General features: G+C 59.1%; 48 protein-coding genes and 2 pseudogenes (1 of these 50 only partly in view). 31 read left to right on the forward strand and 19 right to left on the reverse strand.

What is annotated here, in order from left to right:
- Positions 1-326, forward strand: the 3' portion of a protein-coding gene (locus tag ISN39_RS18725; RefSeq protein WP_074070049.1) for a GNAT family N-acetyltransferase. It extends 262 nt beyond the left edge of the window; only the last 326 of its 588 coding nucleotides appear in the window; its start codon lies off the left edge, out of view; the stop codon is at positions 324-326.
- 38 nt (positions 327-364) lie between these two features.
- Here the strand turns inward: ISN39_RS18725 and ISN39_RS18730 are convergent, their stop codons facing one another.
- Positions 365-1,228, reverse strand: coding sequence for an endonuclease/exonuclease/phosphatase family protein (locus tag ISN39_RS18730; protein ID WP_194728479.1), 864 nt, complete (start codon positions 1,226-1,228; stop codon positions 365-367).
- Between the two features lie 84 nt (positions 1,229-1,312).
- Here ISN39_RS18730 and obgE point away from each other — a divergent pair, with 84 nt between their 5' ends.
- The 5 genes from obgE (at position 1,313) to ISN39_RS18755 (ending at position 7,531) form a co-directional block, all read left to right on the forward strand.
- Complete coding sequence (gene obgE, locus ISN39_RS18735; protein ID WP_194728480.1) at positions 1,313-2,392, forward strand: GTPase ObgE; 1,080 nt, start codon at positions 1,313-1,315, stop codon at positions 2,390-2,392.
- Entirely contained in the window at positions 2,379-3,548 is a 1,170-nt protein-coding gene (gene proB / locus ISN39_RS18740) for a glutamate 5-kinase (RefSeq protein ID WP_194728481.1), read from the forward strand. The genes obgE and proB overlap by 14 nt, the downstream gene beginning before the upstream one ends.
- Positions 3,541-4,824 carry a glutamate-5-semialdehyde dehydrogenase gene (locus ISN39_RS18745; RefSeq protein WP_194728482.1) on the forward strand — a complete coding sequence of 428 codons (1,284 nt, stop codon included), beginning with the start codon at positions 3,541-3,543 and terminating at the stop codon, positions 4,822-4,824. The genes proB and ISN39_RS18745 overlap by 8 nt, the downstream gene beginning before the upstream one ends.
- A 37-nt stretch (positions 4,825-4,861) precedes the next feature.
- Positions 4,862-5,446, forward strand: a complete 585-nt coding sequence (locus tag ISN39_RS18750; protein ID WP_194730253.1) for a nicotinate-nucleotide adenylyltransferase — start codon at positions 4,862-4,864, stop codon at positions 5,444-5,446.
- An 837-nt stretch (positions 5,447-6,283) separates the two neighbouring features.
- On the forward strand, positions 6,284-7,531 hold the full coding sequence (locus ISN39_RS18755; protein ID WP_194728483.1) for a pilus assembly protein TadG-related protein: 1,248 nt from the start codon (positions 6,284-6,286) through the stop codon (positions 7,529-7,531).
- A gap of 286 nt (positions 7,532-7,817) precedes the next feature.
- Here ISN39_RS18755 and ISN39_RS18760 read toward each other — a convergent pair whose 3' ends face one another.
- On the reverse strand, positions 7,818-8,393 hold the full coding sequence (locus ISN39_RS18760) for a hypothetical protein (RefSeq protein ID WP_246763250.1): 576 nt from the start codon (positions 8,391-8,393) through the stop codon (positions 7,818-7,820).
- 208 nt (positions 8,394-8,601) lie between these two features.
- On the opposite strand from ISN39_RS18760, the gene ISN39_RS18765 reads away from it, so the two are divergent.
- Genes ISN39_RS18765 through modC form a run of 4 tightly spaced genes read left to right on the forward strand, consistent with a single transcriptional unit; the run spans position 8,602 to position 11,629 of the window.
- Positions 8,602-8,997 carry a hypothetical protein gene (locus ISN39_RS18765; RefSeq protein ID WP_194728484.1) on the forward strand — a complete coding sequence of 132 codons (396 nt, stop codon included), beginning with the start codon at positions 8,602-8,604 and terminating at the stop codon, positions 8,995-8,997.
- Between the two features lie 24 nt (positions 8,998-9,021).
- Complete coding sequence (gene modA / locus ISN39_RS18770; protein ID WP_194728485.1) at positions 9,022-9,816, forward strand: molybdate ABC transporter substrate-binding protein; 795 nt, start codon at positions 9,022-9,024, stop codon at positions 9,814-9,816.
- A gap of 50 nt (positions 9,817-9,866) precedes the next feature.
- Positions 9,867-10,565 carry a molybdate ABC transporter permease subunit gene (gene modB, locus ISN39_RS18775; protein ID WP_194728486.1) on the forward strand — a complete coding sequence of 233 codons (699 nt, stop codon included), beginning with the start codon at positions 9,867-9,869 and terminating at the stop codon, positions 10,563-10,565.
- Positions 10,562-11,629, forward strand: coding sequence for a molybdenum ABC transporter ATP-binding protein (modC, locus tag ISN39_RS18780; RefSeq protein WP_194728487.1), 1,068 nt, complete (start codon positions 10,562-10,564; stop codon positions 11,627-11,629). Before modB ends, modC begins: the two co-directional genes overlap by 4 nt.
- Here modC and ISN39_RS18785 read toward each other — a convergent pair whose 3' ends face one another.
- Positions 11,630-12,007, reverse strand: coding sequence for a winged helix-turn-helix domain-containing protein (locus tag ISN39_RS18785; RefSeq protein WP_074070063.1), 378 nt, complete (start codon positions 12,005-12,007; stop codon positions 11,630-11,632). It lies immediately after the preceding gene.
- Positions 12,008-12,209: 202 nt separating this feature from the next.
- Between ISN39_RS18785 and rsfS the strand changes: the two genes are divergently transcribed.
- The 9 genes from rsfS (at position 12,210) to ISN39_RS18830 (ending at position 22,549) form a co-directional block, all read left to right on the forward strand.
- A complete protein-coding gene (rsfS, locus tag ISN39_RS18790) occupies positions 12,210-12,653 on the forward strand; it encodes a ribosome silencing factor (protein WP_028740009.1) in 444 nt (147 codons plus the stop codon).
- Positions 12,654-12,765: 112 nt separating this feature from the next.
- Positions 12,766-13,248, forward strand: coding sequence for a 23S rRNA (pseudouridine(1915)-N(3))-methyltransferase RlmH (rlmH, locus tag ISN39_RS18795; RefSeq protein WP_074070064.1), 483 nt, complete (start codon positions 12,766-12,768; stop codon positions 13,246-13,248).
- A gap of 142 nt (positions 13,249-13,390) precedes the next feature.
- Entirely contained in the window at positions 13,391-14,797 is a 1,407-nt protein-coding gene (locus ISN39_RS18800; RefSeq protein WP_194730254.1) for a murein hydrolase activator EnvC, read from the forward strand.
- The gene (locus tag ISN39_RS18805) at positions 14,787-16,109 is read left to right on the forward strand and encodes a S41 family peptidase (RefSeq protein WP_074070065.1); all 1,323 of its coding nucleotides are present in this window, start codon (positions 14,787-14,789) and stop codon (positions 16,107-16,109) included. Before ISN39_RS18800 ends, ISN39_RS18805 begins: the two co-directional genes overlap by 11 nt.
- 78 nt (positions 16,110-16,187) lie before the next feature.
- Positions 16,188-17,381, forward strand: coding sequence for a divergent polysaccharide deacetylase family protein (locus ISN39_RS18810; protein ID WP_194728488.1), 1,194 nt, complete (start codon positions 16,188-16,190; stop codon positions 17,379-17,381).
- Positions 17,382-17,391: 10 nt separating this feature from the next.
- Positions 17,392-17,925 carry an RNA pyrophosphohydrolase gene (locus ISN39_RS18815; protein ID WP_022717546.1) on the forward strand — a complete coding sequence of 178 codons (534 nt, stop codon included), beginning with the start codon at positions 17,392-17,394 and terminating at the stop codon, positions 17,923-17,925.
- A gap of 360 nt (positions 17,926-18,285) precedes the next feature.
- Positions 18,286-19,038 (forward strand): protein-L-isoaspartate(D-aspartate) O-methyltransferase, encoded by a 753-nt coding sequence (locus tag ISN39_RS18820; RefSeq protein ID WP_074070068.1) that lies wholly within the window; start codon positions 18,286-18,288, stop codon positions 19,036-19,038.
- Positions 19,035-21,581, forward strand: coding sequence for an SAM-dependent methyltransferase (locus ISN39_RS18825; protein ID WP_246763251.1), 2,547 nt, complete (start codon positions 19,035-19,037; stop codon positions 21,579-21,581). The genes ISN39_RS18820 and ISN39_RS18825 overlap by 4 nt, the downstream gene beginning before the upstream one ends.
- A gap of 251 nt (positions 21,582-21,832) precedes the next feature.
- A complete protein-coding gene (locus ISN39_RS18830) occupies positions 21,833-22,549 on the forward strand; it encodes a DUF429 domain-containing protein (protein WP_246763252.1) in 717 nt (238 codons plus the stop codon).
- A 132-nt stretch (positions 22,550-22,681) separates the two neighbouring features.
- Here ISN39_RS18830 and bfr read toward each other — a convergent pair whose 3' ends face one another.
- From bfr to ISN39_RS36480, 5 genes and pseudogenes are all read right to left on the reverse strand, one after another.
- Positions 22,682-23,167 carry a bacterioferritin gene (gene bfr, locus ISN39_RS18835; protein ID WP_074070070.1) on the reverse strand — a complete coding sequence of 162 codons (486 nt, stop codon included), beginning with the start codon at positions 23,165-23,167 and terminating at the stop codon, positions 22,682-22,684.
- Positions 23,133-23,508 (reverse strand): annotated as a pseudogene (locus ISN39_RS18840) ((2Fe-2S)-binding protein). The gene bfr and the pseudogene ISN39_RS18840 overlap by 35 nt, the downstream one beginning before the upstream one ends.
- Positions 23,509-23,643: 135 nt before the next feature.
- A complete protein-coding gene (locus tag ISN39_RS18845) occupies positions 23,644-27,099 on the reverse strand; it encodes an error-prone DNA polymerase (RefSeq protein ID WP_194728489.1) in 3,456 nt (1,151 codons plus the stop codon).
- On the reverse strand, positions 27,096-28,643 hold the full coding sequence (locus ISN39_RS18850) for a DNA polymerase Y family protein (RefSeq protein WP_281438316.1): 1,548 nt from the start codon (positions 28,641-28,643) through the stop codon (positions 27,096-27,098). The genes ISN39_RS18845 and ISN39_RS18850 overlap by 4 nt, the downstream gene beginning before the upstream one ends.
- Complete coding sequence (locus tag ISN39_RS36480; protein WP_246763253.1) at positions 28,555-29,499, reverse strand: hypothetical protein; 945 nt, start codon at positions 29,497-29,499, stop codon at positions 28,555-28,557. Before ISN39_RS36480 ends, ISN39_RS18850 begins: the two co-directional genes overlap by 89 nt.
- Positions 29,500-29,663: 164 nt before the next feature.
- Here ISN39_RS36480 and ISN39_RS18855 point away from each other — a divergent pair, with 164 nt between their 5' ends.
- Complete coding sequence (locus ISN39_RS18855) at positions 29,664-30,101, forward strand: metallopeptidase family protein (RefSeq protein ID WP_022717564.1); 438 nt, start codon at positions 29,664-29,666, stop codon at positions 30,099-30,101.
- 1 nt (position 30,102) lies between these two features.
- Here the strand turns inward: ISN39_RS18855 and ISN39_RS18860 are convergent, their stop codons facing one another.
- Together ISN39_RS18860 and ISN39_RS18865 are read right to left on the reverse strand one after the other, a co-directional pair.
- A complete protein-coding gene (locus ISN39_RS18860) occupies positions 30,103-30,309 on the reverse strand; it encodes a DUF1737 domain-containing protein (RefSeq protein ID WP_022717565.1) in 207 nt (68 codons plus the stop codon).
- The gene (locus ISN39_RS18865) at positions 30,306-31,229 is read right to left on the reverse strand and encodes a CoA ester lyase (protein WP_074070074.1); all 924 of its coding nucleotides are present in this window, start codon (positions 31,227-31,229) and stop codon (positions 30,306-30,308) included. The genes ISN39_RS18860 and ISN39_RS18865 overlap by 4 nt, the downstream gene beginning before the upstream one ends.
- Positions 31,230-31,340: 111 nt before the next feature.
- Here ISN39_RS18865 and ISN39_RS18870 point away from each other — a divergent pair, with 111 nt between their 5' ends.
- The 4 genes from ISN39_RS18870 to ISN39_RS18885 all read left to right on the forward strand — a co-directional run bounded on the left by ISN39_RS18870 (position 31,341) and on the right by ISN39_RS18885 (position 34,444).
- The gene (locus ISN39_RS18870; RefSeq protein ID WP_022717567.1) at positions 31,341-31,571 is read left to right on the forward strand and encodes a hypothetical protein; all 231 of its coding nucleotides are present in this window, start codon (positions 31,341-31,343) and stop codon (positions 31,569-31,571) included.
- Positions 31,572-31,660: 89 nt separating this feature from the next.
- Positions 31,661-32,269 (forward strand): 3-isopropylmalate dehydratase small subunit, encoded by a 609-nt coding sequence (gene leuD / locus ISN39_RS18875; RefSeq protein ID WP_194728491.1) that lies wholly within the window; start codon positions 31,661-31,663, stop codon positions 32,267-32,269.
- A gap of 179 nt (positions 32,270-32,448) precedes the next feature.
- The gene (gene leuB / locus ISN39_RS18880; protein WP_194728492.1) at positions 32,449-33,561 is read left to right on the forward strand and encodes a 3-isopropylmalate dehydrogenase; all 1,113 of its coding nucleotides are present in this window, start codon (positions 32,449-32,451) and stop codon (positions 33,559-33,561) included.
- Positions 33,562-33,685: 124 nt separating this feature from the next.
- Positions 33,686-34,444: a phosphatase PAP2 family protein gene (locus ISN39_RS18885; protein ID WP_194728493.1), complete on the forward strand. Its 759-nt coding sequence runs from the start codon at positions 33,686-33,688 to the stop codon at positions 34,442-34,444.
- A 237-nt stretch (positions 34,445-34,681) separates the two neighbouring features.
- On the opposite strand, the gene ISN39_RS18890 is transcribed toward ISN39_RS18885, so the two are convergent.
- A complete protein-coding gene (locus ISN39_RS18890) occupies positions 34,682-36,568 on the reverse strand; it encodes an MFS transporter (protein WP_074070078.1) in 1,887 nt (628 codons plus the stop codon).
- A 206-nt stretch (positions 36,569-36,774) separates the two neighbouring features.
- Here ISN39_RS18890 and ISN39_RS18895 point away from each other — a divergent pair.
- From ISN39_RS18895 to ISN39_RS18905, 3 genes and pseudogenes are all read left to right on the forward strand, one after another.
- A pseudogene (locus ISN39_RS18895) lies at positions 36,775-36,973 on the forward strand (hypothetical protein).
- 110 nt (positions 36,974-37,083) lie between these two features.
- Complete coding sequence (locus ISN39_RS18900; protein ID WP_022717572.1) at positions 37,084-38,118, forward strand: aspartate-semialdehyde dehydrogenase; 1,035 nt, start codon at positions 37,084-37,086, stop codon at positions 38,116-38,118.
- Positions 38,119-38,304: 186 nt separating this feature from the next.
- The gene (locus tag ISN39_RS18905) at positions 38,305-39,126 is read left to right on the forward strand and encodes a lytic murein transglycosylase (protein ID WP_074070079.1); all 822 of its coding nucleotides are present in this window, start codon (positions 38,305-38,307) and stop codon (positions 39,124-39,126) included.
- Positions 39,127-39,144: 18 nt separating this feature from the next.
- Here ISN39_RS18905 and ISN39_RS18910 read toward each other — a convergent pair whose 3' ends face one another.
- Positions 39,145-39,786, reverse strand: coding sequence for a carbonic anhydrase (locus ISN39_RS18910; RefSeq protein ID WP_194728494.1), 642 nt, complete (start codon positions 39,784-39,786; stop codon positions 39,145-39,147).
- Positions 39,787-39,855: 69 nt separating this feature from the next.
- Positions 39,856-40,734 carry a pyridoxal kinase PdxY gene (gene pdxY / locus ISN39_RS18915; protein ID WP_194728495.1) on the reverse strand — a complete coding sequence of 293 codons (879 nt, stop codon included), beginning with the start codon at positions 40,732-40,734 and terminating at the stop codon, positions 39,856-39,858.
- Between the two features lie 270 nt (positions 40,735-41,004).
- On the opposite strand from pdxY, the gene ISN39_RS18920 reads away from it, so the two are divergent.
- Complete coding sequence (locus ISN39_RS18920; protein WP_194728496.1) at positions 41,005-45,783, forward strand: NAD-glutamate dehydrogenase; 4,779 nt, start codon at positions 41,005-41,007, stop codon at positions 45,781-45,783.
- Positions 45,784-45,814: 31 nt separating this feature from the next.
- Positions 45,815-47,215: an MFS transporter gene (locus ISN39_RS18925; RefSeq protein ID WP_194728497.1), complete on the forward strand. Its 1,401-nt coding sequence runs from the start codon at positions 45,815-45,817 to the stop codon at positions 47,213-47,215.
- A 35-nt stretch (positions 47,216-47,250) separates the two neighbouring features.
- Here ISN39_RS18925 and purH read toward each other — a convergent pair whose 3' ends face one another.
- From purH to htpX, 4 genes are all read right to left on the reverse strand, one after another.
- A complete protein-coding gene (gene purH, locus ISN39_RS18930; protein WP_194728498.1) occupies positions 47,251-48,867 on the reverse strand; it encodes a bifunctional phosphoribosylaminoimidazolecarboxamide formyltransferase/IMP cyclohydrolase in 1,617 nt (538 codons plus the stop codon).
- A 97-nt stretch (positions 48,868-48,964) separates the two neighbouring features.
- Positions 48,965-50,638, reverse strand: a complete 1,674-nt coding sequence (locus ISN39_RS18935) for a heparinase II/III family protein (protein ID WP_194728499.1) — start codon at positions 50,636-50,638, stop codon at positions 48,965-48,967.
- Positions 50,639-50,748: 110 nt separating this feature from the next.
- On the reverse strand, positions 50,749-52,134 hold the full coding sequence (locus ISN39_RS18940) for an RsmB/NOP family class I SAM-dependent RNA methyltransferase (RefSeq protein ID WP_074070086.1): 1,386 nt from the start codon (positions 52,132-52,134) through the stop codon (positions 50,749-50,751).
- A complete protein-coding gene (gene htpX, locus ISN39_RS18945; RefSeq protein WP_194728500.1) occupies positions 52,125-53,087 on the reverse strand; it encodes a zinc metalloprotease HtpX in 963 nt (320 codons plus the stop codon). Before htpX ends, ISN39_RS18940 begins: the two co-directional genes overlap by 10 nt.
- Before the next feature lie 108 nt (positions 53,088-53,195).
- Between htpX and ISN39_RS18950 the strand changes: the two genes are divergently transcribed.
- The gene (locus tag ISN39_RS18950; protein ID WP_194728501.1) at positions 53,196-53,420 is read left to right on the forward strand and encodes a DUF1674 domain-containing protein; all 225 of its coding nucleotides are present in this window, start codon (positions 53,196-53,198) and stop codon (positions 53,418-53,420) included.
- Positions 53,421-53,730: 310 nt separating this feature from the next.
- Here ISN39_RS18950 and acs read toward each other — a convergent pair whose 3' ends face one another.
- Positions 53,731-55,686 (reverse strand): acetate--CoA ligase, encoded by a 1,956-nt coding sequence (acs, locus tag ISN39_RS18955; RefSeq protein ID WP_074070087.1) that lies wholly within the window; start codon positions 55,684-55,686, stop codon positions 53,731-53,733.
- Between the two features lie 228 nt (positions 55,687-55,914).
- Here acs and ISN39_RS18960 point away from each other — a divergent pair, with 228 nt between their 5' ends.
- Positions 55,915-56,622, forward strand: coding sequence for a DUF1013 domain-containing protein (locus tag ISN39_RS18960; protein WP_022719513.1), 708 nt, complete (start codon positions 55,915-55,917; stop codon positions 56,620-56,622).
- A 71-nt stretch (positions 56,623-56,693) separates the two neighbouring features.
- Here the strand turns inward: ISN39_RS18960 and ISN39_RS18965 are convergent, their stop codons facing one another.
- Positions 56,694-57,599, reverse strand: coding sequence for a flagellin (locus ISN39_RS18965; protein ID WP_092586560.1), 906 nt, complete (start codon positions 57,597-57,599; stop codon positions 56,694-56,696).
- Positions 57,600-57,671 lie beyond the last annotated feature (72 nt).

Here is a 57,671-nt window from a genome sequence, read left to right on the forward strand (position 1 = left end):
ACGACACGCATTTGGGCGTCGTCTCCGTCGAGCTCCGCCACGGCCGCTGGCACCTTGGCTACTGGCTGAACCGCTACTTTTGGCGGCGCGGCTATATGAGCGAGGCTGTCGCAGCCGTGCTGGAGCGCTTTTCCCGGCGGATGCCGGAAAGCGCCGTTCATTCGGGCGTGTTCGCGGACAATCCAGCCTCGCTGAGATTGCAGGAAAAGCTCGGTTTCCGGATGACGGGATGTGCGGAGATCTACAGCTTCGCCCGCAACACCATGGTATCGCACGTCGAAACCGTGCTTCAGCCCGGCGCTCTGCAGATCACGAAGGCTGCCTGACCAGACAAAAGCACCGCAGCCGGCGCTGCGGTGTTTTCCTATCCGCCGATCTCGATCCAGACAGGGAAATGGTCGGAGCCTACCGAAGCTGTATCCACATGAGCAGATTTCAGGCGGCCATGCAGGCCGCAACTGACAAAGCAGTAATCGAGATGCATGCGCTTGCCGTGATTCTTCGGGTCCATCCAGCTATAGCTTGCGGGCGCATAGCCTTCGAGCGCGGCCAGCGCATCGACGGGTGTTCCGATGCGCGGCACGCGGCCGTAATATCCGTCCTTCGTCCCGGCAAACGAGCAATATTCCGGCGATTCCGGCACCATGTTGAAGTCGCCCAAGATGACGTAGTCTTCCGGAAGCGGCAGATCCGCGATCTCGAATTCGCAGGCACCCGACAGGCAACCGCCCTCGAACGGAAACGCATTGATGCGCTCGTTCAAATAGGCGAGCTGGCGGATACGCTCGTCGGGCGAAACGTGATCGAGATGAACGGAATAGACGCGAAGCGCGCCTTCCGGCGTATTAATGACGGCCTCGGTCGCCCCACGCTGCAGATTGATTTTCGAAACAGTGCGGCTGCGCGGCAAAAGCAGGGTGCGCGCCGACAGGATCGGCCAACGCGAAAGGATCATGTTGCCGAACTGGAAGCGCGTGCCGCGCGGCGGAAAACCCTCTTCACCGGCGTCGACATGCAGATCGCAGGCCGGGCCATAGACCCAGAAATGGTTGGGAAAGAAGGCCGCGAGATCGGCCGCCATGTCGGAAAAATCGTTTCGCGAGAAGCCTCTGGTCACCTCCTGAAGCGCGATGATATCCGCGCCATCGAGACTCTCCGCAATACGGCCGAGATCATAAATCCCATCAAGACCGAAGCCGTACTGTATGTTATAGCTCGCAAACTTCACGATAATCTTTGACCTTAGCTTGAACCGCCTATATCGAAAGCGGCAGGATGGGGCGCGTAAAAAGCCACCGATGATGGAAGTAAAATGAAATTTCTCGACGAAGCAAAGGTCTATATCCGTTCCGGTGACGGGGGCGCAGGCAGCGTCTCGTTCCGGCGCGAGAAATTCATCGAGTTCGGCGGACCGGACGGCGGCGACGGCGGACGCGGCGGCGATGTCTGGGTTGAAGCCGTCAACGGCCTCAACACGCTGATCGACTTCCGCTACCAGCAGCATTTCAAGGCCAAGATCGGCATGCACGGCATGGGCAAAAACCGCACCGGCGCCAATGGCGACGACGTGACGCTCAAGGTCCCGGTCGGAACACAGGTGCTCGAAGAAGACCAGGAAACGCTGATCTGCGACCTGACGGAAGAAGGACAGCGTTTCCGGCTTGCCGCCGGCGGCAACGGCGGCTTTGGGAATGCGCATTTCAAGTCCTCGGTCAATCAGGCACCGGATTGGGCAAATCCCGGCCTGCCTGGCGAGGAAAAGACGATCTGGCTGCATCTGAAGCTGATTGCGGACGCCGGCCTCGTCGGTCTGCCCAATGCCGGAAAGTCGACTTTCCTGGCGGCAGTCACCCGCGCGCGGCCGAAGATCGCCAATTATCCCTTCACCACGCTGCATCCGAATCTCGGCGTGGCAACCATCGACGGACAGGAATTCATTCTCGCCGACATCCCGGGGCTGATCGAAGGCGCGCACGAGGGCGTCGGCATCGGCGACCGGTTCCTCGGCCATGTCGAGCGTACTCGCGTGCTGCTGCATCTGGTCTCGGCCCAGGAGGAAAAGGTTGGCAAAGCCTATACAACTGTGAAGAACGAGCTTGAGGCCTATGGTAACGAACTGACCGACAAAGCGGAAATCGTTGCGCTCTCACAAATCGACGTGCTCGATGACGCGACGCTGAAGAAGAAGACGAAGGAGCTCGCCAAGGCTTGCGGCAAGACGCCGTTCCAGATTTCGGCCGCAACGGGCAAGGGCATGACCGAGGTTCTGCGAGCTTTGCGCGACATCATTGTCGAAGCGAATGCGGGCGGCGAGAAGCCGGCCAAAGCGCCGAAGCTGCGGCATCGCGACATGATCGCGGCCGACGAGGACAGAACGGATGACGACGCGTAAGCCGCTCGAACGCTACCGCCGCATCGTCATCAAGATCGGCTCAGCACTCCTTGTTGACCGCAAGACCGGGCTCAAGAAGGCATGGCTCGATGCGATGTGCGCCGACATCGCCGGTTTGAAAGCAAAAGGCGCGGATGTGCTCGTCGTCTCCTCGGGCGCTATCGCGCTCGGCCGCTCAGTGCTCGATCTGCCTTCTGGAGCGCTGAAACTGGAGGAAAGCCAGGCGGCCGCAGCCGTCGGCCAGATTTCGCTCGCGCGTGCCTGGTCGGAAAGCCTATCGCGGGATGAGATCGTGGCGGGCCAAATCCTGCTGACGCTCGGCGATACTGAAGAACGCCGCCGCTATTTGAACGCCCGCGCCACGATCAACCAGTTGCTGAAGATCGGCGCTGTTCCGATCATCAATGAGAACGACACCGTCGCGACCAGCGAAATCCGATACGGCGACAATGATCGCCTCGCGGCCCGTGTCGCAACGATGACGGGCGCCGACCTGCTGATCCTTCTATCCGATATCGATGGGCTTTATACGGCGCCGCCGCACCTCGATCCAGGGGCGGAATTCCTCGAGACGATCGCCGAGATTACTCCGGAGATCGAAGCCATGGCAGGCGGCGCCGCTTCCGAACTGTCGCGCGGCGGCATGCGCACGAAGATCGACGCCGGCAAGATCGCGACGACGTCGGGCTGCGCAATGATCATCGCTTCCGGCAAAACGGATAGCCCGCTATCGGCGATTTCGAACGGCGCACGTTCCTCCTGGTTTGCACCCTCCGGCACCCCCGTAACCGCCCGCAAGACCTGGATTGCAGGTCAGTTGCAGCCAGCCGGAGAACTGCATGTCGACGACGGCGCCGTGGCGGCGCTGGGTGCGGGCAAGAGCCTGCTTCCCGCCGGCGTTCGCAAGGTGATCGGGCTTTTTAGCCGAGGGGACACCGTGGCAATCATCGGCCCTTCTGGGCGCGAGATCGCCCGCGGCCTCGTCAGCTACGACGCAGAAGACGCCCGCCAGATCGTTGGCCGCAAATCAACGGAGATCGAAGCGATCCTCGGTTATCCCGGCCGTACTGCCATGATCCATCGCGACGATATGGTGATGACGTCACAGGTAAATTCGAAATCGGAAAGACAGAAGAAGGACACGGCCCATGCTTGAGACCGTTGTGCACAGCCCTGACATTGACGCGCTGATGAACGACATCGGCCGCAAGGCCAAGGCTGCGGCACGACCGTTAGGCTTTGCGTCCACCGAGGCCAAGAACAAGGCGCTGAATGCGATGGCCGACGCGATCCTCGCAAGCAAGGAGCATATCCTTGCCGAAAACGCCAAGGATCTGAAGGATGTCGCTGGCACCGATATGCTTGCCTCCTTCATCGACCGCCTGACACTGAATGACCAGCGCATCACGGAAATGGCGGAAGGCATTCGGGCGATTGCCGCGCTGAAGGACCCGGTCGGCGAAGTGATCGCCGCCTGGGATCGGCCGAACGGACTGAAGATCGAGCGGGTCCGCACACCTCTCGGCGTCATCGGCGTCATCTTCGAAAGCCGGCCGAATGTGACGGCAGATGCCGGTGCGCTTTGCCTGAAGGCAGGCAATGCTGTGATCCTGCGATGCGGTTCGGATTCGCGCCGTTCGTCGCAGGCAATCCATGCCTGCCTCGTTGAAGGGCTGAAGGCAGCCGATCTTCCGGAGCATGCCATACAGCTCGTTCCGGTTTCGGACCGTGCCGCCGTCGGCGCCATGCTGCGGGGCTTGGAAGGTGCAATCGACGTCATCGTGCCGCGCGGCGGCAAGAGCCTTGTCGCCCGCGTGCAGAACGAAGCTCGCGTGCCGGTTTTTGCTCACCTCGATGGCCTTTGCCACATCTATGTAGACAAGTCTGCCGATATCGAAATGGCAAAGAGGATCATCGTCAACGCCAAGATGCGCCGCACAGGCATCTGCGGTGCCGTGGAAACCCTGCTTGTCGACGGCGCTGCAATCGGCACGCATCTGACACCGCTTCTCGAAGTGCTGGCCGAGGCCGGCTGTGAAATCCGCGCATCCGCGACGGTGTTGAAGGTTGCCCCGGGCATGAAGCCGGCGACCGAGGAGGATTGGTCGACCGAATATCTCGATGCAGTCATTTCCGTCGCCGTCGTGGACGGCATTTCCGGCGCGATCGCACATATCCAAAACTATTCGTCGAACCATACGGAAGCCGTGATCGCGGATGATCCGGCCGTCGTCGAGCGATTCTTCACCGAGATCGATTCGGCCATTTTGCTGCACAACGCTTCCACACAATTCGCCGACGGCGGCGAGTTTGGCATGGGTGCGGAAATCGGCATTGCGACGGGCAAGATGCATGCCCGCGGTCCTGTTGGTGTCGAGCAGCTTACCTCCTTCAAATACCGCGTGCGCGGCACCGGACAAACGCGGCCCTGACGTGACGACAGACGAAATAGACCGTCGCTACCTTCGGATGCCGCACACCGAGCGCGGCATGGTCGTCGGTCTTTTCGGCGGATCCTTTAATCCACCGCACCAGGGGCATGCGCTGGTTGCGGAGATCGCCATACGGCGCCTTGGCCTCGACCAACTTTGGTGGATGGTGACGCCTGGCAATCCGCTGAAGGACCGCAATCATCTTGCGCCGCTTGCCGAGCGGATCGCACTCAGCGAAGCGATCACAACCGATCCGCATATCAAGGTGACTGCATTCGAACAGGCATTCGGCGTCAGTTACACGGCAAATACACTCGCCAGGGTAAAGGCGCGCAATCCAAACATCCATTTCATCTGGATCATGGGTGCCGACAGCCTGCAGGCCTTCCACAAATGGCAAAAGTGGCAAGTGATCGCGCGCACCTTCCCGATCGCCGTCATTGATCGACCCGGGGCGACGCTTTCCTATCTCTCGTCGAAAATGGCAAAGACCTTCGACTTCGCCCGTATCGACGAGGACGATGCCCGTGTGCTCTGGAAAAAATCCGCCCCTGCCTGGACCTTTATTCATGGCCCGCGATCGGCATTGAGTTCGACCGCTATTCGCAAAGCGGCTGAGTAGCGGCAATTTCAGGAAGGCTGACAAATGAAAAGCCCGACGGGGGAGGATCCGTCGGGCTTTATAAACTTGATCGACAGCTGGGAGGAGGAGTGCTGCCGACCCATATCTAACGGCTTTGGGAGGAGGAGATCGCCGTTTCGATAAGTATGTTTTATCACAACTTCAGAAAACTGGAATATCGTATATTGCATTGCAGCAATGCGATGGGCGCAAGGCTCCTCGAATTCACACCGCAGTGTTGCCGCTTTTTGCGGCATTGGGAAGATGGCTTAACCCGTTTGCACAGTAGACCCTTCTCATAGGATATCCACGTGAGCGGAATCCTAGTCCAAAAACGAGGGCGGAGCGGTCCTCAAGCCGGAGAGGGCGCAAAACCAACGAAGATAGGATCAGGCCAGATACGTCAAGCGATGTCGCGTCACGCCGTAGCGGCTGCCGACTGGTCCACATATGTTCGGGTTTAGTTAGCAAACACGACCACGGCAGGGCAGCATTTGGCCCGACGCGGCCTGCGATGCTGGAGCAATTGGGTCTGGACTCCCGAGCCGCCTGCCAACCGACTCCGCCTACCTCGGCCACCTTGGCCCTCGTAGCTCGGAGCACCTGCCCGGCGTTTTCCGCGTGACTGCTACTTGCCGAACAAATTGATGACCTGCGCATGAGCACTTGCGCTGGATAAGTCCAACTGTTCCCGGATCCGCAAAAGCGGGAGCGTTTCGGCATACGGGTAGGATTTGTATTCTTTGGGATACGTACAATTCGAATGAAAGAGGCAATCAATCGTATATCGCTAACATCTAATGTGTCGGCTTGGCTACTCGGAACTGGGGCACACCAATGCGTGAAGTTCTCAAACGGCATGTCGATCGATTTATTCGCGACGAGGTGGGCAACTTTGCAATCCTGACTGCGGTTGCAATCGTTCCCTTACTGGGGGCGGCTTCCGTCGCGATCGACTTCGTTAATGCCAGTTTCGAGGCTGACAAGTTGCAGGAGGCGCTGGACAGCGCCACGCTTGCGGCGGTGCGCCTTTACGGCGAGGGCTACAGCGAGGCGGAAGCCACTCAATTGGCGAACGAAATGTTCTTCGGCAATTACCAAGGGGCGGGTGCCGTCTCTCAGGGCAAGGATGCAATCACCCCGGCAGCGGAACCTCCATCTTTGCATATCGCCTATTCCCTGGCGGGACAGCAGGTAATGGCGACGGCTGACTATGCAGTCAACTACCACCCGGTATTCCTGACTCGATTATCATTCCCTATCTCCCGCCGCAGTAGCACCGCTTACCAAGCGGGCAACGAAGCCTGCATTCTCGCGCTCAGCCCGACGGCAGATCGCGCCTTCGAGGTTACCGGCAGTTCGAAGGTCGACACGTCGAAGTGTGCGATCACCGCGAACTCGCGCAGCAACGAAGCCATCTATGTCGGTGGATCAGGAAGCCTGAAGACGGAATGTCTTTATACGCCAGGCAAGGTCTCCGCCTCGCCGTACAAAATCGATCTCGAATGCGACAAGCCGTACGAGGGAACGGCAGCGGCCCTTGACCCGTTCAGACTCAAAACGATGCCGAAAGCAGGGACGTTGGCCAAGAACAACGGCTCGGGCGAACTGGAGCCCGGGACGTACAAGGGTCTCCAAATCAAGGGCGCTGTGAAGCTGCAACCCGGTGACTATATCATCGACGGGGGCAAGCTGAGTTTCGGGAGCCAGTCGGTCATCACTGGCGAAGGGGTCACATTCTTCCTGCTCAACGGCGCTGAAATCGACATTCATGGCGGTTCGACCGTTAACGTCACTGCCCCGACATCGGGGCCATGGGCGGGTTTCGTTATCGTCGCCGACCGCGACAACACTGCCTCCGCAGTGATCAATGGCAACAGCAACTCGAACATCAGCGGCATCATCTACATGCCAGCAGCCGAAGAAGTCGATTATTCCGGCAATGGTACGACGTCTGGCGACTGCGTCCGAATCATCGCCCAGAAAATTACCATGACCGGCAACAGCACTTTCAAGCTCGATTGCAAGTCGGAACTGGCGAACAACGAGATCAATAATCTCGGCGCCGTCCGGCTTGTCCAATGAGGGTGTGACACACGGCGACGGACGGCTTTGCCAATGTTTGCTGCCTCCTTTTGTACGAATGCCGGCTCCACCGCTCCTTCGGCCGGGAGGTGGCGATCCTCTGGCCCTCGTTCAGCTTGCGGTCGAAAAGCGGAAGCAACGTGAGAAAAAGGGTGATGACTACGCGGCAGCCTATGTCTTAGTCCTTCTCGACGAGAGCAGGCAGAATGCCCATCTCCTCCCCGACGATGCGGAGCAGGTCTGCAAATTCTGGGTGCCGGTGCAGGTAATCAGCCATTAGCAACTTTCAAGTCGGCAAGGACGTCTCTGAAGAACTTCTTCGCGCGCACGCCGCCATAGTCTTCAGCGCCTGCCGCAGGGCATCCTGATCGAGCTTTCTGGCTTCTGTCCTCACCCGCTCAAGCACCTGAGTTTCGTCTTCGGCAAGCCGCTTGAGATTGTTGACCAGATCGACGAGCAGGAACTCTTTCGTTGCAACCGCTGGAAATTCAGGCTTCATCCGGAAATCGTAGAGCCGGTTTCCAAGCTTGAAGCGGCCATGCCGCTTCCTGTTGTAGACGACGGTTTCATTGTAAAGCTGCGTGGCGCCGACACCGAGAGCATTATATGCATTCGGCGTCAGCATCAAAAACCGCTTGTCCTTGAGAAACGCTTCGACCAGATCGTGGTCGTTAGCCGGGGCGCGACCGAAGGCCGTCGTTTTCGGGCGCAGGTAGACACCGCCGGAGAGCTTGGTCAGCTCGCCGGCGTCCAGCAACTTCCGGAGATCTCGGTCCACAGACGTCGTCCATCGTGTCAGGTCCGCCCTGCGGTAGACCTTGCCCGGGGTCAGATGCTGTTTCAGTTCCTCTAATCTGGCCATGTTTTCCACCTGTCCTTCAAAACAGGACTTGGTGCGCGCATTGCAAGTATTTTCATTAAAAAATCATGCACAACCAGTGGACATACAACCACCTACGCTGCCCGCCTGCCCTAATAGTTCTCCCCGCTGTGGATTGCGTTTGCTGTCTTTTGCCGTGGTTGCATGAGACCAGTTTCGTAGCGTCCGGCGAGAGATAGTCGAGCGCAGAGTGCAGGCGCTGCCTGTTGTAGACCGCCTCGATGACCGTGACTTCAGGCCTGGCTGGGTTGAAGGTGTCATCGAATTCGATTGCCCGTGCTCGGCCAGTCAATTCCATTGCGAGCCGGCTGTCGGCTACCACATGCGGCAGCATATGTCCTCCGTCGACGCCGAAGAGGCGAATTTCACCGACACTCTCCTTGATTTCACCTGCCTTCAGTTGGGTACTATCACCCCTGATCAGGTTCTCATCGACCGCACGCCCCAACCGTCGGCCATCTCAAGGGAACCGGCTGTACTGCGGCAAGCCGCCGTCCGCCTGGCCGATGTCAAACAATCTGGAAGACGATATATTCCTCAAAACATATCCCTAGCCAATTCTATCGATATCGATATATTCCTCTGAATATTTCGAAGGAGAATTGAAGGTATGCATAATCGCCGGCAATGGATGAAACGCGTCGTCGGGATGTTTTCCGTGGCCTGGATTGGCGTTGCCGGGCTGCTGCCGCAACCAGCAGGCGCCACAGATAGAATTACCGTCTTTGCGGCGGCGAGCCTCAAGAATGCGCTTGATGCCGCAAATGCAGCCTGGGCAAAGGAAAGTGGCAAGGAAGCCGTCGCTTCCTATGCAGCGAGCTCCGCACTCGCCAAGCAGATCGAAAGTGGCGCACCAGCCGATATCTTCATCCCCGCCGATCTCGACTGGATGGACTACGTCGGCAAGAAAGGCCTGATCAGGGAAGACACCCGCGCAGACTTCCTTGGCAACCGCATCGTGCTGGTGACCGCCAGCGATAAGGCAAGGCAGGTCGATATCAAGCCGGGTTTCGATCTTTCCGGTCTTCTTGGCGATGGCAGGCTCGCCATGGGAGAAGTGACATCCGTCCCCGCCGGCAAATACGGCAAGGCCGCGCTCGAAAAGCTCGGCGTCTGGACATCGGTGGAGCCGAAGATTGCCGGTGCGCAAAGCGTGCGCGCTGCTCTTGCGCTCGTCTCCCGCGGCGAAGCGCCTTATGGCATTGTCTATCAGACAGATGCGGCGGCAGATAAAGGCGTCGCAATCGTCGGCATGTTTCCAGCCGATTCGCATCCGCCGATCATTTACCCCATCGCCCTGCTTGCCGCCAGCAAGAACCCGGACGCGGTTGCCTATCTAAAGTTTCTAAAGTCGGAGAACGCCGCCCGCTTCTTTACTGCGCAGGGCTTTACGATCTTGAAGTGAATAGGGATTTTATCCTCCAGCTTCGAACCGATCTATCGGAGATACCCAACTTGGATTTTGGCCTGAGCAATGATGAGTGGACGGCGATCTTGCTCAGCCTGCGGGTTTCCGTTGTCGCCATGTTCGCGAGCCTGCCGTTCGGCATTGCGGTTGCGCTGCTTCTTGCCCGCGGCCGCTTCTATGGCAAGAGTGTTGTCAATGGCATCGTTCATCTGCCGCTGATCCTTCCGCCGGTCGTCACCGGCTTCATTCTTCTGATCCTCTTCGGCCGCAGGGGACCGATCGGCAGCTTGCTGGATCAATATTTCGGGATCGTCTTTTCCTTCCGTTGGACAGGCGCAGCTCTCGCCTGTGCGGTCATGGGGTTCCCGCTGATGGTCCGAAGCATACGGCTTTCGATCGAGGCAATCGACCGCAGGATCGAGGAAGCGGCGGGCACCCTTGGCGCGAGCCCGCTATGGGTTTTCCTCACCGTCACGCTGCCGCTGACGACGCCTGGAATCATCGTCGGGATGATCCTGTCCTTTGCCAAGGCCATGGGCGAATTTGGCGCAACCATCACTTTCGTATCGAACATCCCGGGTGAGACGCAGACGCTGTCTTCCGCCATCTACACATTCACCCAGGTCCCAGGCGGCGACGCCGGCGCTATGCGCCTCACCCTGGTTGCTATCGTCATCTCCATGTCAGCGCTGCTGGCGTCTGAATTCATGGCGCATCTCGCGGGCCGGAGGATAGAACCGGAATGACGCTCACCATCGAAACCAGGCACCGCTTCGGCGCCTTCGCCCTTGATGCAGCCTTTACCTCCGAAGTCGGCGTGACGGCCCTCTTCGGCCGGTCCGGTTCGGGCAAGACCTCGATGATCCGCATCATTGCCGGCCTCGTCCGACCGGATGAAGGCCGGGTTCTCCTGGACGGTACGCCACTCACCGACACGGGCAAAGGCATCTTCGTTCCCCGCCATCGCCGCCGTTTTGGCTATGTCTTCCAGGATGGCAGGCTCTTCCCGCACTTGAGCGTTCGAAAGAACCTCTCCTATGGAAGCTGGTTCGCGCCGAAGGTTTCGCCAACCGGCAACTTTGACCACATCGTCGACCTGCTCGGCATCGAAAGCCTGCTCGATCGAAGCCCTTCCAATCTCTCAGGCGGAGAAAAGCAACGGGTGGCGATCGGCCGTGCGCTGCTTTCCTCTCCGCGTCTTTTGCTGATGGACGAACCGCTCGCAGCGCTTGACGAGGCCCGCAAAGCCGAGATCCTGCCCTATCTCGAACGTCTGCGTGACGAGACGCAGATTCCGATCGTCTATGTCAGCCATTCGATTTCAGAAGTGGCGCGCCTCGCCAATCAGGTCGTTGTGATGCGCGACGGCAAGATTGAGGCGGCGGGCAGCGCGACCGATGTGCTGAGCCGTCCTTCGGCGGCCGAAGACCGGCGCGAAGCAGGTGCCCTTCTGGAAGGTGCTGTCGAAAGCTTCGATGAAAAACATCGCCTTGCGACGCTCGCATTGAAGACGTCCCGCCTTTATGTGCCGGGTGCCACGGTGTCGCCGGGCAAGCGCGTTCGCGTCCACATTCCTTCCCGCGATGTCATGCTGGCGACCGTCAGGCCGGAGGGTTTAAGCGCGTTGAATATTATCGACGGCATCATCCGACAGATATCGCCTGCGCAAGACGGAACGGTCGAGGTGCAGATCGACTGCGGCGGCGATATCATCCTGTCGCGTATCACCGCATTGTCCGTTGAAAGGCTCGATCTTGTGCCCAACAAGCCTGTCTTCGCTGTCATCAAGACAGTCGCGCTGCAGCCTTGACTATTTTCTTGCCGCCTCGGCCTGACTGCGGTTGCCTTCCAGCCAGGCAAGATCACCCGCAAGGGCTGTTCGCATGGCGTCTTCCATATGCCGGAACCGCGACAGCAACTCCTCGCCAAATGGCGTCAGCGCAGCGCCGCCACCCTTCTGGCCGCCGCGCTGGGATTCGACTACCGGCGCGTTGAACATGCGGTTCATGTCGCTGACGAGCAACCAGGCGCGCCGGTAGGACATGTCCATCGCCCTGCCGGCTGCCGAGATCGAGCCGGTTTCGCGGATGTGCTCCAGGAGTTCCATCTTGCCGCGGCCTAGGCGATCCTCGTGCGGAAAGCTGATGCGTAGGATGGGAACGAGTTGATGTCTGGCGGTAGTGTCCATTCGGTTCTGCAGTTACGGAAAATCGCAGCCACTTTACGCTTGGCCGTTGGCGCTGTACACAGCCGCCTTGCAGCCGGTAACGACATAAATCTTGAACGCGAATTTAAGTCTTCGCGAAATGATAACCGGCTCGTGTCTTGAAAGATTAACGGTTTGATGCCTATCTTAACCATGATTTGGTTCGCCCAAATCAGTGATGCGCATGTTCTGTTATTGCAGGAAAGGAAAAGCACTGACAACAGTACACGCCAAGGGAAGAACGCTCGCCGTTGTCCCGAAGAGCCTGGAACGTGGCGCCGATGCCGCCGCCCGCGCTCTGCAAGCTGTCCTCACGAGCCTTGAGGACTCCAAAGCTGAAGATATCGTCACCATCGACATTGCTGGGAAATCTGCGCTGGGGGACTATATGGTCGTCGTCTCCGGCCGATCGAACCGCCATGTCCTGGCGATCGCGGATCATCTGCTCACCGACTTGAAAGACGAGGGCTTTGGCGCAGCCCGCGTTGAGGGCAAGGACGGCGGTGATTGGGTCCTGATCGACACCGGCGATATCATCGTGCACGTCTTCCGCCCCGAAATCCGCGAGTTCTACAACATCGAAAAGATGTGGGCAGCGCCGGATATGGATGAAGAAACGCGGCACTGATAGGCGGGCCGGCTTGTCCGGCGCCTGAGCGCGGCAGTAAACAGGCCGGAAACATGAGAACCCGGCCCAAAGCCGGTATTGTGCCTTCGCGGCGCATGACAGGAGCGGATGGATGCGGGTTGGTCTTTTTGCGGTGGGACGGCTGAAGTCCGGCCCCGAGAAGGATCTTGCGGCCCGCTATTTCGACCGTTTTGCCAAGGCTGGTCCTGCGATCGGTCTCGAATTCTCCCGCGTTGCCGAGGTTGCTGAGAGTCGCGCCGCCAATGCAGAAACGCGCAAGCGCGAAGAGGCGGCCATGCTTCAAAAGACGATGGCTGAAGGCAGCATTCTCATTCTCCTTGACGAACGCGGCAAGGCGTTGGACAGCGAAGCTTTTGCAAAGGTCCTCGGCAACTATCGCGACCAGGGAAAACGGGATCTGATGATTGCCATCGGCGGAGCCGACGGCCTTGACCCCGCGCTTTACGACCGTGCCGACATGACCCTATGCCTCGGCAAGATGACCTGGCCGCATCAGTTGGTGAGGACGCTCATTGCCGAACAGCTCTACCGTGCCGTCACTATCCTTTCCGGTCACCCCTATCACCGCGTCTGATCAGTCACGCAGCCGTGTTTTGCCAAGTGTGGCCTTGTTCGCCAATCTTTCTGGCAAATGACGGCAAATCGGCATAGTCTCCGCGCGATTTGAAAGTTGCCCCTGAACACGCATGACGAGAACTGCCCGCAAGCGAACGCGACTGATCCTGCCTGCATTCGCGGCTGGCCTCGGCGCGACAGTCATTTTCGCCCAGTCCGATTTTGGTGGAGCGGGCGCGTTCGCCCAGGATGCACCAGTCGCAGCGCCTGTGGCTGGAACATCTCAACAGGCCGATCAGACGTTGCCGGACCCGGCCGCCGAGCTCAAAAAAAAGCGCGACGAGACCCGCACCGAGCTCGAGGCCATATCAAAAACGATCAATCTTTCGTCAGATAGAGTGGCAGCGCTGCAAAAAAGCATCGCCGATCTCGACAAAAGCAGCACCATCATCCGCCAGGCGCTGATCGATTCCGCCGCGCGGCGCAAGACGCTCGAAAAACAGATCCTCGAAAGCGAAAAGAAGCTTGCCGACCTTGGCATCAAGGAGGACGCCATCCGCCGCTCGCTTCATGAGCGGCGCGGGCTGCTTGCCGAAGTGCTCGCCGCCCTTCAGCGCATGGGCCGCAATCCGCCGCCCGCTCTCCTTGTGACACCGGACGATGCGCTTGCCTCGGTGCGTAGCGCCATCCTGCTGGGTGCTGTCGTGCCCGGCATGCGCAAGGAGACCGATAAGCTTGCCGCAGATCTCGCCAACCTCGCGGCCTTGCAGGCTGCGAGCGTGGTGGAGAAGGCAAATCTTACCGCCACCATGACGAATGGTATCGAAGAGGAGCGGCGCATGGACCTGCTCCTTGCCGAAAACGATAAGCTAAGCCGCAGCAACGCTGCCGATCTCGAAGCCGAAAAGAAGCGCTCTGAGGAACTGGCAGGCAAAGCGACAACCCTCGAGGGCCTCGTGGCTTCGATGGAATCCGAGATTGCCTCCGTGCGCGAAGCTGCTGAAGCGGCCCGGCGCGAGGAAGAGAACCGGAAGCTGCTCACGGACGAGCAGCGGGCACAGGCCAGGGCACTTGCCGATAGCGGTGTGCCCGATAAAAACCGCATTGCGCCCGCATATCCGTTCGGAGAATTGAAGGCGAAATTGGAGCTGCCCGTGGCGGGCGATATTCTGCGCCAGTTCGGCGACGCCGACGGCACTGGACACGAGGCCATGGGAACGACGCTGGCCACCAATCCGGATACGGTGGTGACTGCGCCGGCGGATGGATTGGTGGTTTTCGCCGGCGCCTTCCGCAGCTACGGCCAGATGATCATCCTCGACGCAGGCGACGGATATCACTTGGTCCTCTCCGGAATGGACATAATCAGCACGCGCCAAGGAAAATTCGTTTTCGCAGGCGAGCCGCTTGCGGTGATGGGTGCAAAAAGAGTCGCGAGCGCAACAGCATTGGCGCTGGAAACCAACCGGCCAACGCTTTACATTGAATTTCGAAAAGACGGAAAACCGGTCGATTCCCGACCGTGGTGGTCCGCCAAAGACACTGGAAAGGCACGCAATGATTCGTAGGGCTTCTCTTGTTCTGGTCGGCGCATTGATGGGTGCGACTGCCATGAGCGTAATTTATGCGGCAGGAGTGCCGGCCGAAGCGGCCGGGGCATCCACCTACAAGGAACTCTCCGTGTTTGGGGACGTCTTTGAGCGCGTCCGCGCCCAGTACGTCACACCGCCGGCAGAAGACAAACTGATCGAAAATGCCATCAATGGCATGCTTTCGTCCCTCGATCCGCATTCGAGCTATATGAATGCCAAGGATGCCGAGGATATGAGCACCCAGACGAAGGGTGAATTCGGCGGTCTCGGCATTGAAGTCACGATGGAAGACGAACTCGTCAAGGTCATCACGCCGATCGACGATACGCCCGCGTCCAAGGCAGGCGTTCTTGCCGGCGATTATATTTCCGAGATCGACGGCCAGTCCGTCCGCGGATTGAAGCTCGAAGAAGCTGTCGAAAAGATGCGCGGCGCCGTCAACACCCCGATCAAGCTCACACTCATCCGCAAGGGTGCGGATAAGCCGATCGAGTTGACGATCGTTCGCGACATCGTCGCCGTACAGGCCGTCAAGTCTCGCGTCGAGGATGATGTCGGCTATCTCCGGGTCATCTCCTTCACCGAAAAGACCTATCCGGACCTCGAAAAGGCGATCGCCAAGATCAAGGCGACGGTTCCGGCCGACAAGCTCAAGGGTTATGTGCTCGATCTGCGTCTCAATCCCGGCGGTCTGCTCGATCAGGCAATCAAGGTTTCTGACGCTCTGCTGCAGCGCGGCGAAGTGGTCTCGACCCGCGGCCGCAATCCGGACGAGACCCGCCGCTTCAATGCCGGCCCGGGCGATCTCACGGATGGCAAGCCGGTGATCGTGCTCGTCAACGGCGGCTCGGCCTCCGCTTCGGAAATCGTCGCCGGTGCCCTGCAGGATCTACGCCGCGCGACTGTTCTCGGCACGAGGTCCTTCGGCAAGGGCTCCGTCCAGACGATCATTCCGCTTGGCGAAAACGGCGCACTCCGCTTGACGACCGCGCTTTACTACACGCCGTCGGGCCGCTCGATTCAGGGCACCGGCATTACGCCGGACATCAAGGTCGAAGAGCCGCTGCCGGACGATCTGAAGGACAAGATGGCAACCGAAGGCGAATCCAGCCTGCGCGGCCATATCAAGGGTCAGAGCGAGACCGATGAAGGCTCAGGTTCCGTTGCCTATGTTCCCCCGGATCCGAAGGACGACGTGCAGTTGAATTATGCGTTCGACCTGCTTCGCGGCAAGAAGACCGACCCGGCCTTCCCCCCGAATCCGGACAAGGCGGTTTCCGCCAAGTAACTTTCATGGGTCATCAGGCCGGATTTTTGATCCGGCCTGATTTTTTGCTGTTTCCCGGTTTTGGAGCGGGCGAGGAAATTGGGAACGGATTTGCATGCACCATTGGGCCAGAACCGCAAGGCTGGCCGAAAGCGGCCGAATATCCTGCGGATCGGCCGGATTGCCGCCAGCCTCTGCCTGATCGCGATCGGCGGCTTTTCTCTCTACACGATGCTCAGTGACGATGGCCTTCAGCGGACACAGTCGCCTGTGGCAGATCCAGCCGCGTCACCACCCACAGATACCGTCCAGACCCCCCAGACGCAGAGCCAGGCCGCAAATGACATGCCTCGCTCCGATCCGCATTCCGGTGCGAATGTCGAGCGGATGGTGACCGGGGACGGCTCGGTTGTGACCAAATACAGCCCGCGGCCACGCGATGATAACGGCCCGGCGCTGGTAGACGCCATGCAGGTCGGCCAGGATCCGCGCATGGCAGCGATGCCGAATGAGAGCCTTCTGGAAGACAGCCAATTTGGCCGCCTACCCGTAATCGGGCCGGATGGCCGTCGCCCGATGGATCAGTATGCGCGTCCATGGTCGGGCGCACGCGGCACCCGTGTGGCGATCGTGGTCAGCGGTCTCGGCCTCAGTCAGACGGGTACGCAGCGCGCCATCAAGGAACTTCCGGAGGAAGTCACCTTCGCCTTCGCCGCGAGCGGCAACAGCCTGCAGCGTTGGATGCAGGAAGCGCGCCGCAGTGGCCATGAGATCCTCCTGCAGGTTCCACTGGAGCCCTTCGATTACCCGGCAAACGATCCCGGCCCCGAGACGCTGCTGACCTCGAAGTCGCCAGCAAGGAATATCGAGAACCTGCACCGCGCGATGGGCGAAATCACCAATTATACGGGCATCATGAACTATCTGGGAGGGCGTTTCCTCTCCAATCCCGATGCCATGGAGCCGGTGATGCGCGATATCGGCAAGCGCGGATTGCTGTTTCTCGACGACGGTTCGTCTGCGCAATCAAAGACGGAAGCTGTGGCGAAGGGAACAAAGCTTCCCTATGCTTTTGCGGACCTGCAGCTCGATGGTCAGGTCGATGTCAACGCTATCCTGCAGAGGCTTGACGAGCTTGAGCGCATTGCCAAGCGCAACGGCCAGGCAATTGGTGTTGCGGCGGCTTTCGACGAGAGTATTGAGGCAATATCCAAATGGAGCGAAGAGGCAGGCATGCGCGGCATCGAGATCGTCGGTGTTGCTGCTCTTGCTGCAGATCCTAAAAATCCTTGAGGAGCACCCCGTGAATCAGGCGACAATCAAAGCCGAAGACCTTCCTTACCGTCCCTGCGTCGGCGTGATGATCCTCAACCGTGACGGGCTTGTATGGGCAGGCCGGCGTGTCCCGGTTGGCAATTCCGAATATGATGGCTCACCACAACTGTGGCAAATGCCGCAAGGTGGTATCGACAAGGGCGAGGATCCGCTCGAAGCGGCATACCGCGAACTCTACGAAGAAACCGGTATCAGAACTGTGACCTTGCTCGCGGAGGCGAGAGATTGGATCAACTATGATCTGCCGCCGCAACTGATCGGCATCGGCCTCAAAGGAAAGTTTCGCGGCCAGACGCAACGCTGGTTCGCCTTTCGCTTCGAAGGCGATGAAAGCGAAATCGCCATCAACCCGCCGCCCGGCGGCCACGAGCCAGAGTTTGATGCCTGGGAGTGGAAATCCATGCACGAGCTGCCTGGGCTGATCGTGCCCTTCAAACGCGCCGTCTACGATCGGGTCGTATCGGAATTCAGCCACTTGGCCGACCTGCGAGCGGCGGACTGACGGCGGCAGCAGTCTCTCGATCCAGATCCAATTTGTCGGTCCCCGAACAACCGAAGACGCCGGGGCTTACACATGGATGATTTTGGACTTTCCTGTTCAAGCTTGGAAATTTGAAGGAAAGCAGGATAGCCGCCGGCAAGCCCCCTGCCTTTTCCAATCCTGTTCAACATGGAAAATCTTTGATTTCAAGGGGCTGAAAGTTCTGCAATTCATCGAGGGTCGGCGGCCACAGTAGGCGCAGCCACTTTCCGTTGGCCACGTCGCTTTTGTTGCGAAGTCCCAGCCGGAAAGCGGCTGAGAACCCTGTTCAAAATTGCCTCCGCAGCCACTATACTCTTTGCCTTGGACGGGAGAGAGTTCATGCGTCCACTAGCCCAGTGCCAAACGTTATTGGCCGCGGTTCTGGCGGGCGCTGCCGCTGTGGTTTCGACATCTGCGTCCGCTCAGGATCGCCTCGCCGAGCGTACGGCGATGATCGAAACAATCAATTCGCACGCCCGCTCAGCGCCGTCAGCCGTCGAGGGCCAGGGCATCGATCCGGTGGTGCTGAAGACGATGGGGAAGGTGCCGCGCCACTTCTTCGTGCCCGAGGAGCTGCGCGGGGCGGCCTATCGAGATCGACCGCTGCCGATCGGATACGGTCAGACGATCTCGCAGCCCTTCATCGTCGCGCTGATGACCGACCTGATCAATGTCGGCCCTGGTGACGTTGTCCTCGAGATCGGCACTGGCTCGGGCTATCAGGCAGCCGTCTTGTCGCCACTCGCGGCAAAGGTTTACTCGATTGAGATCATACCGAAACTGGGCGAAAGGGCAGCCGCCCGGCTCGCTGAGCTCCACTTCGACAATGTCGAGGTAAAGGTAGGCGACGGTTACTATGGTTGGCCTGCGCACGCGCCATTCGACGGGATCGTGGTGACTGCCGCTGCCAGCCACATCCCTCCGCCGCTGGTCGAACAGCTCGCACGGGGCGGCCGGATGGTCGTCCCCGTCGGAGGTCCCTTCGCGACCCAGTTTCTCATGTTGGTCGAGAAGCGAGTGGACGGAAGCATCACGACCCGGCAGCTGCTGCCGGTGAGCTTTGTGCCGCTGAGGGGAGGTCAGGCCCGATGAGAGTGGGTCGCCTGCTGCCGGTCGGTCTCATATCGGCGGCGACCCTTGCCCACGAAGTGCTACTGATGCGGCTCTTCTCGATCATTCAGTGGCATCATTTCGCCTATATGATCATAAGCATCGCGCTCCTGGGCTTCGGCGCGAGCGGTACATTCCTTGCGTTCGCCCGCCGCCCCCTGGTGGAGCGCTATCCCGCCGCGTTCGCAGCGTCGGCAGCCCTGTTCGGCATTTCTGCGGTTGCCAGTGTCGCCGGTGCCGAACGGCTTCCGTTCAACGCGCTCGAGATTATCTGGAATCCGGGGCAGCTCGGTTGGCTCGCGGCCAGCTATGCTCTCCTGGTTCTGCCGTTCTTTTTCGGTGCAACCTGTATCGGCCTTGCCTTCATCCGCCACCCTGGCCAGATTGGACGCGTCTATGCCTTCGACCTGGTCGGCGCAGGGATCGGTGCGCTGGGCACCGTCGGGCTGTTGTTCCTTGTCCCTCCCCCTGCGGCGCTGTACTTCGTCGCAGCGCTGGGATTCGCTGCGGCTGCCCTCGCCGCGACGGGCATGGCTCGTCATCGGTGGCTCGCCGTGGGCAGTTTGGGGCTTGCAGCTTTGCTCATCGCGGTGTGGCTACCACCGTCCTGGACGGCGCCCGGCCCGCACATGTCGCAGTACAAGGGCCTGCGCATGGCGCTCGAAGTGCCGAACGCGCGAGTGGTCGAGGAGCGATCAAGCCCGTTGGGACTACTGACGATCGTCGAGAGCCCGACCGTGCCTTTCCGGTACGCGCCGGGCCTCAGCCTCGCCAACACCCAAGAGCCGCCCGCGCAACTCGCCGTCTTCACCGATGGCGACAGTATTACGACGATCACCGCCTATGGCGGCGATCCGGCGACAGTCGCATATCTCGACCGGACAACGGCGGCGCTCCCGTACCGCATCCTTACGCGGCCGCGAATGCTGATCCTTGGTGCCGGCGGCGGCGAGCAGGTGCTGCTCGCACTGCGCGCCGGAGCCGTCACCGTGGATGCCGTAGAGTTCAACCCGCAGATGATCGACCTTGCTCGCAATCACTTCGCGGATTTCGCCGGCGGCATCTTTAGCCGCCCGAACGTGCATCTGCATTTGGCCGAGGCGCGCGCCTTCGCCGCGGCTACTGGCGAGCGTTACGACCTGATCCAGATGCCGCTCCTTGACTCTTTCAGTGCGGCCGCGGCCGGCGTACAGACCATGCATGAGAACTATACCTACACACTGGAGGCGCTGCGGGATTACCTCGCAGTGCTGAGACCGGGTGGTATTATCGCCATCACGCGATGGCTGCGGGCGCCGCCACGCGACATCCTCAAGCTGTTCGCCACCGCTACCGCAGCGCTTGAAGCTGATGGCGTAGCCGAGGCAGGCCAGCACCTTGCGCTGATCCGCAGCTGGAACACTGCAACCCTCCTCGTCGCCAAGTCGGCGTTCATCGGCGAAGACGTCGCAGCCATCCGCGGCTTCGCGGCCGAGAATTTCTTTGACACTTCCTGGGCGCCGGGCATCTCGTCAGCCGACGTGAACCGCTACAACCAGCTCGACCAGGAATATCTCTACGAGGGAGCCCTCGCTCTCCTCGGCCCCGAGCGGGCCGACTTCATCGAGCGCTACAAGTTCGATATTGCACCGGCCACTGACGATCGGCCTTATTTCTTCGACTTTTTCCGCTGGCGCGCCCTGCCCGAACTCCTGACGCTGCGCACGCAAGGTGGGGCAGCGATGCTCGACTGGGGCTACCTGATTCTGGCGACGACGCTCGTCCAGGCGGCGATCCTCAGCGCCGTCCTGATTCTGCTGCCGCTCTGGCTTCGCCGGCGGGCACTCGGGAGAGGAGTACATCGGCTGCGCTTCGGGCTCTATTTCCTTTCCTTGGGCCTGGCCTTCCTCTTCATCGAGATCGCCTTCATTCAGCGCTTCGTGCTGTTCCTCGGCCATCCGCTTTACGCTGTCGCCGTCGTACTTGCGGGATTCCTTGCCTTCGCGGGTCTCGGTAGCGCCGTAGCCGCACGCTGGATGGCGCTCGTTGGACGCGGATCAGCGGTGCGCGGCATTGCACTCGCCGTCGTGGTGATCGCATGCCTGGCTGCCGCCTACCTGCTCGCGCTGCCTTTGGTATTCGAACGGCTGCTGGCACTCCCGGATGCCGTGAAGATCGCGATCGCACTCCTCCTCATAGCGCCGCTCGCCATCTTCATGGGCATGCCCTTCCCCCTCGGCCTCGGTCACGTTGGCGCCTGCTCGGAGGCGTTTATTCCCTGGGCGTGGGGGATCAATGGCTGTGCGTCGGTGCTGAGCGCAATCCTCGCCGTACTGCTTGCCATGCATATCGGGTTCACTGGCGTCGTGGTGATCGCCACCATCCTCTATCTTGTCGCCCCGGCCTTACTCGCCGGGTCGTGGGAGCCATACGATCAGCAGACGCCGCAAGGATTTGTTCCAGATCGGAACCGGGCGCGAGTTAAACCAACGCCTGAAAACCCGATCCGGCTAGCGAGTGCGCCGATCGAATCCGGGAGGGGATGATGTCCGTGGCCCTCGTCGCACATTGCGACTGGAGCATCGATCGACAGAAACGCTGGAAGTGCGTCGCTGTTTGCGACGGTGGCCGTTGGATAATATCGGCACCGGAGCCCGTCAGTGATACGGCGACACTGCTGCCCCGGCTACGGCAACGTGCCAAAGTCGATGGTGCGACGCTTGTGGGCTTCGACTTTCCGATCGGACTGCCAGAGGCTTATGGCAGGGCGATCGGGCTTTTTTCTTTCCGAGAGGCCTTGCAAACCTTCGGCACAGGTTCCTTTGCAGAGTGGTTCATGGTCGCCGAGCATCGCAGCCAGATCTCGCTGCACCGGCCGTTCTATCCAATGCGCCCGGGCGGCACGCGCCGCCAGCATCTGTTCGACGCGCTGGGAGTCTCGACAGGAAACGATCTTCTCCGGCATTGCGAGCGTGCCACTGGCGACCGGCAAAATGCCTGCATGATCTTCTGGACATTGGGCGGCAATCAGGTGGGTAAGGCCGCGATAGCCGGTTGGCGCGAGATCATCGTCCCCAACCTTGCTGAGATCGCCCTCTGGCCTTTCGACGGTGGGATCGACGCCCTCGCGAACCCTGACGTCACCATCGTCGCCGAGACCTATCCCGGCGACGTCTATGGCCAGCTCGGCATCCCCCGCCGACCCATCTGGAGCAAACGACAGCAATCAGGCCGCCAATCTATCGGCCACCATCTCATCCGTTGGCTGGCTGCACGCCCGCAGGTGGACGGGACGGCGATACGCAAAGCGATTTCCGACGGATTTGGGTCAGACAAGACCGGCGAGGACCGTTTCGACGCAACGGTCGGCCTGCTCGGTATGCTCGACGTGGTCGATGGCTATCGTGATGACGGCGTCCCGGATGACAAGGTTGTTGGTCGGTGGGAAGGTTGGATCCTCGGCCAAGCAGGCACAAGGGGCCGAGGTTCTCAACGGCGTGGGGCACCGCCATGAGGTAATGCCCTTGTTCGCCACCGGCGACGGGAAGAGCACCGTTCCCGCGAATTAACCCTGCCGCAACACGCGTCCTCGACGTGAAAAGCCAACCGGCCGCATTTTTGCGGCCGGTTGGCTTTGAAGGTTCAGTCACTCGGCCTCGTTGGCAGAGTCGGCGTTCAGCTGGCCATACTTGGCTTCGCCGATCTTCTCGAGCAAGTCGAGCTGCGTCTCGAGGAAGTCGATATGGCCTTCCTCATCGGCAAGGAGCTCCTCGAAGAGCTTCATGGAGACATAGTCACCGGCGTCATGACAGATGTCGCGCGACTTCTTGTAAGCTGTGCGGGCATCATACTCGCCGGCAAGATCGGCTTCCAGAACTTCCCTGACGTTCTGGCCGATGCGCAAGGGAGCAAGCGTCTGCAGGTTTGGATGCCCCTCAAGGAAGATGATGCGCGCGACCAGACGGTCAGCATGATGCATCTCTTCAATGGATTCGGCGCGCTCCTTCTTGGCAAGCTTGGTATAGCCCCAGTCTTCCAACAGGCGGTAGTGAACCCAATATTGGTTGACTGCGCCGAGTTCGAGGAAAAGTGCCTCGTTAAGCCGCTCGATGACCTTTTTGTCGCCTTTCAATGTCCGCTCTCCTGTTTTCTTCATGGAATTGTTTCAGGCGGGACATGAAATCAAATATCTCGTCATCCGTCGAGTGGCGACGGGCATGATATTCCTCGGTGGTCTGGATGATGAGGTTGACGACGTTGGGGAAACAGCCACAGCAACGACCGCGCTTTTCCATCGCATGATAGACCTTCGCAGGCACGATAAGCTGCCAACAGTCTTCATCGAGAAGGTCGTTGATGACCTCCCGGATTTCCTTGTCGGTTATATAGTTGCAACTGCAGACGAGCACGTCTTCATTTCCAAACATGACACTGACTATCGTGTTTTCTGCAAAAGAAGATGGTGTCTGTCAAGAAAAAAATCGAGGTAGAAGGCGCGGCGAGCGAGAGGAACCGCTGACCGGACCTCTCGGCAAAATGCATTTCGTGCCACCGCCGAAAAGATGGCTGGGCACGCTGACATTGGCAACATCATCTATCGCTAACCCATCAGTGAAAGTTGCGCCCTTTCGGCATAACCTTTGCGGTCTCCCCAGCATTCGTCTCACTGCTTGTTGATATCACTCGCCTTTCGACTGCTTCCTTTTCGAGGATACGCGCCATCTTCTTTGCGCGGGCATCGACTGCCGGCCGCATAGCCTCGTCGGCGCGTTCGCAAAGACCAAAGCGCTGCGCCTCCTTCTGCAGAAGGCCGAGAGCGGGCGTCATATCTTCGATATGCTCGACCACAGTGTGAATGACGCCGCTCTGACTTTGCAATTTGCCATGGATTTTCACGAGCCGCGCCCCCATGACAACCGAGCGGTATTTCTCGAAAGTCTTTTTCCAAACGATGGCATTGGCAACACCCGTTTCATCCTCAAGCGTCATGAAGATCACGCCCTTGGCCGAGCCCGGGCGCTGGCGGACCAGCACCAGCCCTGCAATCGTCACCCTCTTTCCGTTCGGCACGGCCAGAAGATCGACATTGCGCGTAATGCCTGCTCTTTGGAAATCATCTCGCAGGAAGGAGATAGGGTGCGCTTTCAGTGACAGCGAGAGATAGCGATAATCCTCGACCACCTGTTCGCCCGGCAGCATTTCGGGCAGTTTCACCCTCGGTTCGACTTGGAGATCGACATGCGACACCCGATCGAACAAAGGCAGCCTCTCTGCGGCACTTTTCACATCAAGCGCCCGCGCCGCCCAGAGCGCCTCTCGCCGCGACAAGCCGATGGAACCGAACGCATCTGCATCTGCCAGCCGTTCGATATCCGATTTTTCAAGGCCCGAGCGCAGCCATAGATCGCGGATCGATCTATAGCCGGCACCTCGATTTGCGATCAATTTCGCCTTTATCATGTCGCCGGAAAGGCCCTTCACCTGCCGGAAACCGAGGCGAACCGCCCTCTTCGTCCGGATGATCTTGTTCATGTCCCTGTGCCGGAAGTCGATCTTTGACTTGTCGAAACGCGCATCCTCCAGGAGGCAATCCCAATCCGAACGATTGATATCCACCGCACGAATTTCCACGCCGTGCTCCCTGGCATCCCGGACCAATTGCGCCGGCGCATAAAAACCCATCGGCTGCGAGTTCAGCATCGCCGCACAGAAGACATCAGGATAGTAGGCCTTGATCCAAGATGAAGCATAGACGAGCAACGCGAAGGAGGCCGCATGGCTTTCCGGAAAGCCGTATTCGCCGAAGCCTTTGATCTGATTGAAACACTGCCGCGCAAATTCAGACGAATAGTTTCTCGAAACCATTCCCTCGATGAATCGCTTCTCGAAATTGCCGATCGTGCCGGTTCTCTTGAACGTCGCCATTGCCCGTCGAAGCCGATCGGCTTCCGCCGGCTTGAAGCCTGCGGCGGTAATCGCAATCTGCATTGCCTGTTCCTGAAACAGGGGAACGCCGAGGGTTCTTTCCAGCACCGCCTTCAATTCCTTGCTGGGATATTCGATGGGTGTTTTCTGCTCCCGTCTCTTGAGGTAGGGGTGCACCATATCGCCCTGTATCGGTCCTGGCCGGACGATTGCCACCTCGATGACGAGATCGTAGAATTCCCTCGGCTTCAGTCGCGGCAGCATGCTCATCTGCGCCCGGCTTTCGATCTGGAAGACGCCCAGCGTATCGGCCCGGCACATCATCGCGTAAACCGGTTTGCCCTCTTCCCCATGCTCCTTGTTGCCGAGATCGGCGAGCGTTTTCTTCACATCGTAGTGCAGCTGAAGAAGTTCGAAGGCCTTGCGAAGACAGGTCAGCATCCCAAGCGCCAGAACATCGACCTTGAGAATCTTGACATTGTCGAGATCGTCCTTGTCCCACTCGATCATGTAGCGGTCCGGCATCGCCGTCTTCATGATGGGCACGACTTCGTCGAGCCGGTCCCGGGTGATGACAAATCCGCCGACATGCTGGGTGAGGTGACGCGGAAAGCCGAGAAGCTCGGACGCATATCTGAGGACGTTCTTCGTCACCGGATCGCTAATGTCGAGACCAGCCGCCTTTGCATCGCGCTCCGACAGATTGTCTTCCGACCAGCCCCAGACGAGGCTGCTGATCGCCGATTGGACATCTTCCGAAAGCCCGAAGGCCTTGGCGACTTCGCGGCCAGCAGAGCGGGTGCGATAGGTGGTCACCCCCGCTGTCAGCCCGGCATGCTCTATACCGTATCTTTTATAGATGTACTGGATGACTTCTTCGCGCCTGTCGTGCTCGAAATCGACATCGATATCCGGCGGTTCATCCCGGTCCATCGAGATGAACCGATCGAAAAGCAAGGTGGCCTTGTTCGGATCGACTTCCGTTATTTCAAGGCAATAGCAGATGACCGAATTCGCAGCTGATCCGCGGCCCTGGCACAGAACCCCGAGCTTATAGCGGGCGTGTTGAATGATCTTGTAAACTGTCAGGAAATAGGAAGCGTAGTTTTTCTGCCTGATGAGATCCAGTTCGTAATCGATCTGTGTCACGATTTTCTGCGGAACGCGCTGCGGGTGGTAGCGCTTTGCAGCTCCGGCCCAGGTCAACCGTTCGAGCGTTTCATACGGCGTTTCGCCAGGATCGTTTTCAGGCGGATAATTGTGCTCCAGCTCCTTGAGCGAAAAGGTCAAGCTGGAGAAGAATGCACGTGTATTGTCGATCGCGTCGGGATAGTCCTTGAAGAGACGCACCATTTCCCGCGTTCCCTTGAGATAGCGCTCTGCATTCGGCGCCAGAAGGAAACCGGCTTCGGCAATCGGAACATGCTTGCGGATCGCAATCACGATATCGGAGAGAGGCCGCCGGTCAGGATGATGATAAAGAGGCTGATTGGTCACGATCAGCGGAATGCGGTTGCGGGCGGCAAGCATGGAAAGGATTGCAAAAACCTGTTTGTCGCGGCCGTCATAAGCCGGCGCCAGCGCCATATGGACTGTCTTGCGAAAGCGTTTTCGAAACCGCTGCAGGCAATTCTCAAATGCTTGCTGGCCAACGGCATCATTCACAACGAGCCGGTCAGGAACAAGGGCGAGCATCATCTCGTCTCCCCATTCCATGATCTCCGCCTCGGTGAGAATGCAGGAGCCTTTCTCCGCCTCCGGTTTTAGGTTCCCGGCGCTCAGAAGACGGCAAAGATGCGCCCATCCTCGCCTGTTTCGTGGATAGGCAAGAACATCCGGAGTTCCATCCGCAAAGACGAGACGCGCACCGGGCTGGATGCGGATTGGATCGGGAATGATCTGCATCTTCTCGTCCTCTTCCAGAAGGCCGGCTTCCTTCCTCTCGAATTTTTTCCTGATCTCCTCCGCCTGCGCATGCGCCCGCACGACCCCGGCAACCGAATTCTTGTCAGCAATCCCGATTCCACCGAGCTTCAGGCAAGCTGCCTGCACCACCATCTCCTCGGGACTGGAGGCTCCTTCAAGAAACGAGAAGTTCGTTCTCGCACCAATCTCGAAAAATGCGGGCGTCGTGCTCATGCAAAGAGCCCATGCATGAACCAGCGAGGAGGAAGTTCATGCCCGTAAAAACCTTCGCGATAGATCCAGAAGCGGTGACCGGCATCATCCTCTATGCGGAAATAATCGCGTGCCTCGGCCTCCGCGCCATCGATCCACCATTCCATGGCAAGCCGCTCCGGTCCCTCGCTTCTTGCCACGCGATGCTGCATGCGCCGCCAGCGGAAGATTTGCGGCGGACCGTCGGGCACTTCGGCAAGCAGGGCCTCCACTTGCTCCGGCCTGGCAAAAAGCCGCAGGGGACGCTCACTTCTGGAAGGAAAAGGATTTCCATCCTCCGCCTTGCGGCGTGCCTGAACGCCTTCCATGGCGGGAATTGCAATCGCCGCCCGCTCCGGCACATGGCTCTCGCGCAGTTGAAATCTCTGCAGGCAATCCGCGCCGAGGCGGGCTGCGATTTTGTCGATGAACGCCGCAAGCGATGTCTCTTTCTGTCGGCCTCCTTCGAAATCCCCCTGCGTCGCATTGAAGGGATCATGGCGCAGCACATTCAGCCGCAGGATTTCAAAGCCGTAGCCGGCGTCGAGATCGTCGTGAATTGCCTGCAGACGCTCGCTGAAAAGCGAAGCGATATGCTTCGGATCCCTGAGAGGCTGTGAGGCGCCGACGGGAATCCTGAAGACCCTGCCGTCGACGCGAAAAAGCACGAGTTCGAATACCCGGCCGCCGGCGCCGCGTGCCTCAAGCGAGGCTTTCAGTGATTGGGCGATCTGGCCGGTGACGGCGAGGATATCTTCTTCCGTACCGATCGGCTCGATGAGGCGTCGTTCGGCGGAAAGACTGGCAACGGGCCGCCGCGGGGAAACCGGCTCCTCTTCCACTCCAAGCGCTTGGTCGAGCCTGAGCAGGAGTTGCGCGCCGAAACGGCGGGCCATCGGTGCGCGTGGGGCAGACAGGAGGTCGACGATATATTTGAGGCCGAGCTTCTTCAGTGCCTCGACGGTCCCTTCCTCCAGCCGAAGGGCTGCGACCGGCAGTGGTGCCAGCACATGTTCCATTTGATCGGTTTCGATGACGCCACCATCCCCGAAGCGGGAAACGCCCCAGGAAAGGCCCGGCGACGAAGAGATCGCGCCGCGGACATCGAACCCCATATGGAAGAGCCGGGAAAGGATATCCTTGAGCATGGCCCTTTCGCCGCCAAAGAGATGGGCGCAGCCGGTAATATCCAGAAACAGCCCGTCCTTGCCGTCGAATGCCACCAGCGGCGTATAACGGTCGCACCAATCAGCGATGCCCTCGAGAAGCCGGCGATCGGCCGCCAGATCTTCCTCGATGACATCCAGAAGCGGGTATATGGCACGCGCTTCTGCTACTCCCTGGTTTTTCTTCAGTTTGATCCGTTCCGCCACCTCATCGAGCGCCGTTAGGCGCATGGCATTGTTGAGCCGTCCAGAACAGACGATCGGCGGCGCATCAGGGCGTCCGGCCGAACGCCAGGACAGACCCCACCTCTTGCGGGCGATCCTGTCGGTTGGAAGATGGGGAAAGCTGAGCGACAGAATGCGCTGATTGCTCTCCTGGAGAACGAGTGCGCTCTGGTTGGCTAACGGGGAAAAACCGGCGGTCATGAGGGTTCCACTCCAGAAGAAAGGAGAGGGGAGCCGCGTTGCGGCTCTTCTCCAGGATGAGACGAAAAACCGGATTGCCGATGCCGCCCTCTAGCATCGAACCATCCGGCAGAGGCCGTGCGCTGGCTGGCGCAGGTTCGGCACGGAATCGGAAAAAGGCGCTGCTCGCCTCCTCCTCGCCGCCCTGCCGCAACAGAAAAAGCGGGCGGCCGGAAGCCCTTGCCCGCATGCTCAATCGCCGGCTTTCTGTAAGACCGAATTGGGCCGGATTGCCGCGCACCTCCAGGATCGTGGCTGGGAAGAGGCCGCTTTCGACAGCCGTTTCGGCAAGCCACAGCGCCTCTTCCAGCTTGTGTGGCGAGGCCATGAGAAAGCGTTCCGGCTCCAATCCGAAATTCTTGAGGCCAACAGCATAGGGATGCCCTGCTTCCATTGTGCATATTCTGTCACCAATCCAAAAAACCGGCATGCCATCCGCCGCCTCCTGCCGCTGCTGCCAGGCCGCAAGCGCCAGCACGAAACCGCTGGCGCCGGCTGCATCCCGCAGCATCAGAGACCGGACTTCGGTAATGCCGTTAAGCGGCAGACCGCCTTCGAGCGCTTCATCGAGAATTGGAATGTCAAAGGACAGACGCAGCGGCGTTTTTGCTGGTCTCGAATAGGTTTCATCGCCAGCCGCAAAAGCTTCTTGTGCCGCCGCCGCAAGCGCCGGTGCCGGTTTGCCTTCGAGTTTCGCAATGGTTTCGCGGAGCGCAAAAAGCTGCTCGCGCGCCACGGCCGTCTGCGCCATGACGTTCACTCCAAAGTCAGATTGTTCCTGTTATGTTCTTATGGATTCCAGAGCTTTCTGAAAGAGTCAACAACCAATTCTTATGAATTTATTCCTGCCTTTGATTCCACACTCGAAAATCCACCGCAAAGGTTCTATATGGGCGCCAAAGGAAGGGAATTTTCATGGCCCGCATAGACCAGAGCGAGGATTGGCGGGACCGCCATGCCCCAACGCTCAGCACATTCGAGTCCCTGGCGATGGAGGCCTATAGCCACTTGCCGGATGAATTTCGCTCGCTCACCGACAATCTCACGATCGAAATCGAAGATTTTCCCGACGACGATGTTTTCGAGGATATGGCGCTGGAAACGCCGTTCGACCTGCTTGGCCTCTTCGAAGGCCGGGGTATTTCCGAGCGATTCACGGTCGAAACCGGCGAGATGCCCAATCGTATCCGCCTCTACCGGCGTCCCATTTTGGATTATTGGGCGGAAAACGATGAAACGCTCGGAGACATCATCACCCACGTCCTCATCCATGAGATCGGTCACCATTTCGGCCTGAGCGATGACGACATGGAGCGGATCGAAGCGAGCGTCGAGGAGGCCGTCGAGCGCTGAGCTATTGCTCGGAGAGCTTCATCTCCGGATGATAATCCTTGCCTTCGACCTCTTTGACGATCGCCTGGCCGGCAATCACCTGGCCGGTCTGAATATTGTAGGTCAGCGACGGTGCACCGTGAAGCGACCAGCCCTTGTTGAGGGCATCGGTTACGCGATGGCAGAACGCGGCGTCGTCCTGGCCGGTCAGAAGGCGATAGAGCTTCATGATAAAGGCTTTCGTTCAATAGTCTGGCGTTCGGCAATCAGGCGGGCTTTATGGACCAGGCTTTCCGCCTGGACAAGATGCAGGCGCTCGATCATCCGGCCGTTCAAAGTGATGACGTTGAGACCTTCGGCCGAAGGATCGGCGAAAGCGGCGATGATTTCTTCCGCCTCCCGGATGGCAGCCTCATCGGGAGCGAAGTGCCGGTTGGCAGCCTCGATCTGCATCGGATGGATCAGCATTTTGCCATCGTAGCCCATGGCCCGGGCATGCGCGCATTCGGCTTCGAAGGCATCTGTTTCCTTAAAATCATTGAAAACGCTATCGATCGCATCGAGACCATAGGCGCGCACGGCGAGGATGACCTGCATCAGCCACGGCACGAGATAGGTTCGGCCCGGTTGAGGCAGAACGCCGGTCTCCTTGCGCAGATCGTTCAGCCCGACGACGAAGCAATCGAGTCTCGAGCCCAGGGTGCGGCCAGCCTCTGCGATTGCCGCCGCGTTCAGGATACCGCGCGGCGTCTCGATCATCGCCCAGATACGCAAGGTCTCTGGTGCATCGGCATCAGCAAGAAGGTCGCTCACGGCCATGACATCCTGCGGTTCGTCCACCTTCGGCAAAAGCACCGCATCCGGCCGCAGCGCCTGTACGAGCTCCATATCGGCATGGCCGAAACCCGACGAAAGCGCATTGATGCGGATGATCTTTTCCTTGTTCGCAAGTGGCTTGCCCGAAAAGAAGGTTTTCAGGTTTTCGCGCGCCTGCTCCTTCTTCTCCAGCGCCACGGAATCTTCGAGATCGAAAATGACGGCATCGCAACCGAGCGCATGGGTCTTTTCGAGAGCGCGGAGATTGATCGCGGGAACGCTCAGCACCGAGCGGTGCAAACTGAAGGAACGGATGGGCGAATTCTGGCTCATCACGAATGTGTGCCAAGCTTTGTGAAGAGTGACAAGACAACAAAAAGCCATGCTTGACTTGCAGAAATAAAAAACAAGGACCACATTCCTTTCGAAGAAAGGTCTAAACTCATGCAGAATATACGCTCCATCTTCCTCATGCTGGCAGGGATCACTGTATTCGTGGCGCTCGCTGCTCTCACCTTTTCGGTGACGCTCGCCGTTGGCGGTATCCTGACCGTGCTCATGGCCGGCCGCGCGCTTTCGATGAAGATGAAGCCGGCGCCCGTCCGCGCAAAGGCTGAGCCAAAGCGCGAAATGCGCATCTGGAACGACGGCCGCGGCACGATCATCGATCTCTAAACGCGTCCCAAGATTCTCCTTCATTTTTACGGCGTTTTGCTCTATTGCCGGAGCAATCGTTGAAAAACGGCATACAAAGGCAGGTTTCCATGGAAAAGTTCGTGAAGCTCACGGGCGTTGCAGCACCCCTCCCGGTCGTCAATATCGACACGGACATGATCATTCCCAAGGATTACCTGAAGACCATCAAGCGCACCGGCCTCGGCAAAGGCCTCTTCGCGGAAGCCCGCTACAACGAAGACGGCACGTCGAACCCGGATTTCGTGCTCAACAAACCGGCATATCAGAATGCCAAGATTCTCGTTGCCGGCGATAATTTCGGCTGCGGTTCCTCGCGCGAGCATGCCCCGTGGGCGCTTCTCGATTTCGGCATCCGCTGCGTCATCTCCACAAGCTTCGCGGACATCTTCTACAACAACTGTTTCAAGAACGGCATTCTCCCGATCAGGGTCAGCCAGGAAGACCTCGACAAACTGATGGACGACGCTTCGCGCGGTTCCAACGCCATCCTGACGGTTGATCTCGAAAACCTGGAAATCACCGGCCCGGACGGTGGTTCGATCAAGTTTGACCTCGACGAATTCAAGCGCCACTGCCTGCTGAACGGTCTCGACGATATCGGCCTGACGCTGGAAAAGGCCTCTGCGATCGACAAGTTCGAAAAGTCAAACGCCGCATCGCGTCCCTGGGCAGCTTAATCGCCCAAACACGGCATGCGATCAAGCCGGGCTTCCACCCGGCTTTTTCTTTGCTTCCAAGCCGGGATGCACATCGCCATCGTGAGGCAGCAAACCGTACCGATTCAGCCGTTCTGTTCCTTGAAATGGCGTCCGGCGGGGTCTAAGAAGCCGAAGCTTGTTTTTCCGCGGAGGGTTTCATGACAGCGCGCAATCTTTTCCTGCTGCCGGGCGACGGCATCGGTCCCGAGGCAATGGACGAGGTCCGCAAGATCATTGCTTACATGAACGAGGCGATGAACGCCGGCTTCGTCATCGATGAAGGCCTTGTCGGCGGCAGTGCCTACGATGCGCATGGCGCGGCCATCTCCGAAGACGACATGAAAAAGGCGCTGGCGGCAGATGCCGTTCTCTTTGGTGCAGTCGGCGGTCCGAAATGGGACAGCGTGCCTTATGACGTGCGCCCGGAAGCGGGCCTTCTGCGCCTGCGCAAGGACCTGGAACTCTTCGCAAACCTGCGCCCGGCAATCTGCTATCCGGCGCTTGCCTCCGCCTCCTCCCTGAAGCCGGAACTTGTCGAAGGTCTCGACATTCTCATCATCCGCGAACTGACGGGCGGCGTCTATTTCGGCGAGCCGAAGGAGATTATCGATCTTGGCAACGGCCAGAAACGCGGCATCGATACACAGGTCTACGACACTTACGAAATCGAACGCATCGCCGGCGTCGCCTTCGAAATGGCCCGAACCCGTCAAAACCGTGTCTGCTCCATGGAAAAGCGCAACGTCATGAAGTCCGGCGTGCTCTGGAACCAGGTCGTGACCGAGACGCACAAGGCAAAATATTCCGACGTCCAGCTGGAGCATATGCTGGCCGATGCCGGCGGCATGCAGCTGGTACGTCAGCCCAAACAGTTCGATGTCATCGTCACCGACAACCTCTTCGGCGACATGCTTTCCGACGTCGCGGCGATGCTGACCGGCTCGCTTGGCATGCTGCCATCTGCTTCTCTCGGTGCGCCGGATGGCAAGACAGGCAAACGCAAGGCGCTCTACGAACCGGTCCACGGCTCCGCTCCCGACATCGCCGGCAAGGGCATCGCCAACCCGATTGCGATGATCGCCTCCTTCGCCATGTGCCTGCGTTATTCCTTCAACCTCGTGAAGGAAGCCGACAATCTTGAGAAGGCGATCGCCAACGTTCTCGACAAGGGTATCCGCACGGCCGACATCATGGCCGAAGGCGCCAAGAAGGTTGGAACTGTCGAAATGGGCCAGGCGATCCTTGCCGAGTTCAAGACGCTTTCTGCCTGATATTTCACGTGAAACGCTTCTCCGCCCTTCGTATCTATCGGTACGGAGGGCTTTTTATTGAAGGTATCAGCCCCGGTTCCTATGTCCTGCAAAACGACGAAGGGCAAAACGACGAAGGAATGGAATGAGCAATACCGCCGATCACAAACCAGGCTGCCGATCCTATCTGGGCAAGCGCTACGACGCCCGACGCACGATCCATCGCAGAGTTCCCTGGAAGGCGTTCACGCTTTCCGCGATCAATGTGGTCGTCATTGCCTTTTTTGTCTTCGACAGGCCGCTCGGACAGGCAGCCAAAAGCCTCTCGCCTCCCTTGGTATCGATCGCCGGCGAGGTAACGGATATCGGCCGCCTTGCTTGGATCCTTGCTGGGCTTTGCACCGTTCTTGCCACCGGTTACGCCGTTCGCCGGCGGCTTTGGAAGGTCCGCCGTCAATTCCGCATGGCCTATTTCGTCCAGATGACGGCCTATGTCGGGCTCTCAGTCATCCTTGCCAGTGTCTGTGCCAACGCCTTGAAATTCCTGATCGGGCGGGCACGTCCGCTCATCTATGAGCAGGAGGGCATTTTCAGTTTCTCGCCCCTGAACATGGATTTCCTGCATCAGAGCTTCCCATCAGGTCATTCGGCCAATATCGGCGCGCTCTTTGTGGCACTCATCCTCCTTTTTCCGCACGTCAGGCTCATTTTCATCGGTATCGGGCTCTGGCTCGGTGCAACCCGCATCATCATCGGCGTCCACTATCCGAGCGATGTCGTAGCAGGACTGGCACTTGGTGCCTGGCTCGCATTTGCCGTCTCAATCCTTTTTGCCCGCTTCGGTCTGGTCTTTGCTGTCAGTCGCGAAGGCTGGCCTGTGCCACGGCTCAGCAGGCTTATTTGAGCCCTGCTCAAAAAATTGTCGTTACCGTCTGCTGCCGTTGTGCTGTTCCTAAAACACTTTTCGAACGGATGATTTTTCGATGCAGCCACGGATGACGGCGATCGTCTATTCGCGCTACGGGCTGCTTTTCAACCCGGGTCCTGACGGATGGCCGACGCCGAAAGGGCTTCTGCGGATACAAAAAACCCGGCGCCGTTGGAGGCGCCGGGTCCCGTTTCTCAATTCTGATGGTTTGCCTCAGTCCATCGTGCGGATATCGCGGTCCTTGGTTTCGGGCAGGAAAATCATGCCGATGACCAGGGTGATGCCCGCAAAGATGATCGGGTACCAGAGACCGTAATAGATGTCGCCCTTGAAGGCGCTCATCGCGAAGGCGGTTGCCGGAAGCAGACCACCGAACCAGCCGTTGCCGATGTGATAGGGCAGCGACATGCCGGTATAGCGGATACGGGTCGGGAAGAGCTCGACCAAAAGGGCAGCGATCGGCCCGTAGACCATCGTCACGTAGATGACGAGGACCGTCAGGACAGCGACGACGCCCACCCAGTTGAGCCTTGCCGGATCGGCAACCATGGTGAAAGTACCACCGTTGGCGATCGTGTAGACTGCCATGTCGGTGACGCCCTTGGCCTCGTCGGCTGTCAGCAGCTTGTCGGTCACGAGCTTGGAGGCCGGGACGGTCTCCTTCTGACCTGCACGAAGCGCATCAGCATTGAGAGCCAGCTCCGGATTGGCGGCGATAAAGGCATCGAGCTTGGATTCCGGAACCTTGGCCGCACCGCGAACCAGGGGGTAGCCAGCATCGCGAAGTGCGATGTTGATGCCCTTTTCGAAAGCGCCGTTCATGGCTTTCGCCTTGTCGCCAGCGGCAGCGGCATCATAGCTGGTAATCGTGTTGTCGGCGATTTTAACCGTGGCGGCTGAACCGGCGGCGCCGCTGACGACATCATAGGGCACAGAATTCTTCGTCAGGAACGAAGTGGCGATATCGCACGAGGTGGTAAACTTCGCGGTACCGGTCGGGTTGAACTGGAATTTGCAATCGCCCGGTGCCGCAGTGACCGTTGCGCGGATCGTGGCCTGCGCCTCTGCAAGCGCCGGATTGGCGAAATTGGTCAGAGCCTTGAACAGCGGGAAGTAAGTCACCATGGCGAGCAGGAGGCCGGCCATGATGATCGGCTTGCGACCGATCTTGTCGGAAAGCCAGCCGAAGAAAACGAAGAAGCCGGTGCCGAGCAACAACGATGCAGCGACCATCAGGTTGGTCGACTGTGCGTCGACTTTCAGGATGTTCTGCAGGAAGAACAGCGCGTAGAACTGACCGCAATACCAGACGACGGCCTGCCCCATGACGGCGCCAAAGAGCGCAAGCAGCGCCACCTTAGCGTTGCGCCACTGGCCGAAGGCTTCCGTCAGCGGCGCCTTCGAACCCTTGCCCTCGGCCTTCATCTTCTGGAAAGCCGGCGACTCGTTCATCTTCAGACGGATCCAGACGGAAACGCCGAGCAGGACGACCGAGACGAGGAACGGAATACGCCAGCCCCAGGCGGCGAAATCGGCGGCGCCGAGCATGGACTGGACGAAGAGAATGATCAGCAGCGAAAGGAAAAGGCCGAGTGTTGCCGTCGTCTGGATCCATGACGTGAAGAAGCCGCGCCGGCCATGCGGCGCATGTTCGGCCACATAGGTCGCTGCACCACCGTATTCACCGCCGAGCGCCAAGCCCTGCAGCAGGCGGAGACCGACCAGGATGATCGGAGCTGCAATACCGATTGACGCCGCACCTGGAAGGATACCGACGAGGAAGGTCGAAAGACCCATGATCAAAATCGTGATCAGGAAGGTATATTTGCGGCCGACCAGATCGCCGAGGCGGCCGAAGACCAATGCGCCGAACGGGCGCACCAGGAAACCCGCTGCAAAGGCGAGCAGCGCGAAGATGTTTCGCGTCGTTTCCGGATACTGGCTGAAAAAGGTAGCGCCGATATAGGTGGCGAGTGAACCGTAAAGATAGAAGTCATACCATTCGAAAACAGTCCCGAGCGACGAGGCGAAGATGACCTTCTTCTCCTCGCCTGTCATCGGGCCGACTCTCGCGTCTCCGACGCTTGCGACATTTGCCATTGTCTGTCCTCCACAGAGTGATAAGCAACGAGACGCGCCCCAAGCTCTCCTCAAAGCACCCTTGGACGCAACTCGCCTGACGAGAGTGTGACAGAAAAGGATTCGGAGAAAGAGAGCGGCTTTGGGATTATGACTTTAGTCTAATGCCTTTGCACAGATTGTCGCAGGCAAGGGTTCTTCCGATTTGGGCCGCAACCTCTGCCCAAGTGCTCGACAGGGAGCAAGGTTGCAAAAACCTTGACTCCTGTGGAAAACCTTTTATGAGCAACGGCGGAAAGGAATACCATGGTTCGCGACGAACACGCCATTGCTGCACGCAATGATCTGGCACCAGGTGCCGGGATGGATATTGCTGTTCCGGTTTCTTCCAAAACCAAGGCCAAAACGACGACGAAAACCGTCTGACGTCTCTGGCCTGCCGCTCTCTCCCCGGCCCGGCTGGGGACAGGAAGCCGCGATCGTTTCGCGCCTTCCCCCTCACCGGACAAGAGGAGAGAAGAGAAAGAGAGCTTGAAATGGGTTTCAAAGTTGCAGTTGCGGGAGCGACCGGAAATGTGGGCCGGGAAATGCTCAACATCCTCTCGGAGCGCGGCTTCCCCGCCGACGAAGTCGTGGCGCTCGCCTCCGCGCGTTCGCAGGGTACGGAAGTTTCCTACGGTGACCGGACACTGAAGGTTTCCAATCTGGAGAACTACGATTTCTCCGACACCGACATCTGCCTGATGTCTGCTGGTGGCGAGGTGTCCAAGAAGTTCTCGCCGAAGATCGGCCAGCAGGGATGCGTCGTGATCGACAACTCCTCGGCCTGGCGCTACGACGCCGACGTGCCGCTGATCGTTCCGGAAGTGAACCCGGATGCCGTGACGCAGTTCACCAAGCGCAACATCATCGCCAATCCGAATTGCTCGACCGCACAGCTTGTGGTGGCTTTGAAGCCCCTGCACGACTTCGCCAAGATCAAGCGCGTTGTCGTCTCGACCTACCAATCGGTTTCCGGCGCAGGCAAGGACGGCATGGACGAGCTCTTCAACCAGACACGCGCCGTCTTCGTTGCCGATCCGATAGAGAACAAGAAGTTCACGAAGCGCATCGCCTTCAATGTCATTCCCCATATCGACGTCTTCATGGAGGATGGCTACACCAAGGAAGAATGGAAGGTTCTAGCCGAGACCAAGAAGATGCTCGACCCGAAAATCAAGGTCACGTGCACGGCGGTACGCGTTCCGGTTTTCATCGGCCACTCGGAATCGGTCAATATCGAGTTCGAAAACGAGATCACCGCCGATCAGGCGCGCGAGATCCTGCGCGACGCTCCAGGCTGCCTCGTTATCGATAAGCACGAAAACGGCGGCTATATCACGCCTTACGAATCTGCCGGCGAAGACGCGACCTATATTTCGCGCATCCGCGAAGATGCGACCGTCGAGAATGGCCTCAACATATGGGTGGTCTCAGACAACCTACGCAAGGGCGCTGCTTTGAATGCAATCCAGATTGCCGAGCTTCTCGTCAACCGCGGCCTCATCAAGCCACGCAAGAAGGCCGCCTGATACCAAAAATTAACCATAATTTACTATCAGCCCCGCATATCGCCTGATTATGCGGGGCTTCCTACGAAAACTGGCCGACGGCCATCAGGTTGCAAGGGCCCACCGAAAGGTGATCGTGACAAAATTATCTGCTGCTGGCATTCTTGCGCGGCGCCAAGCTTGTGCAGATGGAGATCGGGGTTTCTGATGAGCATGACAAAATTCTTTGTGGCGGTCGTCGCAGCGGCGAGCGTACTCCAAGCTCTTCCGGCAGCAGCAAAGGCTGCCCAGTGCGGCAACAACAGCGCGGGTTTCCAAGCCTGGGTTGCCGGCTTCAAGCAGGAAGCAGCCGCCAGCGGCGTCAGCCCATCGGTGCTGAACCGGGCCTTCGCCAATGTAAGCTATAATAAATCGACAATCGCAGCCGACCGTGGCCAAAAGAGCTTCAAGCTATCCTTCGACGCCTTCATGAAGAAGCGGGGCGGCGCAACGATCATCTCCCGCGGCAGAAGCATGAAACGCGCCAATCAAGGACTCTTTGCCTCGATCGAGGGCCGCTACGGCGTTCCGGCCGGTCCGCTGATCGCGATCTGGGGAATGGAGACCGGCTTCGGCAGTTACATGGGCAATCAGCATACCCTGTCTGCCGTTTCGACGCTCGCTTACGACTGCCGCCGCTCGGATTACTTCACCGATCAGCTTTACGCCGCCCTGCAACTTGTTTCCGAAGGCTATCTGAACCCGCAGGCTCGCGGCGCGGCGCATGGCGAAATCGGCCAAACGCAGTTCCTGCCGCGCAATGTGGTCCGTTTCGGAGCCGACGGCGACGGCAACGGCCGCGTCGACATGGTTGGCTCGCGCGCTGATGCCCTGGCTTCGACGGCAAACTTCCTCAGAGGCCACGGCTGGCAGCCCGGCGCGGGTTATCAGCCAGGCGAAGCGAACTTTGCAGCAATCGCAGGCTGGAACGCCGCAACGGTCTACCAACAGGCAATCGCTTATATCGGCCAGCAGATCGACGGCCAGTGAGCTTCCCGCCCGCGAAGCTTATACTTCCGGGCGGATAAAATCGCGCGTTTCCGCGTCCATCACCCAAAGTTCACCGGTCGAGATATCGAACCAGGCCCCATGCAGGGCGATCTTCCCTGCCTCTTCAAGCGCCTTGATATCCGGAAAACTTCTGAGGTTATTGAGCGAGTTGCGGATCGAGACGCGCTCGAGCGCCGTCTGGCGCTCAGCGGCAGTCATCACGTCATTGCTTTGGATCTGCTCGGCAGCGGGCCGGACGAGCGACATCCAGCGGCCAATGAAATCACCAGGCGACAGCGGTTCGGAATTGGGATCAAGCGCTGCGCGAATACCGCCGCAGCGGCCATGGCCCATGACGACGATGTCGGAAACCTTCAAGACCCGTACGGCGAATTCCAAAGCGGCAGATGTCGAGTGAAAATGGCCATCCGGCTCGTAAGGCGGCACCATGTTGGCGACGTTGCGGATGACGAAAAGCTCACCGGGGCCGGCGTCGAAGATAAGTTCCGGTGCTGCGCGCGAGTCCGAACAGGCAATAACCAGCGTATTCGGACTCTGACCGTTTTCAGCCAGCATCTTATAGCGGTCGCGGGCGTCGGCGTAACGCCCGTTCATGAAGTTGCGATAGCCGTCCAGAAGTGAAGTTGGAAAACACTGCATGACTGTCGATTAGCGCGCAGACGCCGCAAGATCAACTGCTGCGCATGCGAAATGCGCAAACGGGCGCCGCTAACTCTTCTTCCGTTGGGCGGGATGCATGAGGCGGCGCATCTGCACCATGGCCATCGGTGTCGACAGGCTTGTCGCATCGCTTGCGAGCGTAAGCTCATCGCTGCCGCGTTTGACCGCACGCACCAGCACTTCATAGACGCTGGCTGTTGCAAGCTGCAGCGCCTTTTCGTCGTCCATCCCGGAAAGAAGCCGCGAGAGGAAGACGGCCGCCAGCAGGTCGCCCAGTCCGTTCGGCGGATTGTCGACGACACGATGCTCGGCAAGCAGAGCATGGCGGCCGGAAAGATAGAGATTTCCGGTGCCGCCAGCCATCATCGGAACAGCGGAGGTGACAAGCATGCGGGAAGGGCCGAGTGACAAAGCAGCCTCCATAACAGCTGTATTGTCCTCCAACGGTGCGCCCACCATCCAGGCCAGCTCATAGCGGTTGGGTGTCGCCAAAGACGCAAGCGGGATCAGATGGTCGCGGATCGCCTCCGCCGTCGCTTCGGGCACATAGAGGCCGCCCAGATCGCCCATCACCGGATCGCAGACATAAAGCAGCTCGGGATTCTTTTCACGCAATGCACCGACCAGACGGGCAACAGAACCAGCCTGGGCAGCGTTTCCGAAATAACCAGACAAGACCGCCTTCACTTCTCCAACCCACGGTGCACGGATGAGATCATCGATGGCGGCATCGAAATCGGCCTCCGCAAAAGTGAGCCGGGTCGAACGACCATGACCGGGATGCCAGGGCAGAATGATCGTCGGCAGTGCCCAGACCTGATGGCCGAGCGTCTCAAGCGCGAAGACGGCGGCACGATTGCCGACCGAACCGCGAACGACATGGCTGGAGATGACGATCACCGTTCCTGCAGCACTATTATCCGGCATAGTAATTTTAAACCCCGAATTCGATGCGCTGTTGATCGTCCTTTTGCCGCGCAGCTGTCAACCATTCTTCATCCATGCGTGGAAATCTCGGCGAGCCGAAAAAATCCAAGACCGGCCTGGGCTTTCCTATAATCGGAGAATCCTCTGAAATTTTACTGAACAAGGTCAAAAACGCACAAAAACTGCCAAGGCGGAGCCTCTTTTAGGGGTTTTTTCGACAATTCTTCTGCTAACTTGCGCCAAATCACACAAATCGGGGGAATGTCTTCAATGGCTGCCAAAAACCATCCGCGACGGGAAAAGCTGATCGAAAGCGCAAAGAAGATCGCTGCTGCAGCCAAAGAGCCGCATCTCGATCCGGAAATCCTCTTCGGCCGGGCGAGTGGAGACGACCTCGATCGCTACACACCGGAGATGCTGGCGCTTTCGGCCGTTCATTCCGCTAAGGAGCTTGCTGGCTGGGACGGCAAGGTCCCGCGCGTTACGATCGAAACGCTGGCTGATGTCGAACCCGATGGCGTTGCGGTCTCGGTCCTGACGGTTACCGATCAGAATAAGCCGTTCCTTTACGAGTCGGTTATGAGCGAGGTCACAAGCTCCTATCGCGATCTCTATATGGCGGTGCATCCGATCCTGGTGATGGAGCATGGCAAGACGCCGGTACTTTATTCAGCCGAGGAGGCGAGCGATCCGGCAAAACGTGTCAGCCATATCCAGATTCACATTTCGCCGTTGACTACGGCGCAATCCGGCGACCTTCGCAAGCGCATCATGATCGTGCTGGAGCAGGTCCGCCAGGCTGTTTCCGATTGGAAGCCCATGCTTTCCAAGCTCGACACCGTGATTGCCGAATTGGGCAGCTACAGCGCCAGCCGCAAAAAGGCCGATCGGGACGAAGCACTGGCTTTCCTCACCTGGCTACGCGATGAAAACTTCACCTTCCTTGGCATGCGTGAATATGTCTATTCCAGCAAGGGCAGCGAAGCGAAGGTCGAGCGTGACAAGGGCGCTGGCCTCGGCATTCTTTCTGATCCGGATGTCTTGGTGCTGCGCACCGGCAAGGATGCCGTAACGACGACGCCGGAAATCCTCGCCTTTCTCGATGGTCCGGATTTCCTGATCGTCACCAAGGCGAATGTGAAATCCGTCGTCCACCGCCGCGCCTATATGGATTATGTCGGCGTCAAGCGATTCGACAAGGACGGCAACGTCACCGGTGAACTGCGCATCGTTGGCCTCTTTACCTCTACGGCCTATACGTCTTCGGCTTCGGAAATTCCGCTCATCCGTTCCAAAGTTGCCAAAGTGACAGATCATTTCGGCTTCGATCCCATGAGCCATTCCGGCCGAATGTTGTACAACACGCTGGAATCTTATCCACGCGACGATCTTTTCCAGATCGACACGACGCTGCTCGCGAATTTCGCCGAACAGATCAATGATCTAGTCGAACGGCCGCGCGTCCGCGTTCTGCCGCGCATCGATCATTTCGACCGTTTCGTGTCGGTCATCGTCTATGTACCACGCGAGGAATACGATTCCATCGTTCGCGAAAAGATCGGCACCTATCTGAAGACCGTCTACGACGGCCGGGTCTCTGCCTATTACCCGGCCTTCCCGGAAGGGCGGGTTGCGCGCGTACACTTCATCATCGGCCGATCCGGCGGCAAAACGCCGCGCATCCCGCAAGCGAAGCTCGAGGAAGCGATCCGCGCCATCACCGCCCGCTGGGACGATCGCTTCGAAGCGCTGGCTGGGCCGAAGGCGCCGAAGATCGCCGTCAGCAATGCCTTCCAGGATTCCTTCACCGCTGAAGAAACGGTTGCCGATCTTCCGGACATCACCGATTGCGCCTCCGGCGAGCCGATACGCATCGAATTCTATTACCGCAATGATGCAGAACGCGGCCGGATCTTCTCACTCAAGATCTTCCATGCTGGCGAGCAGCTTCCGCTCTCACGCCGCGTGCCGCTTCTCGAAAATCTCGGTTTCAACGTGCTGAGCGAGCGGACCTTCGACATCGAAGTGCCAACCGCAGACGGCTCGGTCAACATCGTCGTACTGCACGATATGGAGCTTGAAGACCGCAGTGGCGCCGAAATTGACCTCAGCCGTCATGGTGCCGCGCTGGAAGAGGCCTTCATTTCCGCTTTCGACGGCACGATCGACAATGACAGTTTCAACCGGCTGATCCTTTCAGCCGGGCTTTCCGCACGCGAGACGAATGTCCTGCGGGCCTATGCGCGTTATCTTCGTCAAGCAGGTATCGCCTATTCGCAGGATTACATCGCAACGACCCTCGATAAATATCCAGAGATTGCCGCTTCGATCTTCCGCCTCTTTTATGAGGCGCTCGATCCGCAGCTTAGCGAGAAGGCGCGCATGAAAAAGCTCGCCGACCTGCATCGGTCGATCGAGGCGGCGCTCGCCAATGTGCCGAGCCTTGACGATGACCGCATCCTGCGCCGATACATCAATGTCGTCGATGCGACGCTGCGGACCAACTACTTCCAGCGTACTGCCGATGGCTCGCCGAAGGCGATGCTTGCCTTCAAGCTCGATCCGAATCTGGTCGATGGCCTGCCGGAGCCGAAGCCTTTCCGGGAAATCTTTGTCTATGGCGTCGAGGTCGAGGGCGTGCACCTGCGTTTCGGCAAGGTTGCCCGCGGCGGCCTGCGCTGGTCGGATCGCGCCGAGGACTATCGCACGGAAGTCCTGGGCCTCGTAAAGGCGCAGCAGGTTAAGAACGCCGTTATCGTTCCAGTCGGCGCCAAGGGCGGCTTTTATCCGAAGAAACTGCCCGCTGGCAGCACCCGGGATGAGATCTTCAATGCCGGCCGCGAAGCCTACAAGACCTATATCCGCACCCTGCTTTCGATCACCGACAACATTTCAGGCACCGATATCGTGCCTCCGGAAGATACAGTACGGCTCGATGGCGACGATCCCTATTTCGTCGTCGCCGCCGATAAGGGAACGGCAACCTTCTCCGACACCGCCAACGCACTGGCGCAGGAAGCTGGTTTCTGGCTCGACGACGCCTTCGCGTCAGGCGGCTCGGCCGGCTACGACCACAAGAAAATGGGCATCACCGCGCGTGGCGCCTGGGAAACCGTAAAGCGTCATTTCCGCGAGATGGATATCGACATCCAGACGACACCGTTTACGGTGGCCGGTGTCGGCGACATGTCCGGCGACGTTTTCGGCAACGGCATGCTGCTTTCTCCGAAGATCAAGCTGGTTTCCGCCTTCGACCACCGTGACATCTTCATCGATCCCGATCCGGACATGGAAAAGACGCTTGCCGAACGGCAGCGACTTTTTAACCTGCCGCGTTCAAGTTGGCAGGACTTCGACAAGTCGGTTCTTTCGAAAGGCGCGATGATCATTTCACGCGCGGCGAAATCCGTCACACTGACCCCGGAAGCGGTTGCCGCGATCGGCATCGACAAAGCGGTGGCAACCCCCTTCGAGATCATCACAGCAGTCCTGAAGAGCCCGGTAGATCTTCTCTGGTTCGGCGGCATCGGCACCTATGTGAAGGCGCAGACGGAAACCGATACGGAAGTGGGCGATCGTTCCAACGATCCGATCCGCATCACGGCTGATGAGGTGCGGGCGAAGGTGATTGGCGAGGGCGCCAACCTCGGCGTCACGCAAAAGGGTCGCATCACTTATGGCCTGAAAGGCGGACGGAGCAATTCCGATGCGATTGACAATTCAGCCGGCGTCAACACCTCGGACGTCGAGGTGAACATCAAGATCGCGCTCGCCAATGCGATGCATGACGGGCGGCTCACACGGGCAAAACGCGATCAACTGCTGTCCTCGATGACGGACGAAGTCGCGGCACTCGTTCTGCGCAACAACTATCTGCAATCGCTGGCGATTTCGCTGACCGAACGCAAGGGGACCGCTAACGGCCTTGAGCTCGCGCGCTTCATGAGCGTGCTGGAAGGGGCCAAGCAACTCAACCGGAAGGTGGAAACGCTTCCCGATGAGGCGACGCTCGCCGAGCGCTATGCTGCCGGCAAGCCGCTCACGCGGCCGGAAATCGGCGTGTTGCTCTCTTACGCCAAGATCGTGCTTTTCGATGCCGTTGCCGCAAGCGACCTTCCGGATGATCCTTACTTTGCGTCGACCCTTTCAAACTACTTCCCGGCTAAGATGCAAAAAACCAATACCTCCGACATCGCCACTCACCGGCTGAAACGCGAAATCATCGCGACGGTGCTTGCCAACGAGGCAATCAATCGCGGCGGCCCCGGCTTTGTGGTGAGCATGATGGATGCGACAGCGGCGTCAGCGCCGGAAGTCGTCCGTGCCGCGATCATCGCCCGCGATGGCTTCGACCTGACCAGGCTTTGGACCGAGACCGATGCGCTGGACGGCAATATTTCCGGACAGATGCAGAACCGTGTCTATGAAGAGCTCGGCCATAGCTTCACAGTCTTGACTCGGTTGCTCCTGAAGACCGGCATGGCAAAAGGCGGCATAGCAGAAACCATTAGTCGGCTTCAGACTGCGTTGAAGAAACTGAAGCCCTCCTTCGCCGCGCAGGCTCCCGCAGAGTTCGAGGCGCGTGCCATGGAGTATCGCGAAGCCGGGCTGCCAGAAAGATTGGCCGCCGTCATCGCCGGGCTGCCGGGCTTTGTGCTGGTGCCGGAGATCATGCAGATCGCCGAACGCACAGGCGAGGCGCTCGGACGTGCCGCGGAAAGTTATTTTGCCGTATCGCAGACCTTCCGCGTCGGAAGGCTGCTCGCAGCCGGCGCCCGCATTCTCACCTCGGATCACTACGAAAGCCTGGCCTTGGCGCGCAGCATCGACCAGATTGCCAGTGCCCGCCGCGATATCGTCATCTCGGCGCTGTCAGAGCATGGCAAGGAAAAGCTGCCGGTTCAGGCGTGGCACGGAGTCGATCGCATCAGGATCAACCGCATCGCCGAAGAGCTGTCAAACCTCAGCGACAGCGGCGATCCAACTCTTGCGCGAATCACAGTGGCCGCAGGTCTTTTAACCGATCTTGCGCGCGACCGGGCGAGGTGACACAGTCCGCCGCGAATGCGGGAGTGTAGGCGTGAGTAGAATAGACTGGACCGGAACAGGAACGCCGGCGCCGCAGAAGGCGTCGGAAAAGGGCATCTGGAGCTGGATGCTTTTCGATTGGGCCGCGCAACCGTTTTTCACGGTCGTGACCACGTTCATTTTCGGACCCTACTTCGTCTCACGCCTGACGGACGATCCGGTTTCGGCACAAGCGATGTGGAGCAATACCGCGACGATCTCTTCGGTGATCATAGCCCTGCTCTCTCCGATCCTCGGCTCCATCGCCGATCAGTCCGGCGCCCGCAAACCATGGATAGCCTTTTTCGCTATCATCAAGGTTGTCAGCCTCTTCGGCCTTTGGTTTGCCGCGCCCGGTTCGCCGCTTGTCTATCCGGTAATCTTGATGATCCTCGCCTCGATCGCCGCAGAATTCTCGATCGTCTTCAACGATTCCATGATGCCGCGCCTTGTGGGCAAAGATGAGGTCGGCAGGCTGTCCAATACGGCCTGGGGGCTTGGCTATCTCGGCGGCATGATCGTGCTCGTCACTGTCGTGACGCTGCTTGCGGGAAACCTGGAAACGGGAAAGACGCTGTTGGGGCTCGACCCGTTGTTCGGGCTTGATCCTCATACCGGTGAGGACGCGCGCATTACAGGGCCGATTTCCGCGGTCTGGTATCTCATCTTCATCATTCCGATGTTCCTCTTCACACCCGATGCGGCGAAGGGATTGCCGCTCGCCGCTGCCGTCCATGCCGGCCTCAGGCAGGTCGCAAACACAATCAGCGAGTTGAAGATCCGAAGAGGCATCCTGAAATTCCTGATTGCCCGCATGATCTATCAAGACGGGGTCAACGGGTTGCTGATCCTAGGCGGCGCCTTCGCCGCCGGCATGTTTGGCTGGGCGACGATCGAAATCGGACTTTATGGGATCATCCTCAATGTCGTGGCGATTTTCGGCTGCGTCATCGCCGGACGCGTTGATCACCGGATCGGATCAAAAGCAACGATCCTGATCAGCCTGACGCTGCTTTTGCTCGCCACCCTCGGGATTATTTCGACGGGGCCGGGTTATACGCTTTTCGGCCTGCTGCCGATGTCAACGGCGGACGCCGGAGGGCTTTTCGGCACGGCGGCGGAAAAAGCCTATATTCTTTACGGGCTGTTGATCGGCCTCGCCTTCGGTCCCGTCCAGGCTTCGTCGCGCTCTTATCTAGCGCGCAGCGTCAGCCCGCAGGAGGCAGGGCGCTATTTCGGCATCTATGCGCTATCCGGCCGCGCCACGAGCTTCATGGCAACGCTCTTCTTCTCGCTGATAACCTATGCCAGCGGATCAGCGCGTCTCGGCATGGCAACGCTGATCCTTTTCCTCGCGGGCGGACTGATCCTGCTGATCGCGACCCCTTATCCGGCAGACAGGCAGCAAGACTGAATTGAACCCCGGCTGGGCGCCAAGGTTCTATCCGCTCAATGGCGGAAATGGCGCATGCCGGTGAATACCATCGCGACGTCGTGCTCGTTGGCAGCGTCGATCACCTCTTGGTCGCGCATCGAACCACCCGGCTGGATGACTGCCGTCGCACCCGCTGCAATCATCGACAGGAGACCATCGGCGAACGGCAGGAACGCTTCCGAAGCAACCGCAGAACCGCGTGTCATCGGAGTAGGCAAACCCAGTGCCTTGGCGGCTTCCTCGGCTTTCAGGGCAGCGATACGGGCGGAATCGACACGGCTCATCTGGCCGGCGCCAATGCCGGCCGTCTGGCCATCTTTGGCGTAAACCACGGCATTCGATTTCACGTGCTTGCCGACCTTGAAGGCAAACTTCATGTCGTCCAGTTCCTGTTGTGTCGGCGCGCGCTTGGTCACGACCTTCAGCTCCAGATCCTCGATCATGCCGTTGTCACGGCTTTGGACCAGCAGGCCCCCGGAGACTGTTTTCGCCGTCAGGCCAGCGGCACGCGGATCGGGCAGATCGCCGGCAGAAAGCAGGCGCAGATTCGGCTTCCTCGCAACGATCGCCTTGGCTTCTTCGGTTACATCCGGAGCGATGATCACTTCGGTGAAGAGCTTGATGATCTCTTCCGCGGTCTCCGCATCGAGCGTGCTGTTGAACGCAATGATGCCGCCGAACGCAGAAACGGAATCGCAGGCGAGCGCCCGTTTGTAGGCTTCGACAAGGCTTGGCCCCGTGGCAACGCCGCAAGGATTGGCGTGCTTGATGATGGCGCAGGCGGGTGCCTTTTCAGGCAGGAATTCAGCGACGAGTTCGTAGGCCGCATCGGTGTCGTTGATGTTGTTATAGGAGAGCTGCTTGCCCTGCAGCAGCATCGCCGTCGAAACACCCGGTCGCTTTTCACCGGTAACGTAGAAAGCCGCCTTCTGATGTGGATTTTCACCGTAGCGCATCTCGTCCTTCAGAACGCCGCCGATCACCCGATGGCGCGGCGTATCGATGGAAAGCGCTTCAGCGAACCAGTTGGAGATCATCGCGTCATAGGCAGCGGTGCGGGCATACGCCTTGGCTGCCATACGCTGGCGGAACGCATAGCTCGTCTGGCCTGCATCGGCCGAAAGCTGTTCGAGCAGTTCCGGGTAATCTGCAGGATCGGTGAGGATCGTAACGTAAGCATGGTTCTTGGCAGAGGCACGGATCATTGCCGGACCGCCGATATCGATATTCTCGACCGTCGTGGGATAATCACCACCGGCGGCACGCACATCCTCGAATGGATAGAGGTTAATGACGGCAAGATCGATACCTTCGATACCATGCGCCTTCATGGCTTCCTGATGCGCGCTGTCATCACGGATTGCCAGGAGACCGCCGTGGACCGTCGGATGCAGCGTCTTCACACGGCCGTCCATGATTTCCGGAAAACCGGTGACTTGGGAAACGTCGGTGACAGCCAAACCCGCGGCTGTGATAGCCTTGTGCGTCCCGCCTGTCGAAAGCAGGCGGATGCCCTTTTCGGAAAGCGCGCGGGCAAGCTCGACAATACCCGCCTTATCGGAGACGGAGAGTAGCGCGGTTTTGACCTTGACCTTATCAGGGGCGGGGATTTTCTTGGAAGTGACGGCCATGAACCTTCTCCGTTCGGGCTTCGGGAGACATCCGGCAAGGGACGTATAGGATAATGGCGCCGCGTTAGCACGAGCTATGCCGCTGCGCAAACGGCGACTAGCTCTTGCGGGACAAAAACCAGCGAATTTCCGGCTTCTCGGCAAAAACGAAGTCGATCTCGATCTGGTCCGAACCGCAGATGCCGGAGGCGTCAGCAAAAAAGATATCTTCAGTGATCAGAACTTCGTTCCCCGGCGACGAAAAGAGCCAACTTTCGCCATCAGGCGCTGTCAGCAACACGGACTCGCGATCACTCTGCTTCACATTTATGGCCGGATGGATATGGAAGCGCGCGGCCGCACGAAGAGGCTCGTCAATGACGCGCTCGCCTTGCGGCACCAGCCGATCACGGCCAGTGACGATGGAGCCTGCAGCATTTAGCGTCAGTTCGCGCTCATGGAGCATACCGAAATTTTTCAGATAGCCGTCGTGCCTGACCTTGATGCCATCGCGTCCGTCGTCGGTTTCAGCGCGCTCGACGCTAACGGTCTTCACCGAATCCGTCATGACATAACCGAGAAATTCCGAGGCCGAGAAGCGGCTGGATGAGGTGTCGTTCAGTGTCACGGTCGAATGGGTCGCGGTCGTGCGGGCCATCTGCACATAGCGGCGGCCAGCGAATTTCGGTGAGCCGGAGTTGACGATAAAGCGATGACGACCCGACGACATTTCGAAGGAAAGGCAGCCCGCATGCGCCGTGCGCGACAGGGGGCCTGCTGCGGGAGGGCCGGTATCGGCGATCAAAATGGTATTTCCCGCCGCAAGTCGTTGATAGCGCGAATGCGGCATTGCCTTGAACGGTGGGCCGGCCGTTTCGTCATAGCGCAGAACCGACATCAACTCGTTGGCAAGCGTCGATGTCGCGCCGTTAAAGAGCGCGAGATCGCCATTGTGGTGGCGGAAAAAGCGCAGCGCCGGATACATGCGATCGATGCCTGAAATCAGCTTCTGCGGCAGATCGTGACCGAGATTCACATAGGTCTGCCGCAGCGGTAGGAGATCGAGAAGCAATTCTAGGCCTGTGCGTGGATTGCGGGAGATATGCCCGCCGTCGGGTAGAATCTGGCTATCGAATTCATTATCCAGCGCCTGGGCAGCCTTGCGCAGCACACCTGGTCGCGCTGGCATTGCAATTGAAGCCATGGCGAGGGCGATCCGCAGGCGGAAAAGAACTTCCCCCGCCGGCGCGAAAGCCGACATACGTCGCAGGTAGCGAACCTGAAACGCCAGAGACTTCATAAAACGGCGGTAAAAGCCGCGATCAGCATTCTGCAGCACGACCGGCGAATGCGAGAGCCAGGCAATCACTCGCTGTGAAGCGACATCGAGTTCCCAGGCAATGCCTTCCATGCGGCCAGCATGCAACGAGAGCCAGCTATCGACGATCCCCCGGGCAACCGCGCAAGCTTGATCGCTTTTGTAGGCACGCATATGACGAAGCCAGCCGAACCCATGCAAACGGCTGGCAAAAGCGCGTGAGGGAAGCGTAAAGCCGAAGGGCGACTTGCCGTTCGTCTCCAGAAGGCGTCCTGCCAGAGCAAAGCGGCCATTCATGATCTCCTCGGCGATATGAGGATCGATGGCGCGAAGATCGGTCGGCGCAACGATAAGCCTCTCGGGCACTTGGATTGTATGGCGGAAAAGGCGAAGGCGCAGCGATGCGATGCGCCGCGACATGCGGCGCCAAGCCTCCCGAACATACAAACTCGAAAACCGCCGGCCGGACTGCATATTCTATTGTCTATTGACCTCATGATTAAGAATAGGTGAATGAGGGCCGCATTCAGCGGTAAGACTGCATTAATTGTGACAGAAACGAAATCTAGGGAAGGTCCATGCAATCAGGCAACACGCCGCAGCACTGCAGCGTAAAAACCGTCAAGACCTGAAGCGACCGTTGCGGGCATTCGCAGCATGGGGGGGGTCGTCCGGAATTCGCCAAGCGGACTGATCGCTATTTCCAAACCGGGCCATCGAGCAGCGTCGATCCGGACGCGCTCGACATTCGGTGTGTCCGCCAAGATGCGGCTGACGACATCCTCGCCTTCGACGGGATCCAGCGAGCAATTTGAAAAGACGAGAGTACCGCCAGGCTTCAGGAGCGTCAGCGCATGGCGAAGCAACCGTTCTTGCACGCCAGCAAGCTTTGCGATGTCCTCGGGCCCCTTCGTCCAGAGAACATCCGGATGACGGCGCGTCGTGCCCGTCGAGGAGCAGGGGGCGTCGAGCAGGATGGCGTCAAACGGTTCGCCCGGCTGGTATTTCACAAGATCCGTCGTGAGCGTTTCTGCCTTGAGAGCGAGGCGATCGAGATTGGAGCGTAGGCGCTTCAATCGGCTTTCGGATTGATCAATCGCAGTGACGCTACCTCCGGCGAGAATGAGTTGTGCGGTCTTGCCGCCGGGTGCGGCGCAAAGATCGACGACGCGTTTGCCAGACAGGTCGCCAAGGAGCTTGGCCGGAATGCTTGCCGCGGCGTCCTGCACCCACCATTCGCCTTGATCGAAACCTTCAAGGGAGGGGATAGTGCCATCAAAGGCTGCGAGACGCACACCACCGGTCGGCAGGACTTCCCCATTCAACCTTGCTGCCCAGCCTGCCGCATCCGACTTCACGGTGAGATCGATTGCCGCGGGCTCGAGCTGAGATTCGGCGATCGCCGCGGCGGCCTCTTTCCCGTAAGCCTTTTCAAGACGGTTGATAAACCAAGCCGGCATCGGCGAAATCTTCGCGATGTCTTCGAGGACCTTCTCCTTCTCGCGGCCAAGACGTCGCAGGATCGCATTCACCAGTTTTGCGAAGCGGCGATTGCGAGGATCCTGATTTGCCTGCTCGACGGCAAGATCGACCGCCGAATGGTCGGGGACGTCGAGATAAAGGATCTGCGCCGCTCCAACCGCAAGCACATGATGGAGTGCGCGCGCGCCTTCCGGCAACGGCGAGTCTAATAGAGAAGCAATCGCGGCATCGATGCGGGGCAGGTGACGGAGCGCAGTGTTGAGAATAGCGCGAACCAATGCGCGATCGCTCTCCCCGAGTGCCTTATATGCGGGATTCCCGTGTTCGTGATCCAATGCACCATCTAGCGGCAGTTTGCGGTCAATCACGGCAGCGAGGATCTTCGCTGCGGCCGCACGCGCCTCTAGGCCCGGCTTGACCGCGAGGCGTTCTGCAGGCGGTTTCTTTTTGTTGAATGGCTTGTTTCTGCCGTCTGAATTCAAGACCAGGGCCCTTTTGGCGGTTGGGAACCACCGCGGCCAATACCCGTATTCGGAACCGAGCGCGATCTGCGCGACGGATTACCAGCGCGAACCGTCGCCGTCGAGCCATTCATACCGTTCCCCGCCATTTCCTGAAGTGCTGCAATACGGTTTTCCGTATTCGGGTGCGTCGAAAACAGATTGTCCATCCGTTCCCCGGAGAGGGGATTGATGATGAACATATGCGCCGTCGCAGGATTGCGCTCGGCATCATAGTTCGGGATATGCGCCGCGCCACGGGCAATCTTGCCGAGCGCGGAAGCGAGCCAAAGGGGGTCGCCGCAGATTTCGGCGCCGCGCCGGTCGGCAGAATATTCGCGCGTCCGGCTGATCGCCATCTGCACAAGCATGGCGGCGAGCGGCGCTACGATCATCGCCAGAAGCACGCCGACGAAACCGAAGGGGTTGCTGTTGTTCTCGCGATTGCCGCCGAAAAAGAAGGCGAAGTTACCGAGCATCGAGATTGCGCCGGCAAGCGTCGCCGTGATCGTCATCGTCAGCGTGTCGCGGTTCTGGATATGCGCCAGTTCATGCGCCATCACAGCCGCCACCTCTTCCGGCGAGAGCGCGCTGAGCAGCCCTGTCGAGGCCGCGACGGCGGCATTCTCCGGATTGCGGCCCGTGGCAAAGGCATTCGGCTGCGGATTGTCGTAGAGATAGACTTTCGGCATGGGCAGGCCGGCATTTCGCGCAAGATCGCGAACGATGCGGAAGAATTCCGGCGCGTTGCGCTCATCGACTTCCTGCGCCCGGTAGGCAGAAAGCACCATCCGGTCCGAATTCCAGTAGGAAAAGAAATTCATGCCCGCAGCGATCAGGAAGGCGATCATCATGCCGCCGCGGCCACCGATCAGGAATCCGACGAACATGAACAGGGCCGTCATGAAGGCAAGCAACATGGCAGTGCGAACGAGGTTCATCGAGGTCTCCATCTCCCATCTGCGGCAAAAGGGTTTCAATCAAGCCGCCGGCGCACTATGATTTGGTTATTCGCCAGCCATTTTCAATATTTCCGGCGGGAGACGCAATTGCAGCCAGCGGACAACGACAATGTAGATAGCACTGTGGCAGAAGGAGCAGTACTACCGCGCAAGGCTCTGTCACCCGCTGCCAGACGCGCGCTTGCCGAAGCCGAAGAACGACGCAGGAACCAGAAACCCCTGGATCTGCCACCGGAGATCGGTGGACGGGGAGGAGCCGAGCCAGCGCGCTTCGGCGACTACGAGATCAACGGCCGTGCGATCGATTTTTAAGTAAATATTCCTAGTCTTCTCGCCCTTGAAGTCTTCGCGGTTCTCCTGCACCGGCCTGGAGTCGACGCACGGCAAGGATTGACGGCGGGTTTACCGCGCATGCGTTGATAAAGGGGCCAATATTCTGGCTGGATTGTCGCCAACGTGGTTCTTTCAGACGATCGGAATCCGGCCGAAGATATGCTGTTGGAGCCAAAGATATGCTGTCGGAAGGCCATGCCCGTGAATACGACGGCGCACGCAAGCTGCGCGCCGTCCGTGCCGGCACGACTGAAAAGCGGCTCCCTGGTTTTCGGGAGCCGCTCTGATTTCAGGCGGTTACCTTGTTCTGCCTGTTGGCAATGAGGTCATCGACGACCGCCGGATCGGCAAGCGTGGACGTATCTCCGAGCGCGCCGAAATCGTCCTCGGCAATCTTGCGCAGGATACGGCGCATGATCTTGCCGGAACGGGTCTTCGGCAAGCCGGGCGCAAACTGGATCTTGTCCGGCGATGCGATCGGGCCGATTTCCGTGCGAACATGCTTCACCAACTGTTGGCGCAACTCATCGGATCCTTCGTTGCCGGCCATCAACGTGACGTAGCAATAGATGCCCTGTCCCTTGATCGAATGCGGGTAGCCAACGACCGCGGCTTCCGAAACCAGATTATGCGAGACGAGCGCGGACTCCACCTCGGCCGTGCCGAGGCGGTGGCCGGAGACGTTCAGCACATCGTCGACACGACCGGTGATCCAGTAGTAGCCGTCTTCATCGCGGCGGCAGCCGTCGCCGGTAAAATACTTGCCCTTGTAGGTGGAAAAGTAGGTCTGGATGAAGCGCTCATGGTCGCCATAGACCGTGCGCATCTGCCCGGGCCAGCTGTCGGTAATGCACAGGTTACCGTCGGCAGTGCCTTCCAGCACCTTGCCGTCATTGTCGACCAACTGCGGCTTCACACCGAAGAACGGGACGGTCGCTGAACCCGGCTTCAGGTCGATCGCACCAGGCAGCGGCGTGATCAGGATGCCGCCGGTCTCTGTTTGCCACCAGGTATCGACGATCGGGCAACGGCCATCGCCGACGACATTGTAGTACCACTCCCAAGCTTCCGGGTTGATCGGCTCGCCGACCGTCCCGAGCAGGCGCAAGGACGAGCGGGACGAGCGGGTGACAAAATGGTCGCCGGCGCCCATCAACGAACGGATCGCTGTCGGAGCGGTATAGAAGATGTTGACCTTGTGCTTGTCGATGATCTCCCAGAAGCGGCCCTGGTCGGGAAAGTTCGGCACGCCTTCGAACATCAGCGTCGTCGCGCAATTCGCAAGCGGACCGTAGACGATATAGGAATGGCCGGTCACCCAGCCGACATCGGCCGTGCACCAGTAGATATCGCCATGGTGATAGTCGAAGACGTATTCATGCGTCATCGACGCATAGACAAGATATCCGCCCGTCGTGTGCAAGACGCCCTTCGGCTTGCCGGTGGAGCCAGAGGTATAGAGGATGAACAGGGGATCCTCCGCTTTCATCTTCACAGGCGGGCACTCGGCTTTCACAGTCGCCGCTTCCTGGTGGTACCAAAGGTCGCGGCCGGGAGCCCAGCCCGTCTTGCCGCCGGTCCGGCGCACGACGAGGACCTTGCCGACCGTCACATGCTGGCGGGCCGCGATGTGGATCGCGGTATCGGCATTGTCCTTCAGCGGCACCGGCTTGCCGCCGCGAACGCCCTCGTCGCAGGTGATGATGAACGTCGAACCACAGTCGACGAGACGTCCGGCAAGCGCTTCCGGCGAGAACCCGCCGAAGACGACAGAGTGCACGGCGCCGATGCGGGCACAGGCGAGCATGGCATAGGCCGCTTCGGGTATCATCGGCATATAGATGGTGACGCGGTCACCCTTCTTGACGCCATGCTTCTTCAACACGTTCGCCATGCGGCAGACATGCTCGTAGAGCTCGTTGTAGGTGATCTTCTTGTCGATATAGGGATTGTCGCCTTCGAAGATGATGGCGACCTGGTTGCCGTGCGTTTTCAGGTGCCGGTCGATGCAGTTGTAGGAAACGTTCGTCTGGCCGTCTTCGAACCACTTGATCGAGACCTTCCCGGTAAAGGACGTGTTCTTGACCTTCGTATAGGGCTTGAACCAGTCAATCCGCTTGCCGTGCTTGCCCCAGAATTTGTCCGGGTTCTCGATGCTCTCCTCGTACCATTTCTCATACTTGGCCTTATCGATCAGGGCATGGCTCTTCACCAGTTTCGTAACCGGATGGATCTTTTCCGACATGTGACTCCTCCTCAACACAGGCACCGGCTAACTGCGCAAGGGCGATCACCGGAACTCGATTTAGGCATTCATAGCAGGTCAAAAGCACCCGGCAATTAGACAAAGGTCATTTCATTCCTGATCAATTGCAATTCTGCGTCACTCCAGTTATATAGCGCCATATTTCCGGATATTATGGTGATATCCACGGACCGCGACACCGGCGCGGACGACAGAAGGACTATATCCATGGCTCAACAATTGCTCATGCCGAAGGCGACCGCCATCTGGCTCGTCGACAATACGGCGCTGTCTTTCGATCAGATCGCCCAGTTCTGCAAGCTGCATCCGCTCGAGGTGAAAGCAATTGCCGACGGCGAGGCAGCGCAGGGCATCAAGGGCCTGGACCCGATCTCGACCGGCCAGCTTTCACGCGATGAAATCGCCCGCGCCGAAGCAAACCCGAACCACAAGCTGAAACTCTCGGAGCCGAAGGTTCGCGTTCCCGAATCCAAGCGCCGTGGTCCGCGTTACACGCCTGTTTCCAAGCGCCAGGACCGTCCGAATGCCATTCTCTGGCTCGTTCGCAATCACCCAGAGCTGAAGGATGCTCAGATTTCACGCCTCGTCGGCACGACGAAATCGACGATCGAGCAGATTCGTGAACGCACGCATTGGAACTCGGCCAACCTGACGCCGATGGATCCGGTCACGCTCGGCCTCTGCAGCCAGATCGACCTCGATATGGAAGTGGAAAAGGCATCCAGGGGCCGGCCACTGCCGACCGCCGCCGAACTCGGCGCCACGCTGCAGTCCGCCCAGGAAACTGAGCGCATGAGCCCGAATTTCGAACGCGAAGAAGAGCGCGAAATCGACGCCGATGCCGTCTTTGCCAAGCTCAAGTCTCTGAAGTCTTCCTCCAAGGATAAGGATGAAGACGAAGACGATCGCTTCTGACCTGTTTGCATAAAGCGAAAAGACCCGCCGGAGCGATCCGGCGGGTCTTTTGTTTTCTGCTGTTGCCGCGTTTAGCTGCGGAAGAGCGACAGGATGTTCTGAGATGCCGAGTTCGCAATCGACAGAGATTGGATTGCAAGCTGCTGCTGCGTCTGAAGAGCGGTCAGCTTGGAAGATTCTTCTTCCATGTCGGCGTCGACAAGGCGGCCGATGCCGGAGTCGATCGAGTCGCTCAAAGTCGAGACGAAATCTTCCTGCAGTTGGATGCGAGTGGAGATCGAGCCGAGCTGTGCACCGGCGCTGGTCATCGCCTTCAGAGCGGATTCGACAGCCGTCAGCGCAAGACCGACGTCATCTGTAGTGAAATTGGTGATGTCCATCTTATAGACGGAGCCGATCGTACCGTTCGAGGTGCCGATAATACCCGTGGACGTTTCGATCAGGCCTCCGCTCATGCCGAACAGGACGTTGCCGACCGAGGTATCGTCGAGGATATATTCAGTCTGTTTGACGGATACAGCGTTCGAGCCATCGCGAACGAAGGTCGAAACGACGCTCTTCGTACCCTCGCCGGCGACCCAGTTCTCACCGGAGAAGGAAGCAGACTGAGCAATGCTCAGCAGCTGAGCCTGAAGCTGGGAAATCTCTTCCTGAACCTTGGCCTTGTCGACGCCCTTTTCGGTAGCGGCAACCAGCTTGGCCTTGATTTCGGAAACAATATCGATGGCGCTGTCCATCGCGGCATAGGCCGTGTCGACCTTGGCGGCACCGAGGCCGAGAGCGTCGGAAACAGCCGAAAGCGCCTTGTTGTCCGAACGCATGGTCGTTGCAATCGACCAGTAAGCGGCATTGTCAGCGGCCTTGCCGACGCGCAGGCCGGACGAAACGTGGTCCTGGGTTTCCTTGAGGCTCTGGTTTACACCGCGAAGGGTCTGCAGTGCCGCCATTGCGGCAGTGTTCGTTAGAATGCTTGACATCGCTTTTTGTCCAATTCGCTTGGGTGAAAGGGCATTCCGGCCGAGGCCGAGAGCGGCGGTGCTTCATGCTCA

The sequence above is a fragment of the Rhizobium sp. 007 genome (assembly GCF_015353075.1).
Classification (GTDB): domain Bacteria; phylum Pseudomonadota; class Alphaproteobacteria; order Rhizobiales; family Rhizobiaceae; genus Rhizobium.

What these genes read in the sequence shown, in the direction of transcription:
- obgE (WP_194728480.1), top strand. Translation starts at nt 1,313, where the DNA reads ATGAAATTTCTCGACGAAGCAAAGGTCTATATCCGTTCCGGTGACGGG.
- proB (WP_194728481.1), top strand. Translation starts at nt 2,379, where the DNA reads ATGACGACGCGTAAGCCGCTCGAACGCTACCGCCGCATCGTCATCAAG.
- ISN39_RS18745 (WP_194728482.1), top strand. Translation starts at nt 3,541, where the DNA reads ATGCTTGAGACCGTTGTGCACAGCCCTGACATTGACGCGCTGATGAAC.
- ISN39_RS18750 (WP_194730253.1), top strand. Translation starts at nt 4,862, where the DNA reads ATGCCGCACACCGAGCGCGGCATGGTCGTCGGTCTTTTCGGCGGATCC.
- ISN39_RS18755 (WP_194728483.1), top strand. Translation starts at nt 6,284, where the DNA reads ATGCGTGAAGTTCTCAAACGGCATGTCGATCGATTTATTCGCGACGAG.
- ISN39_RS18760 (WP_246763250.1), bottom strand. Translation starts at nt 8,393, where the DNA reads ATGGCCAGATTAGAGGAACTGAAACAGCATCTGACCCCGGGCAAGGTC.
- modA (WP_194728485.1), top strand. Translation starts at nt 9,022, where the DNA reads ATGCATAATCGCCGGCAATGGATGAAACGCGTCGTCGGGATGTTTTCC.
- modC (WP_194728487.1), top strand. Translation starts at nt 10,562, where the DNA reads ATGACGCTCACCATCGAAACCAGGCACCGCTTCGGCGCCTTCGCCCTT.
- ISN39_RS18785 (WP_074070063.1), bottom strand. Translation starts at nt 12,007, where the DNA reads ATGGACACTACCGCCAGACATCAACTCGTTCCCATCCTACGCATCAGC.
- rsfS (WP_028740009.1), top strand. Translation starts at nt 12,210, where the DNA reads ATGTTCTGTTATTGCAGGAAAGGAAAAGCACTGACAACAGTACACGCC.
- rlmH (WP_074070064.1), top strand. Translation starts at nt 12,766, where the DNA reads ATGCGGGTTGGTCTTTTTGCGGTGGGACGGCTGAAGTCCGGCCCCGAG.
- ISN39_RS18805 (WP_074070065.1), top strand. Translation starts at nt 14,787, where the DNA reads ATGATTCGTAGGGCTTCTCTTGTTCTGGTCGGCGCATTGATGGGTGCG.
- ISN39_RS18820 (WP_074070068.1), top strand. Translation starts at nt 18,286, where the DNA reads ATGCGTCCACTAGCCCAGTGCCAAACGTTATTGGCCGCGGTTCTGGCG.
- ISN39_RS18825 (WP_246763251.1), top strand. Translation starts at nt 19,035, where the DNA reads ATGAGAGTGGGTCGCCTGCTGCCGGTCGGTCTCATATCGGCGGCGACC.
- ISN39_RS18845 (WP_194728489.1), bottom strand. Translation starts at nt 27,099, where the DNA reads ATGAGCACGACGCCCGCATTTTTCGAGATTGGTGCGAGAACGAACTTC.
- ISN39_RS36480 (WP_246763253.1), bottom strand. Translation starts at nt 29,499, where the DNA reads ATGGCGCAGACGGCCGTGGCGCGCGAGCAGCTTTTTGCGCTCCGCGAA.
- ISN39_RS18855 (WP_022717564.1), top strand. Translation starts at nt 29,664, where the DNA reads ATGGCCCGCATAGACCAGAGCGAGGATTGGCGGGACCGCCATGCCCCA.
- ISN39_RS18860 (WP_022717565.1), bottom strand. Translation starts at nt 30,309, where the DNA reads ATGAAGCTCTATCGCCTTCTGACCGGCCAGGACGACGCCGCGTTCTGC.
- ISN39_RS18865 (WP_074070074.1), bottom strand. Translation starts at nt 31,229, where the DNA reads ATGAGCCAGAATTCGCCCATCCGTTCCTTCAGTTTGCACCGCTCGGTG.
- ISN39_RS18870 (WP_022717567.1), top strand. Translation starts at nt 31,341, where the DNA reads ATGCAGAATATACGCTCCATCTTCCTCATGCTGGCAGGGATCACTGTA.
- leuD (WP_194728491.1), top strand. Translation starts at nt 31,661, where the DNA reads ATGGAAAAGTTCGTGAAGCTCACGGGCGTTGCAGCACCCCTCCCGGTC.
- leuB (WP_194728492.1), top strand. Translation starts at nt 32,449, where the DNA reads ATGACAGCGCGCAATCTTTTCCTGCTGCCGGGCGACGGCATCGGTCCC.
- ISN39_RS18885 (WP_194728493.1), top strand. Translation starts at nt 33,686, where the DNA reads ATGAGCAATACCGCCGATCACAAACCAGGCTGCCGATCCTATCTGGGC.
- ISN39_RS18890 (WP_074070078.1), bottom strand. Translation starts at nt 36,568, where the DNA reads ATGGCAAATGTCGCAAGCGTCGGAGACGCGAGAGTCGGCCCGATGACA.
- ISN39_RS18900 (WP_022717572.1), top strand. Translation starts at nt 37,084, where the DNA reads ATGGGTTTCAAAGTTGCAGTTGCGGGAGCGACCGGAAATGTGGGCCGG.
- ISN39_RS18905 (WP_074070079.1), top strand. Translation starts at nt 38,305, where the DNA reads ATGAGCATGACAAAATTCTTTGTGGCGGTCGTCGCAGCGGCGAGCGTA.
- ISN39_RS18910 (WP_194728494.1), bottom strand. Translation starts at nt 39,786, where the DNA reads ATGCAGTGTTTTCCAACTTCACTTCTGGACGGCTATCGCAACTTCATG.
- pdxY (WP_194728495.1), bottom strand. Translation starts at nt 40,734, where the DNA reads ATGCCGGATAATAGTGCTGCAGGAACGGTGATCGTCATCTCCAGCCAT.
- ISN39_RS18920 (WP_194728496.1), top strand. Translation starts at nt 41,005, where the DNA reads ATGGCTGCCAAAAACCATCCGCGACGGGAAAAGCTGATCGAAAGCGCA.
- purH (WP_194728498.1), bottom strand. Translation starts at nt 48,867, where the DNA reads ATGGCCGTCACTTCCAAGAAAATCCCCGCCCCTGATAAGGTCAAGGTC.
- ISN39_RS18935 (WP_194728499.1), bottom strand. Translation starts at nt 50,638, where the DNA reads ATGCAGTCCGGCCGGCGGTTTTCGAGTTTGTATGTTCGGGAGGCTTGG.
- htpX (WP_194728500.1), bottom strand. Translation starts at nt 53,087, where the DNA reads ATGAACCTCGTTCGCACTGCCATGTTGCTTGCCTTCATGACGGCCCTG.
- acs (WP_074070087.1), bottom strand. Translation starts at nt 55,686, where the DNA reads ATGTCGGAAAAGATCCATCCGGTTACGAAACTGGTGAAGAGCCATGCC.
- ISN39_RS18960 (WP_022719513.1), top strand. Translation starts at nt 55,915, where the DNA reads ATGGCTCAACAATTGCTCATGCCGAAGGCGACCGCCATCTGGCTCGTC.
- ISN39_RS18965 (WP_092586560.1), bottom strand. Translation starts at nt 57,599, where the DNA reads ATGTCAAGCATTCTAACGAACACTGCCGCAATGGCGGCACTGCAGACC.